This is a genomic window from Streptomyces sp. NPDC048248, from assembly GCF_043201875.1.
Taxonomy (GTDB): domain Bacteria; phylum Actinomycetota; class Actinomycetes; order Streptomycetales; family Streptomycetaceae; genus Streptomyces.
On the sequence record NZ_JBICZL010000021.1, the window covers coordinates 54980 to 97993 of the forward strand.

41 protein-coding genes and 3 pseudogenes (1 of these 44 running past the window's edge) are annotated in these 43014 nt (G+C 69.1%); 21 read left to right on the forward strand and 23 right to left on the reverse strand.

Annotated elements, in window-relative coordinates:
* From ACGFZW_RS33390 to ACGFZW_RS33400, 3 genes are all read left to right on the forward strand, one after another.
* Positions 1–505, forward strand: the 3' portion of a protein-coding gene (locus ACGFZW_RS33390; RefSeq protein WP_393897050.1) for an SAM-dependent methyltransferase. Its footprint begins 77 nt before the window's first position; only the last 505 of its 582 coding nucleotides appear in the window; its start codon lies beyond the left edge, outside the window; the stop codon is at positions 503–505.
* Positions 502–1197: an aspartate/glutamate racemase family protein gene (locus tag ACGFZW_RS33395; RefSeq protein WP_393897051.1), complete on the forward strand. Its 696-nt coding sequence runs from the start codon at positions 502–504 to the stop codon at positions 1195–1197. The genes ACGFZW_RS33390 and ACGFZW_RS33395 overlap by 4 nt, the downstream gene beginning before the upstream one ends.
* Before the next feature lie 110 nt (positions 1198–1307).
* Positions 1308–1640 carry a hypothetical protein gene (locus tag ACGFZW_RS33400; RefSeq protein WP_393897052.1) on the forward strand — a complete coding sequence of 111 codons (333 nt, stop codon included), beginning with the start codon at positions 1308–1310 and terminating at the stop codon, positions 1638–1640.
* 497 nt (positions 1641–2137) lie between these two features.
* On the opposite strand, the gene ACGFZW_RS33405 is transcribed toward ACGFZW_RS33400, so the two are convergent.
* Together ACGFZW_RS33405 and ACGFZW_RS33410 are read right to left on the reverse strand one after the other, a co-directional pair.
* Positions 2138–2359, reverse strand: a complete 222-nt coding sequence (locus ACGFZW_RS33405; RefSeq protein WP_393897053.1) for a hypothetical protein — start codon at positions 2357–2359, stop codon at positions 2138–2140.
* A gap of 484 nt (positions 2360–2843) precedes the next feature.
* On the reverse strand, positions 2844–3074 hold the full coding sequence (locus ACGFZW_RS33410) for a DUF6296 family protein (protein ID WP_393897054.1): 231 nt from the start codon (positions 3072–3074) through the stop codon (positions 2844–2846).
* 710 nt (positions 3075–3784) lie between these two features.
* Here ACGFZW_RS33410 and ACGFZW_RS33415 point away from each other — a divergent pair.
* The 5 genes from ACGFZW_RS33415 (at position 3785) to ACGFZW_RS33435 (ending at position 7004) form a co-directional block, all read left to right on the forward strand.
* Positions 3785–4186, forward strand: a complete 402-nt coding sequence (locus ACGFZW_RS33415) for a VOC family protein (protein ID WP_393897055.1) — start codon at positions 3785–3787, stop codon at positions 4184–4186.
* Positions 4187–4467: 281 nt separating this feature from the next.
* Positions 4468–4617: a hypothetical protein gene (locus ACGFZW_RS33420; RefSeq protein ID WP_393897056.1), complete on the forward strand. Its 150-nt coding sequence runs from the start codon at positions 4468–4470 to the stop codon at positions 4615–4617.
* Between the two features lie 512 nt (positions 4618–5129).
* Entirely contained in the window at positions 5130–5723 is a 594-nt protein-coding gene (locus ACGFZW_RS33425; protein ID WP_393897057.1) for a hypothetical protein, read from the forward strand.
* 157 nt (positions 5724–5880) lie between these two features.
* Entirely contained in the window at positions 5881–6675 is a 795-nt protein-coding gene (locus tag ACGFZW_RS33430; protein ID WP_393897058.1) for an alpha-ketoglutarate-dependent dioxygenase AlkB family protein, read from the forward strand.
* A gap of 74 nt (positions 6676–6749) precedes the next feature.
* The gene (locus tag ACGFZW_RS33435; protein WP_393897059.1) at positions 6750–7004 is read left to right on the forward strand and encodes a DUF2277 domain-containing protein; all 255 of its coding nucleotides are present in this window, start codon (positions 6750–6752) and stop codon (positions 7002–7004) included.
* A gap of 66 nt (positions 7005–7070) precedes the next feature.
* Here ACGFZW_RS33435 and ACGFZW_RS33440 read toward each other — a convergent pair whose 3' ends face one another.
* Both ACGFZW_RS33440 and ACGFZW_RS33445 read right to left on the reverse strand, forming a co-directional pair.
* Positions 7071–7886 carry an endonuclease/exonuclease/phosphatase family protein gene (locus tag ACGFZW_RS33440; protein WP_393897091.1) on the reverse strand — a complete coding sequence of 272 codons (816 nt, stop codon included), beginning with the start codon at positions 7884–7886 and terminating at the stop codon, positions 7071–7073.
* Between the two features lie 294 nt (positions 7887–8180).
* Entirely contained in the window at positions 8181–8798 is a 618-nt protein-coding gene (locus tag ACGFZW_RS33445; protein WP_393897060.1) for a flavin reductase family protein, read from the reverse strand.
* 176 nt (positions 8799–8974) lie between these two features.
* Between ACGFZW_RS33445 and ACGFZW_RS33450 the strand changes: the two are divergent.
* Positions 8975–9136: pseudogene (locus ACGFZW_RS33450) on the forward strand (transposase); the annotation flags it as partial.
* Positions 9137–9237: 101 nt separating this feature from the next.
* Here the strand turns inward: ACGFZW_RS33450 and ACGFZW_RS33455 are convergent.
* The 10 genes from ACGFZW_RS33455 to ACGFZW_RS33500 form a co-directional block, all read right to left on the reverse strand.
* Entirely contained in the window at positions 9238–9984 is a 747-nt protein-coding gene (locus ACGFZW_RS33455) for a phosphotransferase family protein (RefSeq protein ID WP_393897061.1), read from the reverse strand.
* A 327-nt stretch (positions 9985–10311) separates the two neighbouring features.
* Entirely contained in the window at positions 10312–11823 is a 1512-nt protein-coding gene (locus ACGFZW_RS33460) for a glycoside hydrolase family 43 protein (RefSeq protein ID WP_393897062.1), read from the reverse strand.
* 139 nt (positions 11824–11962) lie between these two features.
* On the reverse strand, positions 11963–13147 hold the full coding sequence (locus ACGFZW_RS33465; protein ID WP_393897063.1) for a glycoside hydrolase family 1 protein: 1185 nt from the start codon (positions 13145–13147) through the stop codon (positions 11963–11965).
* 69 nt (positions 13148–13216) lie between these two features.
* Complete coding sequence (locus ACGFZW_RS33470) at positions 13217–14989, reverse strand: glycoside hydrolase family 3 N-terminal domain-containing protein (RefSeq protein ID WP_393897064.1); 1773 nt, start codon at positions 14987–14989, stop codon at positions 13217–13219.
* Positions 14986–17289, reverse strand: a complete 2304-nt coding sequence (locus ACGFZW_RS33475; protein ID WP_393897065.1) for a family 78 glycoside hydrolase catalytic domain — start codon at positions 17287–17289, stop codon at positions 14986–14988. Before ACGFZW_RS33475 ends, ACGFZW_RS33470 begins: the two co-directional genes overlap by 4 nt.
* A gap of 47 nt (positions 17290–17336) precedes the next feature.
* A complete protein-coding gene (locus ACGFZW_RS33480; RefSeq protein ID WP_393897066.1) occupies positions 17337–18806 on the reverse strand; it encodes an MFS transporter in 1470 nt (489 codons plus the stop codon).
* Positions 18807–19224: 418 nt separating this feature from the next.
* Entirely contained in the window at positions 19225–20196 is a 972-nt protein-coding gene (locus ACGFZW_RS33485) for a PDR/VanB family oxidoreductase (protein ID WP_393897067.1), read from the reverse strand.
* Positions 20193–20453, reverse strand: coding sequence for a hypothetical protein (locus ACGFZW_RS33490; RefSeq protein WP_393897068.1), 261 nt, complete (start codon positions 20451–20453; stop codon positions 20193–20195). Before ACGFZW_RS33490 ends, ACGFZW_RS33485 begins: the two co-directional genes overlap by 4 nt.
* Complete coding sequence (locus tag ACGFZW_RS33495; protein WP_393897069.1) at positions 20450–21514, reverse strand: Rieske 2Fe-2S domain-containing protein; 1065 nt, start codon at positions 21512–21514, stop codon at positions 20450–20452. The genes ACGFZW_RS33490 and ACGFZW_RS33495 overlap by 4 nt, the downstream gene beginning before the upstream one ends.
* Positions 21515–21837: 323 nt before the next feature.
* Positions 21838–22626 carry an IclR family transcriptional regulator gene (locus ACGFZW_RS33500; RefSeq protein ID WP_393897070.1) on the reverse strand — a complete coding sequence of 263 codons (789 nt, stop codon included), beginning with the start codon at positions 22624–22626 and terminating at the stop codon, positions 21838–21840.
* 531 nt (positions 22627–23157) lie between these two features.
* On the opposite strand from ACGFZW_RS33500, the pseudogene ACGFZW_RS33505 reads away from it, so the two are divergent.
* The 4 genes and pseudogenes from ACGFZW_RS33505 to ACGFZW_RS33520 form a co-directional block, all read left to right on the forward strand.
* A pseudogene (locus ACGFZW_RS33505) lies at positions 23158–23289 on the forward strand (ABC transporter permease); the annotation flags it as partial.
* A 68-nt stretch (positions 23290–23357) separates the two neighbouring features.
* A pseudogene (locus tag ACGFZW_RS33510) lies at positions 23358–23642 on the forward strand (ABC transporter permease); the annotation flags it as partial.
* Positions 23642–24631: a glycine betaine ABC transporter substrate-binding protein gene (locus ACGFZW_RS33515; RefSeq protein ID WP_393897071.1), complete on the forward strand. Its 990-nt coding sequence runs from the start codon at positions 23642–23644 to the stop codon at positions 24629–24631. The pseudogene ACGFZW_RS33510 and the gene ACGFZW_RS33515, both read left to right, overlap by 1 nt.
* 146 nt (positions 24632–24777) lie before the next feature.
* On the forward strand, positions 24778–25401 hold the full coding sequence (locus ACGFZW_RS33520) for a TetR/AcrR family transcriptional regulator (RefSeq protein WP_393897072.1): 624 nt from the start codon (positions 24778–24780) through the stop codon (positions 25399–25401).
* Between the two features lie 302 nt (positions 25402–25703).
* Here the strand turns inward: ACGFZW_RS33520 and ACGFZW_RS33525 are convergent, their stop codons facing one another.
* The 5 genes from ACGFZW_RS33525 to ACGFZW_RS33545 all read right to left on the reverse strand — a co-directional run bounded on the left by ACGFZW_RS33525 (position 25704) and on the right by ACGFZW_RS33545 (position 30507).
* Positions 25704–26282, reverse strand: coding sequence for a hypothetical protein (locus ACGFZW_RS33525; protein WP_393897073.1), 579 nt, complete (start codon positions 26280–26282; stop codon positions 25704–25706).
* Between the two features lie 109 nt (positions 26283–26391).
* Positions 26392–27153 (reverse strand): enoyl-CoA hydratase, encoded by a 762-nt coding sequence (locus ACGFZW_RS33530; protein WP_393897074.1) that lies wholly within the window; start codon positions 27151–27153, stop codon positions 26392–26394.
* Positions 27150–28817 carry a (2,3-dihydroxybenzoyl)adenylate synthase gene (locus tag ACGFZW_RS33535; protein WP_393897075.1) on the reverse strand — a complete coding sequence of 556 codons (1668 nt, stop codon included), beginning with the start codon at positions 28815–28817 and terminating at the stop codon, positions 27150–27152. Before ACGFZW_RS33535 ends, ACGFZW_RS33530 begins: the two co-directional genes overlap by 4 nt.
* A 15-nt stretch (positions 28818–28832) precedes the next feature.
* Positions 28833–29615 (reverse strand): SDR family NAD(P)-dependent oxidoreductase, encoded by a 783-nt coding sequence (locus ACGFZW_RS33540; protein ID WP_393897076.1) that lies wholly within the window; start codon positions 29613–29615, stop codon positions 28833–28835.
* Between the two features lie 49 nt (positions 29616–29664).
* Positions 29665–30507 carry an amidohydrolase family protein gene (locus tag ACGFZW_RS33545; protein ID WP_393897077.1) on the reverse strand — a complete coding sequence of 281 codons (843 nt, stop codon included), beginning with the start codon at positions 30505–30507 and terminating at the stop codon, positions 29665–29667.
* Positions 30508–30662: 155 nt separating this feature from the next.
* Between ACGFZW_RS33545 and ACGFZW_RS33550 the strand changes: the two genes are divergently transcribed.
* The 4 genes from ACGFZW_RS33550 to ACGFZW_RS33565 all read left to right on the forward strand — a co-directional run bounded on the left by ACGFZW_RS33550 (position 30663) and on the right by ACGFZW_RS33565 (position 35761).
* On the forward strand, positions 30663–32066 hold the full coding sequence (locus ACGFZW_RS33550; RefSeq protein ID WP_393897078.1) for an MFS transporter: 1404 nt from the start codon (positions 30663–30665) through the stop codon (positions 32064–32066).
* Positions 32067–32130: 64 nt separating this feature from the next.
* Entirely contained in the window at positions 32131–33009 is an 879-nt protein-coding gene (locus ACGFZW_RS33555) for a TrmB family transcriptional regulator (RefSeq protein WP_393897079.1), read from the forward strand.
* 424 nt (positions 33010–33433) lie between these two features.
* A complete protein-coding gene (locus ACGFZW_RS33560; protein WP_393897080.1) occupies positions 33434–34591 on the forward strand; it encodes a ferritin-like protein in 1158 nt (385 codons plus the stop codon).
* Between the two features lie 537 nt (positions 34592–35128).
* Entirely contained in the window at positions 35129–35761 is a 633-nt protein-coding gene (locus tag ACGFZW_RS33565) for a DUF1345 domain-containing protein (RefSeq protein ID WP_393897081.1), read from the forward strand.
* A gap of 208 nt (positions 35762–35969) precedes the next feature.
* Here the strand turns inward: ACGFZW_RS33565 and ACGFZW_RS33570 are convergent, their stop codons facing one another.
* On the reverse strand, positions 35970–38282 hold the full coding sequence (locus tag ACGFZW_RS33570) for an FdhF/YdeP family oxidoreductase (RefSeq protein ID WP_393897082.1): 2313 nt from the start codon (positions 38280–38282) through the stop codon (positions 35970–35972).
* Between the two features lie 307 nt (positions 38283–38589).
* Here ACGFZW_RS33570 and ACGFZW_RS33575 point away from each other — a divergent pair, with 307 nt between their 5' ends.
* Complete coding sequence (locus ACGFZW_RS33575; RefSeq protein ID WP_393897083.1) at positions 38590–39312, forward strand: alpha/beta hydrolase; 723 nt, start codon at positions 38590–38592, stop codon at positions 39310–39312.
* A gap of 385 nt (positions 39313–39697) precedes the next feature.
* On the forward strand, positions 39698–40066 hold the full coding sequence (locus ACGFZW_RS33580; RefSeq protein WP_393897084.1) for a low affinity iron permease family protein: 369 nt from the start codon (positions 39698–39700) through the stop codon (positions 40064–40066).
* Here ACGFZW_RS33580 and ACGFZW_RS33585 read toward each other — a convergent pair.
* Positions 40031–40447 carry a hypothetical protein gene (locus ACGFZW_RS33585; protein ID WP_393897085.1) on the reverse strand — a complete coding sequence of 139 codons (417 nt, stop codon included), beginning with the start codon at positions 40445–40447 and terminating at the stop codon, positions 40031–40033. The genes ACGFZW_RS33580 and ACGFZW_RS33585 overlap by 36 nt on opposite strands.
* Before the next feature lie 208 nt (positions 40448–40655).
* Here ACGFZW_RS33585 and ACGFZW_RS33590 point away from each other — a divergent pair, with 208 nt between their 5' ends.
* Entirely contained in the window at positions 40656–41054 is a 399-nt protein-coding gene (locus tag ACGFZW_RS33590) for a RidA family protein (RefSeq protein WP_393897092.1), read from the forward strand.
* 351 nt (positions 41055–41405) lie between these two features.
* Here the strand turns inward: ACGFZW_RS33590 and ACGFZW_RS33595 are convergent, their stop codons facing one another.
* Positions 41406–41861: a Zn-ribbon domain-containing OB-fold protein gene (locus ACGFZW_RS33595; protein ID WP_393897086.1), complete on the reverse strand. Its 456-nt coding sequence runs from the start codon at positions 41859–41861 to the stop codon at positions 41406–41408.
* 178 nt (positions 41862–42039) lie between these two features.
* Positions 42040–42768, reverse strand: a complete 729-nt coding sequence (locus ACGFZW_RS33600) for a TetR family transcriptional regulator (protein ID WP_393897087.1) — start codon at positions 42766–42768, stop codon at positions 42040–42042.
* A 118-nt stretch (positions 42769–42886) separates the two neighbouring features.
* Here ACGFZW_RS33600 and ACGFZW_RS33605 point away from each other — a divergent pair.
* Positions 42887–43014, forward strand: a 128-nt coding sequence (locus ACGFZW_RS33605; protein ID WP_393897093.1) for an acyl-CoA dehydrogenase family protein, incomplete at its 3' end; no start/stop codon positions are given.

Sequence of the window (43014 nt, forward strand, 5' to 3'; positions counted from 1 at the left end):
CGACGGGCCGGCACCGAGGTCTCTTGACCGGGCGATGCTCTCGGCATTCGCCGGACTCGTACGGGACGCCGGGGCGGACCGGTTGCCGATATCGGGTGCTGGGCCTGCCGGAGGCACCCTCAACGGTGTCCGCGCCTGGCACCTCCTCATCCACACCCCGAAGGAACGGCATCCCCGCGTCTGTGCCGAGTTGGCCCGGGTGCCGACTCCGGGCGGCCATCTGCTGGTCGCGTTCCAGGTCGGCGACGCCCCGCTGCACCTCTCGGAGCCAAGGGGCCGCCCCGTATCGCTCGACTTCCACCGGCAGCAGCCGGCCCAAATCGCAGAGCTGATGCGGCAGGCAGGGCTCACCATGATCGCCCAGCTGCTGCGCGAGCCCATCGAGGGCATCGAGACGACCCCGCAGACATTTCTGCCGGCCCGAAAGGCGGACGGTGCCGCTCGAATCCGATCCTGCACGGCCGCGCGACCCAGCCGGGGGCTCTGTGCGAGAGTGACCCGATGAAGACGATCGGGCTGCTCGGTGGCATGAGTTGGGAGTCCACGGCGGAGTACTACCGGCTGCTGAACCAGCTGACGCGGGAGCGCTTGGGCGGGCTCCACTCCGCGAAGTGTGTCCTGTACTCGGTGGACTTCGCGGAGATCGAGCAGCTGCAGGTCGCGGGGCGCTGGGACGAGGCCGCCGGGATACTCGCCGAGGCGGCCACGTCCCTGGAAGCCGCGGGCGCGGACATGCTGCTGCTCTGCACCAACACCATGCACAAGGTCGCCGATCCGGTGGCCGCCTCGGTGGGCATCCCGCTGCTGCACCTCGCCGACACCACCGCGGACGCCGTGCGCGCGGAAGGCCTGCGCCGCGTCGGCCTGCTGGGCACCGCGTTCACCATGGAACAGGATTTCTATCGCGGCCGTCTGGAGTCCCACGCTCTCGACGTGCTCGTCCCGGACGCCACCGGGCGCGACACCGTCCACCGGGTGATCTACGAAGAACTCTGTCGTGGCATTGTCCGCGAGGAGTCCCGGCAGGCGTACACGACCGTCATCAGGGATCTTGTCGCTGCGGGCGCCGAAGGCATCGTCCTGGGCTGCACCGAGATCGAGCTGCTCGTCCGGCCGCAGGACAGTCCCGTCCCCGTCTTCCCGACCACCAGACTGCATGCCGAGGCAGCCGTGAGCCGGGCGCTCGCCGACCTCTGACAGCCCGCTCACCACCGCGTTCCGCGCATTGAAGGGCACGCCAACTGTCGTAACGCCACAGTTCCTTGGGTCCGGACGGGCTCCGGAGATCCGGCGGGTACCCTGACGTCGTGTCGCGTAGCGAGTTGGAACGACTGGCAAGAATCCGGATGCAGGTGACCGGTGAGTCGCTCGAACGCGCCCTGGCCGCACTCATGGGACAGACCGCCGGGTCCGACCCTGAGACGGAGGATGACGCTCCGCAGTCCGAGGATGTCCCGCAGCACGAAGACACCGCGCGCCTGGAGGACGTCTCACTGTGCGAAGACGTCCAGACGCCAGCTGAGGACGTTCGGAAGCCGGCCGAGGACATCCCGGCGCCTGCCCAGGAACAGGACCAGGACCGCCCGACGCCGGGCGGGGGGCGAAAGCGGCCGTCACGGTCGCATCTGCGCGGCCTCTAGCCCAGGCGGGCGAGCACGGGATCGAGCGCGGCGGCCGAGCTACGCGGCGAATGCCGTCGAGCGACGCGCCGAGTCACGGCTACGTCGACTGAGGGCGTCCCACGCACCGCGTCGCCCACAAGGCCCGTGCCTCGCGGCCGTGCGCTCCCTCGCAGCAATACGGGTCGTGCTCAGGTGCTGCTCACGGCCGCCGCCGAGGGAAGGAGTGGTGCGACGCTCGCTCACGAGCGGCGGTGCTTGCGGGTGCCGGAATCCGTACTCGGCACCGGGGAGCCTTCCGCTGGGGCCTCGTCGAAGTCCGGGGCCTGGAAGGGATTCGTAGATGGAGTGGGCGACCCGGTGGTGGCCGGGACGGGCGCCGGTTCCGGCGAGGAGAACGGTGTGTTCGCGTCGATGGGACGGCTCCTTTCTGCAGGGTTTCGAGGGCAGGACATGCCTCAAGGGCCGGGCCGGGGGGAGGGATCTTGCCTGCTCTCCTCGGCCGTGGCCCGGCCGTCCTAGAGGTTGGTCAGCTTGGCGTACGGGCTGGTGATCCGCTCCTGCATCGAGCCGAAATCGACGATGACCGCGATCCCTTCCTCGACGCCGGTTACCCGGCCGAGGCCGTACACATCGTGGGTGACCCGGTTTCCTATGGCGAAGCTCTTCAGAGGCGGCGCAGCCGGGGCTTTGAAGGGGCTGGTGGGCAGAGGGCGCTTGGTTACCGCTGGCTTTGTCATTGGGACCAGTATGCGCCTGTCGGAGCCTCCTGTGAGCCCGTGCACTGCATGAACCTCGTCCATGGGCGCATTTGCCGCTCCTGGACGCGCACCTCCCTGTGCCCGAAAAGGGCCGATTTCGACGCATCCGACGTCGGGTGTACTCCGCTGATGGACGCTCCCCACGCGGCCCGCAGTCTTGCAGTTGATCTCCAGGATTTGCCGGCAACGATCCACGGGAGCCGCTTTCCGTCGGCTCCGGAGAGGGTGGACCCAAAAAGGCGGACCGCGTTGGTTCTCCCGTGTCTGCCGGCCCTGGGGCGTGTGTGCAAAGCCCCGCCCTCCGCCCACAGGGCGGGGTCCGCGGCGTCTGGTGCGTGCGATCGCAGGACGGAGGGGCGCCCTCGTAGTGGGTCTACGTGGGTGATCCCCACGACGCAGCGAGGTGCGTGCCAGGCGTCGCGGGCCAGGCAGGACCTTGCGGACATGCTCCAGGTCAATACATCTAGGGAGTGAGGGGACGCGCCAGGAGAGGCGTCCTGAGCACCTGGTGCCCGCCACTCGCCAGCATGCGCACCTCGGCCCGGTCGCTGATCTCCGCGCGAACGATCCCCGAATCATCTTCGTAGACGGGATACCCGCCCGCGCCCGCCTTGTCCGTACGCCGGACGATCACCACATCGTCTTCCACGGCGGGGGCTTGAAATATCAATTCGTAGCTTTCCGGGTATTCCATCGGGGCCTCCCGACATGGCTCTGCGCAGGCCCGCCGCGCCGCTCCCCTGCGGTCGCCACACGCCGCTGTACCTCGGTGTTTCCATCGTCCCGCACGCCCGCCCTTGCCGCCTCATATGCACGAGATACGGGAGAAGCGGCGCGCCATGCCCGACCTGAGAGCGGCACCCGGACCGGTGCAGACCGGCGCGGAACCAGCACTTCGAAGGGCGCTCGGACGGGCAGGCCGGTCCTGACGAGCCGTGACGGGTACATGCCCTCCCGGTGATCCAGACGGGCGCGGGAGATGCAGCGGATGGGGCCGCGTTGAGGTGCGCCCCGCCCCCGTGCGCTGTCACAGGGGCGGGGCAGGTCCGAGAAGCGCCAGCAGCTCGGATAGTGACAACGCCACGGTACGGGCGACCACTGACATCGACCGGGCGAACGGCAGGCCAGGAGACCGAAGATGGCACTAACTCGGCGTGTACCAGGAGGTGTTGATGCGCGCAGGGCATGCGGGCGGGGCCCTCTCCCCGCGTCGAAAGCGGGCCGCCATGCCCGCCTCGGTACGGGCGACAACACCACCCGAATGAGGTAACCGATGTACGGCACTCTCCTCACCGGCCTCGATGTCCTTCCCGCCTTCGCGCCGGTTGCGTACGCTCCCTGTCCGCCGAACGAAGAGCAGAAGCAGACAGCAGCCGATCAACAGGCGAAGGACGGTGTTGCGGAGTGACGGTGGCGAATGAACATGGTGAGGCCGACAGACCTGGGTTCTCGCTCGCCTCTGTGGTGCTGGACTGCCCGGACGCGCATGCGCTCGCCGGCTTCTACAGGCAGCTGCTGGGCTGGGAGGTGAAATACAGCGAACCGGACTGGGTGGTGCTCAGAGGCCCGGCCGGTGGCACCGGGCTCTCCTTCCAAGCCGAGGCAGGCTATGCGCCGCCTGTTTGGCCGGAAGAGGTCAAGGCCCAGCAGAAGATGCTGCATCTCGACATTCGCGTCGACGATCTCGACGAGGCCGGCGCGTATGCCGTCTCGCTCGGCGCGACGGAGGCACAGCACCAGCCCCAGGACGACGTCCGCGTGCTCTTCGACCCGGCGGGACATCCGTTCTGCTTGTTCCTTCAGTGAGGGCATTCCTTCAGTGAGGCTGCTCCTTCAATGCGGTGGGCGCGGCGGCTGACGATCTGCCGTCCCGAACGCGGAGCGTGTGGGACTGACCACATGCGGGCAGCGCCGCGCGGTGAAGTCCTCTACGATCCGGGCTGGTCAGGGAGTTGGGGCGGCCGACGGGGACGTCGGCTGAAGGAGTAAAGGCCGCACGAGGCGACGCACGAGGCACTGAGTTGTCAGCGGCTGCCACTAGCATGTTTCGCATGCCCTTAAGCCCTTCTTCCCCTAAGGATGTGTCCGTGCCTGCCTCCGAGGCCAACGAATCGATCCGCCGATTTGTGCGAGCCCGGCGTGATCTGGCGTGGACGCCTCAGGACATGGCGGAGTACGCCGGGCTGCTGGAGGTCTGGACTCTTGCCGTCCGCGCCGAGGTCGTCGAGGCAGCCTGACCGTACGTAGCGGCAGGCGGTAGCGACAGACGGAGGACACGGCTACCACGGCAGATACGGCTCCCGGCCGGCCTGCGGGTTTGCAGGCGGCCACAGGCCGGCGCGGGTCGGCTGACCTGCGGCTTTCCGAACCGGGATGAACGGCCGCCGGACGGTAGCCGGCCGGGGCAGACGCGACGGATGGCCGGCCCCGCGGTAGCCGTAGCCGGATCTGCAGAGCGTGAGACGGCGGGACGGACCGCGCCCCGGCTCCGAATTCGCCCCGTACGAATGATCGAGACGGCAGTAGCCGCGGACATCGAGACCGGCTCGGCTCGGCTCGGCTCCCGAGCCCGACACCATGTCGTCCGAATTCCGCCAGCGCCCCGACCCTCCGTCCCGCAGGCTGAAAACGCCACGCGACGACGGCCTACCGGCCGCAACCGGCCGCAACCGGCCGCAACCGGCCGGAATCAGCGCGCACACCGCGCCCACTCCCCCGCCGCCCCGCGCCTCCGCCGACGGAAGCACCAATGATCACCAATGCCGCAGCGAACGCGCTACCGCTACCACCGGACACGACCTCTCCACTCCTCCCACCAGCAACGGCGACCGCTTATGGCACGCTGCCCTGCCCCGTCCCCCACACCGACGAGGAACTCGGCGCCCTGCTCGGCCTGTTGACCGCTCCTGGCCCGCGCCCGCGTACCCGCGCCCGTATCCGCACGGTGGTCGTGGGGCACAGCCGTGACGCCGCGTCGCGATCCGCCGCGACCGCCTTCGTCGAGGCGTGGCGCTCGGCCGACCTCCCGGTCCTCGCCGTGGCCCACTGGCCCGAGCGTGCCGCGTCCTGGCTTCGTGCGGCCCAACGGTTCACCGCCGAAGAACCCGATGCCTGGGTCGTCGCGGCGGCACCGCTCGGATGGGCGCAGATGAGCCGCCGCCTGCGCCGGAGCACCGGCTGGGACCCGGCCCGCACCTACGGCTTCGCGTCTCTAGCCGACTCCCGTCTTCCCGCGCTCACCGGTCCGGGGACCCTCCACGGCATGCGCGGGGCCACGGCGGAGGGCGGGGCGTGGACTGTGGACGGCCGATGGGTCTCCCGGCGCCTGCCGTCCAGCCCGTAGAGCCCGGGAGTGGGCGGTCGTGGCACGCTGAACAGGAAGACCCCCAGCACGGGCGCGGCACCGCGGCGCCGTGCAGGGGCGCGGGCGCCCAGGGAGAGACGCGAAGGTGCGCCCCAGCGCAGGCAGGGGGCAGGTCGAGAGCAGAGTCGAGGAGCAGATGACCACGCCACTTCCCGGATTCGAGGACTTCGGGCGGCTCGACGGCTCCACGAGCCGATCCACCCAGGCCGAATCCGGCTCCCCAGGCGCCGACCTGTCCGACACCCGCTCGCATGGCGAAGCCCGCCCCCTCGACGCAACGGCCGAGCGGGACCGCACCCGGCGGCTCATCGCCCCCGGCGCCGTCCACGTCCCCGGCTGGCTGACCCTCGCCCAGCAGCGCGAGCTGGTCACCGCATGCCGTGACTGGGCGCGCGGCCCCGCGCCGATCCGGCACACCAAGCTTCCCAGGGGCGGCGTGATGTCCGTCCAGACGGTGTGTATCGGGTGGCACTGGCAGCCGTACGCGTACACCCGCACCGCCGACGACGTGAACGGCGCGCGGGTCGCGCAATTCCCTGACTGGATGGTGGCGTTGGGGCGAAAGGCCCTGGTCGCGGCGTACGAGGACGCATCCGCGGGCGACGATTACACACCGGACACCGCACTGATCAATTTCTACGACGAGCAGGCGAAGCTCGGTATGCACCAGGACAAGGAAGAGCGGTCCGGCGCCCCGGTCGTCTCGCTCAGCATCGGCGACACCTGCGTCTTCCGCTTCGGCAACACCGAGACCCGGACCAAGCCGTACACCGACATCGAGCTGGCCTCGGGCGATCTGTTCGTCTTCGGCGGCCCGTCCCGCTTCGCCTACCACGGCGTGCCCAAAGTCCGCCCCGGCACCTGCGACCCCGCCTCCGGCCTGAACAGCGGCCGTCTCAACATCACCATGCGGGTCACGGGACTCAGCTGATCGTGCCGGTGCCGCGGAGCTGGCTTTGTCCACAGGTCTGCCCGCTTCCGCCGCTGGCGAGGCAGACTGGAGTCATGTGCCGCAGCATCAAGACGCTCCGTCCGCCCGCCACCCCCGAGGTCACCGACGAGGACATCCGGGCCGCGGCCTTGCAGTACGTCCGCAAGGTCTCCGGGTTCCGCGCGCCGGCCGCACACAACCGCGAGGTGTTCGACAACGCCGTGAACGCGGTCGCGGCTGCCACGCAGGACCTCCTCGACGGCCTCCAGATCCGCGGCTCCGCCGCCCGTCGACCGGCCGACCACCCACCGCACGCCCACCAGCACTGACCACACCGCCCGACCGCCCGATCAACGCAGCTTCCGCGCGCGCAGCACCTCAGCGCCGCGTCGCTCTCACCAATCGAGCAGCGCCTGCACCGGAAGGTGATCACTCGGGAACTGCCCGTTCTCGGAGAAGGTGTTGATCGAGGCGCGGCGCGTGCGCACCGCCGGCGAGGTGAGAATCCAGTCGATCCGGTCCCCGTCCGGAACCAACGGCTTGTACCCGTGAAAGGTGGCATACAGCGCGCTGCGCGTCTCGGCGCTGTCCCAGCTGTCGACGAGGCCGCCCTTGAGCATCGCGTCGTACACAGGGTTCTTGTGCGCCGCCACGTTGAAGTCCCCCGTGACGATCCGCGGCGCGGACGGGTCCAGAGCCCCCAGCCGTTCCTTGATCAACGCGGCGGAGCGCTCACGCGAGTACTGGTTGAGGTGGTCGAGGTGAGTGTTGAGGGCGTAGAACTCCCGGCCGGTTCGCAGCTCCTGGAAGCGGACCCAGGTGGCCATCCGTACGACGGTGTTTCCCCAGGTGGACGACCCGATCAGATAGGGCGTGTCGGAGAGCCAGAAGTGGTCGTACTCGACAGGCGTGAGGCGGCGGACGTCATAGAAGACTGCCGCGAACTCGTCGCGGCTCCCGCCGCCCCGCCCCGTGCCCACCCAGTCGTAGCGCGGCCCCAGGTCGGCCGCGATGTCCCGTAGCTGCCCGTAGAGGCCCTCCTGCGTGCCGAGCAGGTGGGGTGCCTCGCGACGCAGCAGCGTGCGCATCACGGGCCGGCGCTCGCCCCAGGAGTTCGGCCGGGTATCAGCGGCGTACCGCAGGTTGAAGCTCATCACCCGCAGTCCCGGCTCGTGATCGGCAGCCTCCGCCGTGCCGGAGCCGTACGCCATGACCGGCGCGGCGACGGCGCTCGCAGCCGCCGCGCGCAATGCGGAACGTCTACTGAACGGCGCCGTCGCGGGCGCCGAATCCTGCGAGCGGACCGGGGAAGCGGAAGCGGAGACTTCGTTCAGCGCGGAAGCGGAAGCGGTCACAGCGACTCCAGGGGTCCGTTGCGCCGGCAGAGGCCGACAGCGACTGACTGCAGAGTCTCGGACTCCACGATGAGCGGGAAGTAGCCTTCGGGACACGGCAGTTGAAACGCACGACTGCCGCCGGCCACTCCCCGGCCCGCTCGATCCCGGCTACCGGTCGCTGGCCGGCCCCTGCCAGTCTGCGTGCCGGATACGGGAGAGCTCCCGTACCTCGCCGATGGTGCCCCACTCGTCCTTGCCCAGTCGTGACAGGGGCTTCAGCCGGGAAATCTCCGGATGCCCGTCGACCATCACGTCCTCCGACACGACCGCGTGCACCACCCGTCCGAACACGACGGTGGAGTCCCCGATCCGGATCGTGCTGTGCACCTCGCACTCCAACGCCACCGGCGAAGCCGCGACGCGCAGCGGCTTGACCCGCAGACCGGGCTCGGAGGCGATGCCCACCGACTCGAACTCACTCACCCCGTGCGGGAAATCGGTGGCACTGTCATTGATCTGCTCGAAGAGACCCTCCGGGGCGAGGTTCACCACGAACTCGCCGGTCGCCTCGATGTTCCGCAAGGTGTCCTTGCGCCCGACGGAGCTGAACTGCACCACCGGCGGCGCCACGCTGGCAATGGTGAAGAAGGAGTGCGGGGCGAGGTTGTGCGTCCCGTCCGCCGACATGGTCGACACCCAGGCGATCGGCCGCGGCACCACCGTCGCGGTCAGCAGCCGGTAGAACTCGTTGCGGGGCATGGCAGCGGGATCAAAGTCAATGCGCATGGTGATCAGTATCCACACGGGCGACCGCGGACCTCGCAGCGGACCCGCGGCCCGCGCCCTCCGAGCGCAACGGAAAGCGCCTGGCATCGAGGCCGCCGCGAACCGCCGTCGCCGGGAGAGAGCGAGGGCGCCGCGGCTGGCGGCAGCCCTGCCGTGTCGTGACCGGCGGTCGGTAAATTTGCGTTGATACGGCTAACGACTTGTGGGAGCACATCGAGCCGCTGCCGCCGGTCGTCCCGCGTGATCCGCGGCGTCCGGGTCGTAAGCGTCTGGATAAACGAAAGGTGCTGTGCGGGATCCTGTTCGTGCTGTACACCGGGATCCGCCGGGAATTTCTCATCGTCGCGGCGTACGGCATCACGCTCGCCGCGATCGCCACCGGCGGCAACCGCAACGAGTCACCCGGAGCACGCACTCGTAGCAGTCGGGCCCGCGCTCCTCACATCCGGGATCTCAGCACGTCGACCTCACACCCCGGCGCGAACGGGTCGAAGCCGTGGTCGATCAGCCAGCGGACTGCCAGCAGGCTTCGCAACGACCACCACGCGTGGATCACGTCGAGGTCGATGTCGGTGCCGTATCCGGCGGTGACGTCGTCGAGGTGCTCCTCGTGTCCGAGCGTGAGGGTGGCGAGGTCGTACAGGGCATCGCCCTGGCCCGCCTCGGACCAGTCGATGATGCCCGTGACCTCGTCACCGTCGACGAAGACGTGCGCGATCTGCAGGTCACCGTGCGTGAACGCCGGAGTCCACGGCCGGAGCGCGGCCTCGGCGATCTGGCGATTGCGGGTGACCAGGTCGGCGGGCAGGAGACCGTTCGTCACGAGCAGCTCGCACTCGTCGTCGAGTTCAGCGGCCAGCGCGACGATGCTCCGGCCGGCCCGGCCCGGCCGGAGCGGCAGCGGCGCGTCGTGCAGCTTGCGGATGGCGGCGCCCGCCGCCGCCCAGGCCGCAGGGGACGCGGTCGACGGCTCGCCGAGGCGACCGAGCGCCGTCCCCGGGATGGCGGCGATCGCGAGCACGGGCGGCTTGCGCCACAGGACCTCTGGGGTCGGGACCGGCGCCAGGGCCATCGCATCGACCTCGACGTCGATGCGCGCCTGATCGGCGTCCACCTTCAAAAACACGTCGCCGACGCGCAGGGTCGCGCGCTCGGAATGGGCGACGACGACCTTGACCTCATCCATGGCGGCCAGTATCCCGAGATGAACCGTCGACGTCGCCGGATTTATCGCGTGCGATGGCGCGGCTGACCACGTCGCGCCACTCAGTGGCCTCGGGCACGACACCGACCGCCGACCAGGTCGAGCCCACCACTTTTGTCTGGAGTCCTAACCGGTCGCGCGCCCTTTGACGCCGTCGTGGAGCTGCGCGTTTTTCCAACGCCCGCTCCGCCGCATCCATTCAGCGTTCTACAAGTCCCCACGCCCCGCGCCCAGCGGAACTTGTCGGAACGCACGGCAGTCATGGTCCAGCCAGCAGGTTGCTGTCGTGCATCCGAAGTGTTGTCGGGATCAAGGGGCGGGTTCGTAGCTGAACCATTCGGTGCGGACGGTGCCGCGGGTGGCGAGCAGTCCGGCGAGGCGGCCGGTGAAGCCGCCTGTGACCTCGGTGGACAGGTATCGGCCGTCCAGTTCGGCGAGGAGGGTGCGGTGTCCTTGCGTTTCGGCGATCAGTTGGACGCGGTCCGGGCCGCTGGAGGTGATTCTCTCGATCGCTTCCACCGGTATCGAGGCGACGCCGTGTCCGCTGTCGTCCGCCTCCAGATCGATGACCGGTGTGGCGGTCACCTGGATTTCCAGGACGGCGCTGTCCGTGGGACAGGGGACACTGCGCAGACGCTGGGCGAGCGGGCCGATGCGGGCATCGACGTGAACCTGCCCGTCTTCGATGACGAGCGCGTACAGGTGCCGGTCATCCATGCGCAGGGCCAGTCCACCGCTGCCGCGGGAGGCGTCGACGGCTGCTCGGACGGTGCATGACGGGTGCTGCTGGCGTCGGCCGATGAAGACGGGAGGTTCGGTGGCGGGGCGGGCGTGCAAGGTCAGCCGTCCCGGCCTCTCGGTGACGTTGACGTTGCGGTGGGCGGTAAGACCGGGGGCGACCCACTGCGGGCGGAGCGCAGGTGTGGCGAAGTCGTCGTACCAGAGCGGGGCGGCCGCGCTGGTGGGGCCGGTGGGGGCGCCGATGACGGGCCAGCCGTCGTCGGTCCAGGTGACGGGGGCGAGGAAGGTCTCGCGGCCCAGGGTGTGCCAGGAGGGAAAGGCGCCCCGGGGGCGGACCCCGAGGTGGACCATCCACCAGCTGGCGTCGGGGGCTTCGACAAGGTCGGCATGGCCGGTGTTCTGGACCGGGTTATTGGTGCCTCGGTGGGTGAGGACGGGGTTGTTCGGGTGGGGCTCGAAGGGGCCCTGGGGGCTGGTGGAACGGGCGACGGAGACTGCGTGGCCGGGGCCGGTGCCTCCTTCGGCGAGCACCAGGTACCACCATGGGCCACGGCGGTGGAGGTGGGGGCCTTCGGGGAAGGACCCGCCGGTGCCGGAATAGAGGGTGCGGGGGACGTCCTGGCTGTCGCCGGTGATCGGGTCGATGCGGATCTGGTGGATGCCGGCCCAGGTGCAGTAGCAGGTGCCGTCGTCGTCCCAGGCAAGGTCGGGGTCGATCCCGGTGACACCGGGAACCGGAACGGGGTCCGACCAGGGGCCGGCCGCATCGGGGCTGGTGAACAGGAACGTGCCACCACCGCCGAGGACGGTCGTGATCAGGTGGAAGAGGCCGTTGTGGTGGCGCAGGGTGGGAGCGAAGACCCCGGCGGAGGGCGGAAGACGGTCGGGCAGCTCGACTTGGCCCGGCCGGGTGAGCACGTTGCCGATGAGGGTCCAGTGGTGCAGGTCGGTGCTGTGGTGGATGGGTATGCCGGGGAAGTACTCGAAGCTGGAGGTGGCGAGGTAGTAGTCGTCGCCGACGCGGCAAATGCTGGGGTCCGGGTGGAAGCCGCCGATGGCGGGCTGCGTATGGGTGTGCATGAAGTGGTCTGTTTCTGTCGGTGACCTCATGTGGTCCGGGCGTGGAGACCGGGATCCGAGGAAGGGAACAGGGGCCGGGGGCCGTCGGACCGGCCTTGTGCTGGTGGCGGACCGGGAAGCGTGGGCAGCGGGCCGCCCGTCACTCAGGAAGTCGGCCGGTGCGGGCGATGCTGCCGAGCCACTGAGCACTGGGCTTGGGAGTGCGGGCGAAGGTCTGGCGGTCGACGGCCACCAGGCCGAAGGTCGGTTTGTAGCCGGCGACCCATTCGAAGTTGTCCAGTAGCGACCAGTGGATGTAGCCGCGGACGTCGATGCCGGAGGCCATGGTTGCTCGCAGGCCCTGGAGGGCGGTGCGGGTGTAGTCGATGCGGCGGGTGTCGTCGGCGGTGGCGATGCCGTTCTCGGTCACCAGGATCGGGGTGCCGCCGGTGGTCTGCCAGGTGTGGCGTACGGCCTGTTCGAGGGCCTGGGGGTAGTACTCCCAGTCGGTCAGGGTCTGCTCGGCGCTCTTCGGGACGGGAAGGGGGCCGTCGGGGCCGATGACAGTGCGCGTGTATGCCTGTACGCCGATGAAGTCGTCGTCCTTGGCGGCCTCGATGAAGAAGTCCTCCCGCTCATGAGACCAGGCGGCGGCCGCCTCCTCACCACCCGGTGCGGCCTGGACGACCTGACTGGCGATCGTCCAGCCTGCCTCGATCCCGGACTGGCCGCGCAGGATGTCCATGGCGCGGGCGTGTGCGGCGATCAGAGCGTCGGCGGTCGGGCGGTGGGGCGCGGGCATGACGCCGGTGAAGGGGGGCTGTTCGCCTGAGGGCAGATGGAGTTGCGCGGTCATCGCGGCGAGGTTGGGCTCGTTGATGGTGCATACGTAGGGGACGCCCTCGGCCAGGATGGGCAGGACCATCTCGCAGTAGCGGGCGAAGCGGTCGGCGGAGCCAGGTCCTGCCCAGCCGCCGGCGGCGGTCATCCAGCGCGGCACGGTGAAGTGCTGCAGGGTGACGACAGGGGTCAGCCCGCGTTCGCGGCAGCCTGCGACCATGCGCCGGTAGTGGTCCAGGGCGACGCGGGAGACTTCACCGGGTTCGGGTTCGATACGGCTCCATTCCAAGGAGAAGCGGTAGGTGTTGAGGCCGAGACCGGCGACGATGTCCAGGTCCTCCTCCCAGCGGTGCCAGCTGTCGCAGGCGTCCCCGCTGGGCTCGGAGAAGAAGGTGTCCGGGCGGTGTTCCATCTCCCAGAAGTCGTTGTTGACGTTGCCGCCCTCGACCTGGTGGGAAGCGGTCGCTGCGCCCCAGAGGAAGCCGTGGGGGAAGGCGCTGTTCATGCGGTGATCCTCATCGTTTCGAAGGTGGTCGGGCTGTAGGTCGCCCGAGCCGCGGGGTCGCGGATTCGTTCAGGAGGCGTGGTTCGGCGCGGCTGTCGTTTCGGCGGCGTATCGCAGCCCGTGGCCGAGGGCATAGAGCGGATCCGGGCTCTCCTGCGGGACGTCGGGGCGGCCTGCGGCCACCTCGGTCATGGACCGGGGAAGTTGGAAGGGCAGCGTGCCCCGGGGGGCGGCCCGGCCGAACAGGACATCGAGCAGCGCCCGGTCGCCGGCACCGTAGGCGGCGAGCAGGGCGGCGCAGCGCTCGGCGATTTCCGGGATGACAGCGGGTCGTTCGAGGTGGAGGGTGACGACGGTGGGCACCGTGTCGAGCAGGGTGAGGATCTGCTTGAGGCGGTGGTGGTCGAAGTCGAGCCGGCCGGCGTGGAAGAAGGATTCGAAAAGGCCCGGGCGAGGCTCGTAGGGGGTGTTCAGGCGCAGCACCGCGAGGTCGGCCTCGGTCGGGTCGTCGACGAGGTCGGCGTGTTCGGCGGCCACGGCCGGGTCGACGCCTTCCACGTACAGCCGGGGGCGTCCGGTCAGCGGGAGTATGTCGTCCCGGTTTTCCAGCAGGGTCAGCGAGCGGCGCTGGGCGGCTTCGCCGGCGGTGCGGAAGTCGGCGCGGCCGACGGTCTCTTCGGCGACGTCCGGATCGACGTAGCGGCGGTCGTCGAAGAGACCGAGACGGAATTTCTCGGCCAGCAGGCGGGTGGCGGACACGTCGAGCCGGGATTCCGTCAGCAGTCCGTCGCGGACCAGAGCGGTGATCAGCTCGGGGCATGCCTCGCCGCCGATCTGGTCGGCGCCGGCGTGCAGCACCCTCAACGCCCGCTCGCCTGGCGTGAGGTGTTCCACGCCCCAGGCGCGGGCTGCGTGCGTCTCGCCCATGATCGGGCCGTCGGTGAGCAGTCCCCAGTCGGTGCAGACGATGCCGTCGAAGCCCAGTTTCTCGCGCAACAGCCCCGTGATGATGCTGTGGTTGAAGCCGAAGCCGACCTCTTCGTACTCGGTGCCGACCGGCATGCCGTAATACGGCATCACCTGAGTGGCCCCGGCTGCGAGGGCCGCCTCGAACGGCTTGAGGTGGTAGTCGAAGAAACCACCCGGGTAGACCTGCTCCCTTCCGTAGGGGAAGTGCGGGTCCTCGCCGTCCTTCTGCGGGCCGCCGCCGGGGAAGTGCTTGACCATCGCGGCCACGCTGTCCGGGCCGAGTTGCTCGCCCGCCCCCCGAAGGCCCTCGATGTACGCGGCGGCCATGCGGGAGGTCAAGTCGGCGTCCTCACCGAAGGTGCCCGAGATGCGGGCCCAACGCGGTTCGGTGGCCAGGTCGATCTGCGGGTGCAGGGCGACACGCAGGCCGACGGCCACGTACTCGCGGCGCACGGTGTCGCCGTACTGGCGCACCAGGTCGAGATCGTCGGTGGCCGCCAGGCCCAGGGTTTCGGGCCACTGGGAGAAGGGGCCGGCCATCATGGCGGTGCCCGGGTTGTCGGTGAATGCGTGGCGCGGGTCCGTGGACAGAGTTACGGGGATGCCCAGGCGGGTGGCTGCGGCCTGCTCCTGGAGGCGGTTGTGGAGCTCGGCCATCTGACGGGGTGTCCCGGCGCCCAGAAGGTTGAAGTGCGACATGAGCTGACGGGACATCATCTGCTCGGCGGTGAGACCGACGGGTGCGGGGTTCGCTCCGATACCTATCGCGTGGTGGAACAGCAGTCCCGCCTTCTCTTCCAGCGTCATCCGGGGCAACAGGTCGGCCACCCGTTCTTGGACGCTGCGGTCGGGGTCCTGGTAGGGATGCTTCACTGCTGCTCCTCGGTGGTGCGGTGAGGGGTGTGGAAGGTGTGGGTGCCCGGCCCGGCCCGGGTCGGCTCGGCGCCCGGCAGATCGACGGTGGCCTCGACGCCGGGTGGGACGGTGACGTTGACGGTGAGTTGTTCTTCGTGCAGGTGCCACGCCACTTCGGCCCGGCCGTACGGTGTCTCGTGCGCTGCCTTGGCCCAGGTGAGGCCGCCGCCGGGACGGGGCCTGACGAGCAGGTGGCGGTAGCCGGGGGCGGCCGGCGCGAGACCCGCGACAGTGCGGTGCAGCCAGTCGGCGATCGCGCCGAGTGCGTAGTGGTTGAAGGAGGTCATCTCTCCGGGGTTGACCCTGCCGTCGGGGAGCAGGCTGTCCCAGCGCTCCCAGATGGTGGTGGCGCCCATGTCCACCTGGTAGAGCCACGAGGGGTGGGAGCGCTCCAGCAGCAGCCGGTACGCGGTTTCGGTGTGGCCGGTGGTGGTGAGCGCGTCGCACACCAGAGGGGTGCCGAGGAAGCCGGTCCCGATCCGGTGGCCACGCTCGGCCACCAGGGCGGCCAGCCTGCTCCCGGCCTCGGCTCGCTCGGCGCCGTCCTGGAGCAGGTCGAAGCCGAGGGCGAGGGCGTAGGAGGTCTGGGTCTCCTCGGCCAGGCGACCGCCGCCGGTGTGGAAACGGGCGCGGAAGGCTTGCCGCACGGCATCGCTGAGAGCGTGGTAGCGCGCGGCATCGTCCTCCTCCCCCAGCACCTCGGCGCTGCAGGCCAGCAGGCGGGCCGAGCGTGCGAAGTAGGCGGTGGCAACGAGCCGGGCGGAGGTTGTCGCCCCGCCGGGGTCGGTGGGGGATGCGGTGGGGTCGAGCCAGTCACCGAACTGGAAGCCCTCGCCCCACACATGTCCGCGGCCCGCGATCCGGTCGACGGCGTCCACCCAGGCGCGCATGGACGGGTACTGGGCGCGCAGCACCTGGATATCACCGTAGCGCTCGTACAGGACCCACGGGACGATGACGGCGGCGTCGCACCAGCCGGTCATCGCAGGATTGCCGGGAGGCATCGGAACGGGGATGTTCACCGGGATGGCGGGGCTGATCACCGGCGGGATGCCGTCCGGGTCGTCACTCTGGTCGGCGGCCAGGTCGCTCAGCCAGGAGCGCAGGAAGTCCTTGGTGTCGTAGAGGAACGTGGCGGTGGGGGCGAAGACCTGGATGTCGCCGCTCCAGCCGAGGCGTTCGTCGCGCTGGGGGCAGTCGGTGGGAACGTCCAGGAAGTTGCCCCGCATCCCCCACACCACGTTCTCGTGCAGTCGGTTCAGGGACGGGTCGGAAGACTCGAACCAGCCCGTCCGTCGAAGGTCGCTGTGCAGGACAACAGCGGTGACGTCACCAGGAACGAGTTCGCCGGGCCAGTTGTCGATTTCGGCGTAGCGAAAGCCGTGAAAGGTGAAACGGGGCTCCCACTGCTCACCGTCGGTGTCGCCGCGCAGGGTGTAGCGGTCAATGGCCGTGGCGCCGCGCAGCGGACGTACGCACAGTTCACCGTCCTCCAGCACCTCAGCATGCCGCAGCGTCACCGTGCGGCCCGCTTCACCACGTACGCGGATGCGGAGTCTGCCGACCAGGTTCTGTCCGAAATCCACGATGGTGCGGCCGGTGGGCAAGGTGGTGACGGCCACCGGAGGGAGGAACTCGATGCGCCGTACCGGAGGACTGTCGGCCGGGAAGAGCGCTGAGGTGTCGAAGTCCAGCGTGCGCACCGGCTGCCAGTGGATGTCGTCGTAGTCCGGTTCGCACCAGCCCGGCAGTTCCCGGCGCGCGTCGTGGACCTCCCCCTCGTACAGGCCGGCGGCGGTGACCGGCCCGGCCGCGGCGCGCCAGTCGGGACCGGTCGTCACCGTCTGGCAGCTGCCGTCGGTGTATTCGATCCGCAGCTCGGCGAGCAGCCCGGTGTGCGGTCCGTAGATGTCGCGGTTGCCGCCGTTGAATCCGAGCAGGCCCCGGTACCAGCCGTCCGCGAGGTAGGCGCCCCAGGCGTTGGCACCGGGCTGCAACAGCGTGGTGACGTCGAAGGATTGGTAGCGGTGGCGGTGGTGATAGCTGGTCCAGCCGGGCGCCAGGACATGGTCCCCGACGACGGCGCCGTTGATGTGCATCTCGTACACCCCCAGGGCGGTGACCCGCAGTTCCGCCTGTCGCACCCGGCTGCCGATGGTGAACACGTCACGCAGCAGCGCAGCTGGGCGGCCCGCGGGACCGGGCTGCTCTTCACGCCAGGCGGGGGTGATGACCTCTGCGGTCCAGTTGTGCGGCATGTCTGTCTTTCGCGGTACCGGCCGGTGAGGCCGTCGGGGAGCGGTGTTCATGCGACGTGGGCGCCGTCGATTTCGGCGGGATCCCGTAGGCGGGGAACGAACACAGAGAGCGTCAAGGGCACGGCGGTGAGCAGCGCTCCGGTCCAGAAGATCCAGTCGTAGCCCGCGTCCTGGTAGAAGGCGGTGCCGTTGCTGACGACGCTGTGGCTCGCCAGAACGGCGAACGCCAGGGCGGTGAAGACAGAGCCGAAGAGGGTGATGAGCATGTTGAGCATGCCGCTGCCCAGGCCCTGCTCGTCCTTCGACACCACGCCTACCACCAGCACCGGAGCGCCGGAGACGACGAGACCGGAGCCGAGGTTGGCGACGCACGAGGAGAGGATGAGTTCTGTTTCATCGGCGTGGAAGAAGCCCGCCAGGCCGTAGCCGAGCCCCATCAGGAGGAGCCCCGCCCACCACAGATGGCGGGCGTCGACCCGGCGCATCAGTCGGCTGGCGACGATGCCGGTACCGAACATCACCAGGTTCCAGGTCACGCCGACGGCGGCGTTGTGCTGTGCGGTCCACCCGAGACCGGCGGAGACGCCGGGGATGTGCGGGTACAGGGCGAGCAGGATCACCAGGCTCGGCATGGTGTAGGCGATGGCCTGGGCGAGCCCGCCCGCGGTGAGGACCAGGGCGACCGGGCGACGCCTGAGCACCGTGAAATCGAGGATGGGATGGGCACTGGAGCGCTCCACGAAGACGAAGACGACCAGGGTCACGAGACCGGAAGCCAGCCAGCCAAGGGTCTTGGCGTCGGCCCATCCCCAGCTCTGTCCCTGGCCCAGCGCGTAGATGACCGCGGTCAGCCCGCCGCCGAGCACCAAGCCGCCGAGCCAGTCGAAGCCGGGCCGCTCGTCGCGCGGTGGGGTCGGCGGCACCAGGAAGGCGATCAGCACGAAGGAGAGGGCCGTGGCTGCGGTGATGAACCACATCACGCCCTGGTAACCCCAGTTGTCGACCAGCCAGCCGGCCAGGAAAGGCGCGCCGACGCCCACCAAGCCGACGCTGCTGCCCAGAATGGCGCTGGCCGGCTTCACCAGCCGGGCCGGGAAGATGTCCCGCACGGCCGGGAATGACAGGGCTCCGAACGGCCCGTAACAGCCGGCGATCGCTCTCCCGATGAGCATCAGCCAGAAGCTGCCCGCGGTCGCGGCGATGATGTCGCCGACCGTCCCGATACCTGTGATCACCAGCATGAGCCGCTTCTTGCCGTACCGATCACCCAGCTTCATCACGAAGGGCGTCACAAGCGTGGTGACGAGGACGAAGGTCAGACCGAACCAGGCCACGTAAGTGGTGTGGAAGCTCTGCGCCACGCTGGAGGTCGCATACGCCCCCAGGATCCCGGAGGCGGCCAGCATCTGGGTCGGCCAGATCAGCGCCACGAGTACACCCACCAGACGCAGGGTCCACCTCTCGGTGTCGTCGGACGGTGCTGCGTCGAGCGAGGGGCCGGCAGACGTCGAGGTCATGGAGCCGCTCCTTTCGCGAACAGGGGGTCGGGTTCGTGCGTGGAACGGCATGCCGCCACCGATGGCTCGTGTCTCGGTCACTGGCTCGAAACGGTCCCTCGCTTTCGGATGATGATGAAGCTAATACTTAGTGTCCGCTAGGCATTGGCGGAGTGACGCACGTCACAGCTCTGGAGAATGCGGCTCACCGGACGCTTCGTTCCGACATGAAAATGACCAGTGACCAACGGTCACTGGTCATTGGTCACTGGTCATCGGATATCAGGGGTCGGACAGCCGGACCACGGTCCGGGGTCACGCAGGCGGGCGTGGGAAGACGTACGGACCCGTGAGCGAGCAGGAGGCGCCAAACATGGGCCCCGGTCCCGCCTCGATCACGGCCGCGGTCTCCGGTCCACACGGTGGGATCTTGCCGGGGTCACAGATCCAGGACGAGACGCGGGCAGGCGGCACGCGAGACGCAGATGAACATCGTGTCGTTGCATGCCTGTTCAGCGGTAGTGAGCAGGGAGTCGCGGTGGTCCACCACCCCGTCGAGGACCGCGGTCTCGCAGGTGCCACAGGTGCCCTCCTGGCACGAGGACAGGACCTGCACGCCGGCCTCCTCGACACTCTGGAGGACGGTCTTGTCCGGCGGGACGGTCACCGTGATGCCGCTGCGGGAGAGTTCCACCTCGAACGAGGCCGAAGGGACGTCGTCCAACCTCACCTTCGGCGTGAACCGTTCGATGTGCAGCGTGCCCTCCGGCCAGGAGGCACTCCGCCTCTCCACCTCGTGGAGCAGGGGCTCGGGTCCGCAGCAGTAGATGAGGGTGTCGGTGGCGGGGCTGCCGAGCAGCCCGTCCAGGTCCAGGAGGCCGGACTCGTCCTGGGGGCACACTTCCACCCGGTGGGGATGGGCCCTGGCCAGCTGCCCGGCGAAGGCCATGGTGTCGCGGCTGCGACCGCCGTAGACCAACCGCCAGTCGGCTCCCCGACGCTCGGCGGCGGTGATCATCGGAAGGACCGGGGTGATGCCGATGCCGCCGGCGATGAACAGGTAGCGGGGGGAGTCGACCAGCGGGAAGTGGTTACGGGGGCCGCTCACCCGGACCGTGTCGCCCTCGGCCAGCGTGTCGTGCACGTACCGGGAGCCGCCCCGGCCCTCCGGCTCGCGCAGCACGGCCACTTGGAGGAGGGACGCGTCCCCAGGGTCCCCGCACAGCGAGTACTGCCGTACGAGGTCGGGCCCCAGCACCAGGTCGATGTGAGCACCCGGGCTCCACTCGGGCAGCCGCTCGCCGGAGGGACGGGCCAGACCGAGACGGACGACGCCCTCGGCGAGAGGCTCCTTGCGCACCAGGGTCAGGTCCAGTTCGCCCCCGGGGCGTGGCAGGCTCGTGGTGGTCATGGTGACTCTCTTTCCGGACCGTGGGCAGTTTCAGGCACGGACCGCAGGCGGGGCTGAGGGGCTGGTGCGGACCGCGGGCCAGGGCCTGGGTGGTGGTCTTCGGGATGGTCGAGCAGCCAGTCCCACAGCGCCACCGGGTCTTCGAACTCCCGCTGCGCGCCGCAGTGGCAGACGGCCAGCAGCCGGTCGGCACCGAGCACCCAGTGAATGCGGTAGACGTCCTCGCCGGAGAGGACGGCTGGGTGCTGCGGGATCATGGGGCCACCGCCCGGGCCTGCGTCCCGGCCCCCTCCTGAGCCAGGCGACCGAGAATGCGGCGGGCGGCGAGCCCGCCCGTGTCGATGTTGATGCTCAGCTCCTGGTAGCCGGCCGGCTCGGTGTCCAGGGACTTCTGAAGCACGTTGAGGGCCACGACATCCTGCATGACCACCGTGTGGTTGCTGCCGCGCAGGAATTCGGTGACGTCCTGGTCATCGAGGGCGAAGTCGCGGGCCACGGCCCAGAAGTCGTATGTCGTCCTCTCCGTCGAAGGGGTGATGCCGTAGACGACCTCGACGTGGAAGGCATGCGGGTCGCTGCCGTCCGGATTCGGCTCGGGTGCGCCGACGGGTGCGATGCGCGAGTGGAGCAGGTAGAGACCGGGCGCGTGGTACTCGATGTCCTGCCAGCGGGTGATCCGGCCCTCGATACCTGTGGAGTTGGCGTAGAACGGAGGGCACTCCGCGTCGTCCATGTGGCGGCGCACGCGGACGATTCCGGCCGTGTCGTCGACCTCTGTGGTGATGGGCGTCTCGGCCACCTCGGGAGTGCCGATGTAACCGCCGTGCAGGTACGTCTCGTGGGACAGGTCCATGAGGTTGTCGACCAGCAGACCGTAGTCGCCGTCGATCGGCTCCATGCCCGAGACCACCGTGTAGTCGGGGCAGTCCATCCACGGAGCGCGGGGCGGCAGGGTGTCCCCGGGCTCGCGGTCACCGATCCACACCCACACGAAGGAGTCCTGCTCGACCACCGGGTACGTCTTCAGACGCGCCGTGCGCGGGATGCGCTGCTGGCCGGGAACGAAGACGCAGCCACCGTCGGTGCCGTAGGTGAAACCGTGGTAGCCGCAGACGACCCGATCGCCGTCCAGCCGGCTCGGCGCGTGCGACAGCGGAAAGCGTCGGTGCACACAGCGCTCGGACATGGCCACCGCCCGGCCGTCCTCCGTGCGGTACAGCAGGATCGGCTCGCCCAGTACGGTGCGTCCGAGCAACTCGCGCCCGACCTCGCGGCCATAGGCGGCGACGTACCAGTGATTGCGTACGAAAGCAGTCATGTTGTTCCTTTCCGAGTGGGGCGTTCAGCGCGCGTGGCGCAGAGGCCGGGACCGCGACGGCAGCCGGCAGGGGCTCATTGGTCCCTCGCCGTGTGAGGTGTACAGGAGCGTCGCGGGAGGCCCCGGCGGACCGGGGCCCGGCGTCGACCGATGCGGACCATCGTGGGGTCGGCGCCCCCGGGTCACCAGGGGGCTTTCCGAATGCCGGGAAACATCTGCGCAGTCGCGGCCGCGCCGCTGCGGCGGGACGGCATCAGGATCCGCGGCACGGAACAGCAGGTCACGGGCGAGGTGCCGGAGGCTCAAGCCCGGGACGGCGCGGTTCAGACCTGCGGCGTGCTCATCGCGCGGGAGATCGCCCGGGCGCTCGTGCAGACGAGCCGGGCCAGCGCATGCGCGGAGGTGCTGCCATGGCGTACCACCAGCGACACCGAGGCGATCACCGTGCCGCCGCGGTGTACAGGGGCTGCGACCGACAGGGCGTCCATGGTGACCTGACGGTCGCTGACCGCGTAGCCATGGGTCCGCGCCTCGGCCAGCATGCGCCGCAACGCACGCGGATCGGTGACCGTTCCTGGTGTGAACCGCTCCAGGGGGCCGGCCAGCGCCTGCTCCTGCACCTCGGCAGGGGCATGCGCAAGCAGCATCAGCCCGACGGCGGTGGCCGTGAGGCCGAAACGCCCGCCCACACGCGTCAGCACGGGCACCGCCCCGGACCCCGCGATGCGCTCGACGAAGACGACATCTGTGCCCTCGCGCACCGCGAGCTGAACGTTCTCGCGGGTGATCCGGGAGAGGTCCTCGAGGAACGGCAGGGCCCGCTCGCGCAGGCCCAGTCCGCGCGGCGCAAGGGAGGCCACTTCCCACAGTCGCAGGCCGACGCGATAGCGCCCGTTGTCACTGCGCTCCAGCGCTCCCCAGGCGGTGAGCTCGCCGAGCATCCGGTACACGGTCGACACCGGCAGCCCGGACCGCCGCGAGAGTTCGCTCAGCGTCATCTCCGGGCAGTTCGCGCTGAACGCACCGAGGATCTGCAGCGCGCGGCCCAGTACGGGCCGCGGGCCCGGCTCGGCACTGCGACGGCGGGCTGTCGGGCCCTTTTCATCCGGCATGGCTGAAGGCTCGTCATCGGCATGCCGCGCCTCACGCGCGAGTGAGTCGTCCAAAGCGCCCTCACCGATCTCCCGATTGTGCCTTCCGGCCGGCTGCCGCGCGGCCACCCGAGGCGGTCCGACGATCCGCTGCCGACGTTCCCAAGCTGTGGCGGTCAGTGTGCAAGAAGGTTGCAGCCACGTCGAGACGTTGACACTTTTCCTGCTGATTGCCGTCCCCGTCCTCGACGAACAGCCGCAAGCCGCACCCCCGGCTGAAGTAGACGCCCCCGGCCGGGACGCCACGTACCAGGCGACCCACGCCACTCAGCGAAAGCCTAACTCCCACTTGGTTTTCTCGCCTGGTTCCGGTCGCACCGAACGCCTGGGCAGCCTGCCTCAGGCGGGACCATGCGCGTAGAAGGGCTTGCAGCCGCCCACCTTGTCGGTCGCGATCTCCAGCACACTCTTACCGTCGGCTGCCGGCAGCAGCGCTGCTGTAGTTGGCGCAGGAGTCCTCCTCTGGTTCGCTCAGTGACCACAACGAAACTGCGCGGGATCTCCAGCCTGGGCAGTGCGAACACGCTCAACGAAGTACTGTCGGGGACGCTCGGAATCGTCGTCCCAGCCCTGCCGTTCGACGCCGGGTACGTGCTGATCGGACGGCTCACCATCTCACGGGGGGAACCGTGGCTGACTCTGCCGAAAACGTCGAACCGACCTCCCTCGCGAAGGTGCGGGACCGGGGCGAAGTGATGAGCAACACCGTGGCCGGCCCGAGGGCCACCGACCCGGCCGTCCCGCTGATCCTGGCGGGCGTACGGACCGCGCTCGCGCTGCACGTCCGCACCGCGACGCCGGCCACCTTCGGCGTAGGAGGAGGACTCGGGGACCCGGTCTCCTCCGGCATCACCAACCAGCGCATGCCGCTGCTGGTGCTCGGCTCCGTACTGACGGTCGCCATGGCGCCGATCACGGACTGGCCGGGGACGCTCGTCGAGTTGCTGCTACGCCCACGCGGCCTGGAGGTGAACTGATGCGCCTGGCCCAGATACGGACGGCCGTCGCGGGAGCGGGCGCCCTGCTGCTCGCCGCCGCAGGGCTGAGCGGCTGCGGACTGACCAGCGGCAGCCCGCTGGCCGACTCGGTGCAGCCCGGCTCCATCGGGAAGGGACGACCGCTGGAGGGCGCCCAACTGACCGTGACTTCAAAGGAGTTCACCGAGCAGATCATCCTGGGCCAGATCATGGCGCTGGTCTTCAAAGCGGCCGGCGCGGAAGTCCTGGACCGGACGAACATCCAGGGCTCGATCGGTGCCCGCGAGGCGGTCAAGTCCGGTGCGGCGGACGGGATGTACGAGTACACCGGCACGGCCTGGATCACCTACCTCGGGCATACCAAGCCGGTCGTCGACCCGTACGAGCAGTGGGCGGCCGTACGCGCGGAGGACCGCCGCAACGGCATCACCTGGCTGCCCGCCGCCCCGCTCAACAACACCTACGCGCTGGTAGCGAACCAGGCGAATGCACAGAAATACCGGCTGCGCGCACTCTCCGACGTGGCACGTCTGACGAAGAAGGACCCGGGCGCGGCGACGATCTGCGGCGGAAGCGAGTTCTCGGTGCGTGAGGACGGCCTGCCGGGCGTGGCGAAGACGTACGGATTCACCCTCCGGCGCGGGAACTTCAAAAAGATGAACGACGGCGTCGTCTACACCCAGGTCGCCGAGGGCGCGGCCTGCACCCTCGGCGTGGCGGCCACCACCGACGGCCGCATTCCCGAACTCAAGCTGAAGGTTCTGGAGGACGACCGGCACTTCTTCCCCAACTACAACGCTGCACCCGAGATGAACAGCGCCACAATGAGGAAGTACCCCGCCATCGCCGACCTCCTCACCCCGATCACCAAGCGGCTGACGGGGACGGAGGCCCAGCGGCTGAACGCGCGGGTGGACGTGGACGGGGAGGACCCGCACGAGGTGGCGAAGGACTGGCTGGTGCGGGAGGGCTTCATCCGGGAAGACTGACAGGCGGATTCGCACGAGCGTCCGACGAGCAGGAGGAGAGCGCCCTGCCGCTCGCTCGGACGCTGCCGTCCGGAGGGCCGGGACACCATGATCCGAACGACGTGCCCTGGGTGGGACCGGCGACGGCACTCGGTACGGTTGTGTGCATGGGGACACCAAGGGGGCCGCGCGGCGGCTACGCAACGGGGCTGGCCAGGCGCAATCAGATCCTCGAGGCCGCGCTGCTGCGCTTCGGCAAGGACGGCTACCGCAAGACCTCGCTGGCCGGCATTGCCCGCGACGCCGGGATCACCGACGCCGGACTGCTCCACCACTTCCCCGACAAGCAGCAACTGCTGCTGGCCGTGGTCCGGTACTGGCACGAGAAACTCGACGAGCAGTGGGTCCGCGTTTCGGACTCGGTGCGGGACGCCTTCCGATGCCATCTCGACGACACCGCCGAATCGCTGAACATGCCGGGGATGCTGGAACTCGCCGTCGTGGTGGGCGCCGAGGCCACCGCCCCCGGCCACCCCGCGCACGACTTCTTCTCCCAATGGCAGGAGAAGGGCGTACGCGAACTCACGGACCGTCTGCGCGCCGGCACCGAATCGGGGGAACTCAAGGCGGGGCTGGACCACGAGAACATCGCCAGGGAGTGCGCCGCGCTCGACGCCGGGCTACGGCTCCAGTGGCTGGCCTCCGGGCGCTCCTTCGACTTGATCGCCGTGATGCGCTCGCACCTGGACCGCCTCATGAGCAGCATCGCGGCTGACGGCGAGGGGCTGTAACGCCCGCACCGGCCGCTGCCGGGGCGGGCGGGACAAGCCTTCGACATCACCACTGCGGTAGACCGCGCGGTGGGTTCCCGCCTGCCGCGCTCGCTCACTCCCTTCCCCACCGCTGCGCAGGCCCGTTCGGTCCACCGGTGCCGAGGTGAGGGCCGAAGCCGTTCCTCCGATGTCCGCATTCCCGCCGCAGGTCCTGCGCGGTGCGGGCCCCCACCTCCGGTAAGCCCTTCCACCCGATAAGGACCCGAAGCCCGGCAGACCGGAAGGCCGCCGGGCGACAGCGAAAAACCGGCTGGTCGGCTTCACGAGGGGAGGTGGCCTGTGAAGGCCGTTTGGTAGTACGCGTTCTTGGTGAAGTGCTCGAGATAGCGGGGGTCACTCACTTCGAGGGTGAAGTCGCCGGACGTCCCCTCGTCTTCGTCGAGATCGGTGGAGTGGTCCGCTCGGATCTCCCAGGAGACGATGATCTCTTCGGTGCGGCGTGCAAAGTCATCCGACCGCGGAGCGAGGCATATGTAGTGGGTGCCGTCCGAGAAGCCCCGCCCGCCGTGGGGGTCGAGCCGGCCTCGGTAGAACTCCGCCGCCTTGACGCGAGGTATGCGCACCCGGGTGGAGCCCTCCTCCAGCAGGTATCCCTCCTCGTCAACACGCACCTTCGGGCCGAGGTACCACTCGAAAAGCTCTTTGAACTCGGCTTCCGTTGCGGCGGAGACAGGCCCGGCACCGAAGTCACCGCCCTCCTTCCAGGCATCAATGATGAGCTGCAGGCCGAATACGGGCCCCTGGGAGAACCCGTAGTTGTCGGGATCGCGGTACTGAACGCTGCCGGTGAGGGTGGTGCCACGGCGCGCGTCGGTGAAGACATCGAAGATGTAGGTCATACGCCTGGACCCTAGTGATCAGCACTGACAACTGCCCTGGTACGGCGGAACAAAGCGCTCACGACGGACCGCACAAGTGGACTTCCTTGTTCAGGTCAGGAGGCGGCTTTCAGCCCCTGGGGTTCTGCCGGAGCTCGTCCAGTCGTTGCGCGGTTCCGGGCAGGGAAAGCGACCAGAGTTGCTCCCACGTTTCCTCTTCCACCACCTGGTCGTGTCCCCGTCCGTCGCCCGCGCGTCGCAGCGACCCCTTGGTGCGGCGGACAAGCTCCGGATCGGCAGCTCCTGCCCTGGAGGCGAGAGCATGGGCAGCGGCAAGCAGGTCCGGGTCGGGGACGCACCGATAGGCCAGTCCGGCGGTGGTTGCCGCAGCGCCGTCCAGGCGCTCACCGAAAAGCACCATGGCGGCGGCCACCTGGGGTCCGACCAGGCGGTGCAGCATCCAGGTGTGGCCGCCGCCGGGGTGCAGACCGAGCTTGAGGAAGCGGGTGTCGAACCACGCCGATTCGGCGGCCACCCGCACATCGCATGCCAGCGCGAGATTGAGGCCGGCACCGACCGCCGGGCCGTTGACAGCGGCGATGGTCGGCAGGGGGGAACGGGCCACACGGAGAAAGGACTCGTAGACGGCCTCCACTCCCGAGGTGTCGCCCTCGGATGCCGCCAGGAGGTCGGTGAGATCGGCTCCGGCGCAGAAGGCCGTGCCCGTCCCGGTGAGGACGACCGAGGTGATGGCGGGATCTGCTTCCAACTCGTCGAATGCTGAGAGGAGTTCGCCGACGAGCGGGCCGGAAAGAATGTTGCGGCGGTCCGGGTCGTCGAGGGTGAGAGTGGCGGTGCCCCGCTCGCGCTCCATCCGCAGCAGGCCGCTCATGAGCTACCGCCCGGGGCGGCGGACGAGGGGCCGGGGGCGAAACGGGCGATCAGATCCTTTTTGGAGACCTTGCCGACGTGCGACAGAGGAAGGCTCGGCATGATCTCCAGCCGCTCGGGCAGCTTGAACCTGGCGATTTCGTGCTGCAACAGGAACTCGGTCAGCTCTTCCAGGGTGGGTGGTGCCACTCCTTCGCGTGGGACCACGCAGGCGCACATGCGCTCTCCCAGTACGGGGTCGCTCACCGGAACGCAGGCCACGTTGACGATCGCCGGGTGACCGATGAGAAGGTTCTCGATCTCCTCGGCGCTGATCTTCTCCCCGCCGCGGTTGATGAGGTCCTTGCGCCTGCCGGCGACGACGTAGTTGCCTGAGGGGTGTCGCCGCATCAGGTCCCCCGACAGATAGAAGCCGTCCGGGGTGAACGCGCGGGCGTTGTGCTCGGGGGCGCGGAAGTAGCCGCGCAGCGTGTAGGGCCCGCGTGCCGCCAGCTCCCCCACTTCGCCGTCGGCCACCTCCTGGCCGTTCTCGCCCAGAAGCAGCACTTCGTCGTCCGGGCACACGGGGCGGCCGACGGTCTCCATACGCACCTCTTCGGGGTCGTCGAGCCGCACGAAGGTCAGCAGCCCTTCGGCCATGCCGAAGTTCTCCTGGATACGGCAGCCCGGCAGCATGCTCTGGGCGAGCGCGCGGGTTTCGGGCTGGAGGCGCTGCCCGCCGCTCTGGATCACTCGGACCGACGACAGGTCGTACGCGCTGATCAGCGGGTCGTTCAGCCACTTGATCAGCAGCGCGGGCACCACGTGAATGTGGGTCACCCGGTACTTCTCGATCAGCGGGAACACCTCGGCGCCGCGCGTGGTGGGCTGCAGCACGGTACGGGCTCCGGCGAAGAGGAAGCCGTGCAGGCCGGGGCATGCAAGCGGGAGATTGTGCGAGATGGGCAGGACGTTGAGCAGGCAGTCGTCCGGGCGGATGTCGCACACCGACATGGCGTTCCTGGTGTTGAAGACGTAGTCGTTGTGCAGGCGCGGGATGAGCTTCGGGATGCCGGTGGTGCCACCGGAGAGCTGGAAGAGCGCCGGATCCATGGGATCGACGTCGACGGCCGCCAGGTCCACGCCCGCGTCCTCGCTCGCATCGCCGGCCAGGACGGTGCTCAGCGCCGTGGCGTCCCCGCCCGGGTCGCCGGCGACGATGTGCAGGCGCAGTGAGGGCACCGTGGCGCGCACCCGGGCGACGATCTCGCGGTGATCGGCGTCCTTGGACCGGTCCGGAGTGATCGCGGCGACGGCGCCCGACAGTCGCGCGAACTGCTCCAGTTCCCGGTAGCGGTGTGCCGGGAGAGCCATGATGGGGATGACACCGATCTTCTGCAGCGCGAGATGGGTCACGGCGAAGTCGGCGGTGTTGGGCAGTTGCAGCACCACGCGGTCCAGCGCGCGCAAGCCCAGTGCCCAGAACCCCTGAGCCGCTCGCGCGGCGCGCTCCTCCAGTTCGGCATACGTCATGTCGGCGTCGTCGTGGTGCAGGGCCACCCGATCGGCATACTCCGTGCATACCTGCGCGAACACATCACGCAGTGTGCGGTCCTCCCAGTAGCCCTTCGCGCGGTAGCGCTCGACGTACTCGGGCGGGAAGGGAACGGTTCCGTCCAAGGTCACGGTGTCCTCCTGCACTCAGGTCGTCGCGGTGAAGCCGCCGTCGATGACGACGATCTCGCCGGTCACGAAGGGGTTGGAGTCGATCAGGGAAAGGATGCTCCGGGCGACGTCCTCCGGTGTGACGCACCGCCGCATCGGGGTGTGGCGGCCCCGTCGCTCCATCAGCCGTTCGTAGTTGTCTCCGAGCTGATCCTCCATCCACTCGCCCACCATCCAGCCGGGCGCCACGGCGTTGACCCGGATGCCGTCCGGACCCAGGCGACCGGCAAGAGTCTTGGTCAGGTTCACCACCGCCGCCTTGGAAGCGGCATACGGGAACGGCTGCGGGCCGGGACGCAGGCCCACGATGCTGGCCAGGTTCACCACGGCGGTGCGGCCCGGACGCTTCCCCGCGGCGTCCTGGAGCAACGGCACGCAGGCGCGGGTCACCTGGAAGAGGCCGCGCACATTGACCGCGAACACCCGGTCCCACTCGGCCATGTCGAGCCCGTCCAGGTCGGCGGGCGGGGTGCGGGCCGTGGTGCCCGCATTGTTGACCAGCACATCCAGGCGGCCGAATCGGTTTCGGACCTCCTCCACCATGCCGAGCACCGCCCTCTCGTCGGCCACATCGGCGCGGCAGACCAGGGTCGCGGCCCCGGCCTTCTCGGCAAGGGCTGCAGTCTCCTTGGCCGCCTCGTCGCTGGAGGCGTAGTTCACCACTACGTCGTACCCGGCCGAGGCAAGCGCCAGAACGGCCGCCCGCCCGATTCCGCGCGCGGATCCCGTCACCAGCGCCACCGGTTTGTCGTCAGTCATGATCATCCCTTTCGCATGGACAATGCCTACTCGGACAAGACCGTGGGGCCTACAGACCGAGGAGCCGTTCTGCGTTGCCGTGGAACACCTGATCCATGACGGCCTCCGTGTAGCCGAGCGCCTCCCATTCGCGCAGGAGTCGTTCGAACGGCAGGCTCGGGTGGTCAGTGCCGAACATGACCTTGTCGCGCAGCCGGGCGCGGATGTCGGTGCGTAGCTGCGGCGGGAAGTGCTTCGGCGCCCAGCCCGACATTTCCCAGTAGACGTTGCCCTTGTGCAGGGCCACCGCGGTCATCTCCTCGATCCAGGGCCAGCCCGGATGTGCGGCGATGATCGTCAGCTCCGGGAAGTCGGCGGCCAGTTCGTCCACCGCTCGGGGATGGGCGTGGCGGATGCGGGCGCCCATGCCGCCGGGCATGCCCGCCCCCATGCCCGTCGTCCCTACGTCGATCATCACCGGCACACCCATGGCGGTGATCGCCTCGAACAGGGGGTAGAGCTGCCGGTCGTCCACCGAGTAGCGCCCCATGATCGGGTGGAAGTGGAAGCCGAGTACACCGTGTTCGCGCACCGCCGTCTCGGCGTCGGCGATGGCTTGCTCCCCGCGCAGCGGGTCGACGGCTCCCCAGGCGCCGAGGAAGGTGTCCGGGTGCCGGTCACGCAGGGCGGCAACGTAGTCGTTGCCGCAGGGCAGGGCGCCCGTGACGGTCTCGATGTCGAAGGCCACCAGCACGGCCTCGATGCCGTGCTTGTCCAGGTCGGCTACCACCTCCTCCTCGGTGCGCGGCTCCCAGGGCTTGTTCCAGTACTCCGCAAGGGCCGCCGGGAAGGGCTCCTGGGAGGCGATCCACTCGGCCGTCCCCGGATAGCAATGCAGGTCGATCCGTCTCATCCGCCGCTCTCTCCTGCCTGTGACGGGAGCCGGTCGCTCCCTTTCGTTTCTTCCTCGCAGACCCCTGTACAGCGGGGTCCGGCTCGCCTCAGTGTGTACTACCTACTGCGGTAGTGACTAGCCCTTTGGTGGGGCGATTGCGCGTGGGAGGCGAAATGACCGAGGCACGGCAACGATGCGAGGGCAGCGGCACGCAAGGGGGTGAACTCCTCGCCAGATGGGAGCGGTTGCCCTTCACCAGCGCCCACCGGAGGGCCTTTCAGATCCTGGGAACGGGGACGTTCTTCGACTCCTTCGACACCGTGGCACTGGCGGTGACACTCACCGCGGTCACCTCGACGATGGACATCGGTCTCGGCGACGCAGGGCTGCTCATCAGCGCCGGCTACGTCGGCCAGATCGCGGGCGCCCTCGGCCTCGGCTGGGCCGGCGAGCGCTACGGCCGCCGCCCGGTATTCCTCGCGGCCATGGCCCTCTTCGGGGCGACCGCGCTCCTGGCGGCGGGCGCGTGGAGCGGCCTGAGCCTGGGGCTCTTCCGCCTCGTGCAAGGAATCGGCCTCGGGGCCGAAGTGCCGGTGGCCGCCGCACTGTTCAACGAGCTCGTACGGGGACGCGCCCGCGGCCGCTCGGTGATGCTGTACGAAACCAGCTTCACCCTGGGCAACATGGCCGCATCCCTCGTGGCGGCGGCCCTGTTCGGTCTGCTGCACGACGAAGCCACCTGGCGCACCATGCTCGCCCTCGGAGCAATCCCGCTGCTCGTCGCGGTCTGGGCACGGCGTCGGCTGGTGGAGTCTCCGCGATTCCTCACGTCCCGGGGCCGGATCGCGGAGGCGGAGACTCTGGTGACCACCATGGAGGCGGAGAGTCTGCGCAAGGGACGCCGCCTCGAGTCCCCCGAGGCTCCGATCGCGCCTGACACTCGGGCCACGCGACTGTCGGAGATCTTCTCCCGGCAGTATCTGGGGCGCACCGTGATGATCTGGACCGTCTGGTTCACCACCTACTTCACCCTCTGGGGCTTCACCACCTGGCTGCCGAGCCTGCTGGTCACCCAGGGCGGCATGCACCCGGCGACCGCATCCCTGACCAGCGCGGGGCTCCAGGCCGTCAACGTCGCGCTGGTGGTGACCATCGCCCTCACCGTGGACCGGCTGGGGCGCCGGTTCTGGATCACACTCGGCTACCTGGTCTCCGCACTGGGCGCCGCGACAGGCGTGGTCGTCACCTGGTCCGGGCAGCCCCAGCCCCCGGTCGGACTGATCGCCCTCGCCATTCCCGTCCTGCTGGGCGTGAACGCAGTCGCGCCGATCGTCTTCATGTACACCGGCGAGCTGTACCCGACCCGGATGCGGGCGTGGGGAACCATGGCCGCCAGCAGCTTCCGCAACGTGGGAGCCGTCCTGGCCCCCGCAGTGATCGGCCGGGTTCTCGACGGCGACGGCGGGATGGGGGCCCTGTATCTGATGTTCCTCACCACCCTGGTGGTGGGTCTGGGCGTCTTCTGGGTGTTCGGACCCGAGACCGCCCGCCGGAAACTGGAGGCCCTGGCCTCCTAGCCGCCGATAGACTCACTCTTACGGTAGTGACCCTGCGAAGGCCGGCTGACGGGAGTTCGGAACCATGAGTACGGCTGATGAGACCGCAGCCCGGCTGGTGGAGCTCGGCTTCTCGCAGTACGACGCACGGGCGTACGTGGGGCTGCTCGGCAAGAAGCCCCTCACGGGATACGCGCTGTCCAATGTGACCGGCATCCCGCAGCCCAAGGTGTACGAGACCCTTCGACGGCTCACCTCGCGCGGCGCCGTGGTCAAGGTGGGCGAGTCCCCGGCCCGATTCGCCGCCGTAGCAGCCGACCAGCTGCTCGGCCACCTGGAGACCGACTTCCGAAGGCGGGTCTCGGACGCCCGCTACGAGCTCAACCGCTTCGTCGCCGAGGACCGGACAGAGCAGATCCGGCCGCTGCGGTCCACGAACGACCGCGCCGCCGCCGTCGCACGGGCCCGCGCGATCCTCGCCGACGCAGAGCGGCACGTCTACCTCTCGGGCCGCACGGAGGAACTGGAAGCACTCGGCGATGATGCAGCCGCCGCGGCCGAACGTGGTGTCACCTTCGACATACTCTGCTTCGGCACCCCGCCCTTCGAACTGCCCGGCCGTACACTCCGCCACGCCAGTACAGAAGGCGTCGTCTACCGCCACCACCAGGCCCGGCACCTGGCCGTCGTGGCGGACGGCGCGGCAGCGTTGTGGGCACTGGCACCCGGCGGCAAGGACTGGGACTGCGTGTGGGTGACCGACCCGCTCTTCGCCGCGCTGGTCAAGGGATATGTCCGCCACGACATGTACGTCCAGCAGATCTACACCGACCTCAGCGAACCGCTGAACGAGCTGTACGGCCCCGGGCTGGCCGGGCTGACCGGCATCAGCGAAGACCGATCCGCCACGCCCGGCAAGCCCGCGGCCCGAGCCAGGAAAAGAGCTTCGGGTCGGACCGCCTAAAGGCCGGTGAGACGGTCGCCCGGTCGTGCGGTCGGCCGGCGGAGGTCCGGTACGGGCGCCCCCCTCCAGCCGGCGCTGGGCCTGATCGTGCTCGACGAAGGCGGGGGCGGCCAGGCCAGACGTGGCCTCACCGCCCCGGGTCGTGCGCGCGACATTCGGGCTGGTGCGCGTGCGGCGCATGCTCGGTGTGTACGACACGGGGCCCCATCATCAACCCCCAGAATCACCAAGAGCGTCAGGTGCCGGCGGGCGAACCGGATTGCCCGACGCCAGAGCATGCCGCTCGACTGGACCGACAGGGTGGTGGATCCCTTGGCTGAAGCCGGGCATCCCAAGATCAGTGGTGGAGGCTGCTAGCTTCGCGAACTGTCCGAGGGCCCAGGACTGCAGCCGTGGCCAACCCATGTCGTGAACGGAGGCAGCGGTGGCTGGAGCGAAGGAAAGTCCGGACAGGCCGACGGCCGTCCACCTCAAACGCCGGAGCTTCCTGGCATCAGCCGCTCTTGCAGCCGCCCTGCCCGGCGCGGCCGCCAATGCTGCTCAGGCTGTCACGCAACCGGCCGGCGGACCTCCCGGTGCGCCCGACCACGGCTCCGTGGGGCGCCTCCTCGCGGTTCCCGAGGACGTCCGCGGATTGGCATGGATCCGGTCGGCCCTCCAAGTAGCCGTCGAACTCGAACTCGCCACAATTCCCGTTTACTTGTGCGGCTGGTGGTCCGTCAAGGACCGTGGCAGTGAGTCTGCCCGGTTGATCCGACGCATCGTCGGCGACGAGATGTTCCATCTGGGTGTGGTGTCCAACCTGCTTGTCGCCGTGGGCGGGCAGCCGAAGATCAGAGACGCGGCACCCAGCTACCCCGGACCATTGCCCGGCGGTGTGCGCGACGGAGTGACCGTGTATCTGTCAGGGCTCACCAAGTCACTCGTGCATGACGTGATGATGGCGATCGAGGCTCCCGAAGCCCCGCTGGCCCAGAGCGAAGACACTTCACCCACTGTCGGCGCCTTCTACAGCGAACTGCAGAAGGCGTTCCGTTCCACGGCACCTGAACTGTCAACCACGGGGCAGCTGTCCGAACGCATCGACTCCGACGTGTTGAAACCGGTCGAGAACCTCGACGACGTCGAGTGGGCCCTGGAAATGGTCAAGGAGCAGGGCGAAGGCACCGCCAGTTCCCCTTCCGACACCTTCGAAGATGACCATCCAGCCCATTACTACGCGTTCGGCGAGATCTACCACGGGCGGCGACTGCGCAAGGTGGGAGGGAGATGGGAGTTCACGGGTGCGCCCGTGCCCTTCCCGGATGTCCGCCCCATGGCACGAGTACCGGCCGGCGGCCGGCCCGACCCCCCGGCGCACGTTCGACAACTCCTGAACCGTTTCGACGCCGCTTACCACGCCGTGCTCAACTCCCTCGACCATGCCTGGGACGGAGGCGGCTCCCGCGCCTTGAGCACGGCAGTCCACGCCATGCGCGGGCTGGAGGCTCCCGCGATCGAACTGATGGAGACCGCCATTCCCGACGGTCCGGGCACCTATGGACCCGAGTTCCGCCCGCTCCCAAGCCATCCCGCCACCTGACGGTGATGCTGTCGGACCAGACACGGTGGGGCAGGACAGCCCTCAGCGAGGGCCTGAACCGTGTGCTCGGGGCAGACGGCGCCCGTAGTCAGAGGAAGCGACTTCAGGTGCCCTCGCGTTGCGGCCCGGCGCTCATTGCCACGCCCGGCCAGGCTCCACCGTCGACGGCCGCCCGGCGAAGCGGTGAGCGCCGGTGCACATCGCCATGAAAGCCCCGCGCCGTGCAAGGGCCCAGGCGTAGAACGCAGGCAATGCGCCGGCCCGCACCGGCGGGCCGCCGAGGGCCCGGACCTGCGGGGCTGCCAACTGCTCCCCCAGCGCGGCACATTCCGGCCCGCGCCGGCCGCGCGCGTGCGGCGCCGCCTTTCCGCTCCGGGGCCGTGGCGCCCGGCCCGGAGGCCCGATGACGGTGCCGTGCTTGCAGGTCCGTTCGGCCGCCTGCGGTACGGACGGACCGCAGGCGGCCGACCGATCCCCTTGAGCCGCCCGCGCGGCTAGCCAGACTGGCCGGCAGCGGGGCCGTTACCGTTTTGCCCCATGAGTACCTGGTTGCCACTTTCCGCAGTCCCCCGGCTCGGAGGCGCCATGGCCGTCGGAGCTGCGACCGGCGTGGCCGTCGGAGTGCCGGCCGGGCCACCGATGGGCGTTCTCGCCGCCATCGCCGCGACAGAGCTGGTCTTCGTCGTCGCCGGCTGGCTGGTGCTCTGGCCGATGGACGCCAGGGCCACTCACGAAAACGCCCGACGCGAGGACTTCCGGCCCCTCGTCGACGAACTCGTGGTCGTGGGCGCTGCCGTGTGCGGACTGGTCGCCATCGTGCTGCTCCTCCTGGTCGGGAAATCCGACTCCGGCCACACCGCGGCCGCGGTCGCCCTCGGCGGCGTGTTCGTGACCTGGGCGGCACTGCACCTGATGTACGCCACCCGTTACGCCTACCTCTATTACCGGTCCGGGAGCGGCATCGACTTCAACTCCGAAAAGCCGCCTTCCTACCGGGATTTCCTCTATTTCAGCTACAACCTCGGAATGACGTACCAGGTATCCGACACCGACGTCTCCAGCTCGACCATTCGTGCGGTGGCGCTACGGCACTGTCTGCTGTCCTACGTCTTCGGCACCAGCATCCTGGCAACCACCATCAACCTGGTCACCGGAATCGTCACCGGATGAACCTGTCCCCGTGCGCGAGACCTCCGGTCACGGCCATCCGATCGCCGCGCACGTCTGCCGCATGCTGGACGGCAACCGGAGCAGCACTGCGACGGCGTCCGCTACGACGCTTCCGACGGGAAAGCGTTCGCAACCGTGGTGTCACTCGGCCCGACCCAGCCCGTGACCCCGCGACCCAACCGTGAACCGGGTGTCCGTGAACACGTCCTCAGGCGGCGGGTTCGATGGTGACCTTGACGTGCTTCATGATCGGCTGGTCGCTCTGCGTGCTGTGGTCGGCGAGCGCGCACAGGACGTTCATCTCGGGCATATAGCCGGCCGCGCAGCCCCGAGGAATCTCGTAGGGGATGGCGAGATAACCGTTGAGGTGGCGCCGGCTGCCGTCCTTGGCGGTGCTGATGATGTCCACGCGGTCGAATTCGGCGATACCGCGTTCCCGCATGTCGTCGCGGTTCATGAGGACGAGGGTGCGCAGGTTCTTGATGCCGCGGTAGCGGTCGTTGTCGGAGTAGATGGTGGTGTTCCACTGGTCGTGTGAGCGCATCGTGCCCAGTGCCAGGGTTCCGGGGGCGGGGATGACGTCGGGCAGGGGCGCGCTGGAGAACTCGGCGCGTCCGGACGGGGTGAGGAAGACCAGCTCACGGGCGGGCTGCTTGATGCGGAAGCCGAGCGGCAGGCGCACCCGCCGGTTGAAGTCCTCGAAGCCGTCGAGGGCTTGGGCCATGGTGTCCCGGATGCGGTCGTAGTCCTCGATGTACCACTCCCAGGGGGTGGTACTGCCGGGGAGGGCCGCGCGGGCCATTCCTGCGACGATGGCGGGCTCGGAGAGCAGGTGCGGTGAGGCGGGACGCTTCATGCCGATGGACAGGTGCACCATGCTCATCGAGTCCTCGACGGACGTGCTCTGGACCCCCGCGCGCTGGTGGTCCTTCTCGGTGCGGCCGAGCCACGGCAGGATCAGGGCCTGCCGGCCGTGCACGAGGTGACTGCGGTTGAGCTTGGTGCTCACCTGGACGGTGAGGTCGCAGTTGCGCAGTGCGTCGTAGGTGTAGGGGGTGTCGGGCGCCGCGAGGGCGAAGTTGCCGCCCATGCCGACGAACACCTTCACATCGCCGCGGTTCATGGCCCGGATGGTGCCGACGGTGTCCAGGCCGTGCGCACGCGGTGGCTCGATCTTGCAGGCATCGGCGAGGCGGTCGAGGAATGCGTCGGCGGGGCGGTGGTCGATACCGCAGGTGCGGTTCCCTTGGACGTTGCTGTGCCCGCGCACGGGGGAAGGGCCGGCCCCCTCACGTCCCAGATTGCCCCGCAGCAGAAGCAGGTTGATGATCTCCCGCACGGTGTCGACGCCGTGCTCGTGCTGGGTCAGGCCCAGGCACCAGCAGACGATGCTGCGGTCGGCCTCGCCGTACACCTGCGCCGCCTTGAGGATGCCCTCCCGGCTGAGCCCGGACTGGCTCTCGATCTCTTCCCACGGTGTGGCCTCGCACAGTGCCCGGTACTCCTCGAAACCGGCCGTGTGACGGTCGATGAACTCCAGGTCCAGCGCCTTGGGGTCGGTCGCGGACTGCTTCAGGACCGCCTTGGCCATGCCCCGCAGGAACGCCATGTCTCCGCCGATGCGCGGCTGGAGGTTCAGGGTGCTCGTCCGAGTCGTCTTGAGGAGGGCCATGTCCGTGAAGTCGTGCGGGACGATGGCGCGGGTGGCGGCCGCCTCGACCAGCGGATTGACGTGCACGATCCGGGCGCCGCGGTGGTACGCCTCGACAAGGGCGGTAAGCATCCTGGGCGCGTTGGAGGCGGCGTTGACTCCCAGGATGAACAGCGCGTCCGCGCTCTCCCAGTCCTTGAGGTCCACGGTCCCCTTGCTGGTGCCCAGGGACGCCTGGAGTGCCCGCCCACTGGCCTCATGGCACATGTTGGAGCAGTCGGGCAGGTTGTTGGTGCCCAGTTCACGGGCCATCAGCTGGTAGAGGAAGGTGGCCTCGTTGCCGAGCCGGCCGGAGGTGTAGAAGGACGCCTGATTCGGGTCGTCCAGCCCGCGCAGGGCCCCGCCGACCACCTCGAACGCGTCCTTCCAGCTGATCGGGACGTAGTGGTCCGAGCCGGGGTCGTACACCATCGGCTCGGTCAGCCGGCCCTGGTCCTCCAGGGCGTAGTCGCTCCAGCCGGACAGCTCGGTCACCGAATGGGAGGCGAAGAGCGCGCGCCCGACGCGCTTGCGCGTCATCTCCCAGGTGACGTGCTTGATCCCGTTCTCGCAGATGTCGAGGTGCAGACCCTTGGTGTCGTCCGGCCAGGCGCAGCCGGGACAGTCGAATCCGGTGTTCTCGTGGTTCATCCGCATGATCGCCCGCGGCCCGTCCACCAGCGCACCCTCACGCGCCAGGAACCGGGTCACGCTCTTGGCGGCACCCCATCCGGCAGCGGGGTGGTGGTAGGGGCGGGATTCCGGCTCATCTGTGGGAACGGGGCCCACGCTGGGCTCCAGCCGTTCCTGTTCCTCATGGGACGCGCTCACGAATCTCACCTTCCGGGCACGCGGACGTGGGCCGACAGGACCGACTGCGGCCAGGCTAGGTCCGTGGTCGCCCCCCTGCCACCCGACTATGACCGCGGCCGATGTGGCTCCGTGGCAGCCGGCCTCGGGCTCCGCAAAAGCCGTGGGCGGACCACGGCGACCACTGCTAATCTCCCGGAGGCCGTGCGAGAGAACGAGGAGGTGGTACCCGTGAACGCAGTATCGACATGGGTGCTCCCCTCCGGGGTCACGGTCGGACGACAGGTCGTCCGGGAGCGCCGTTCATAGGCTCCCGAAAGGCACGACCATGCGATTCACTTCCGAACAGCGTCTCGACGACGGCGTCCTCGAACGCGAATTCACCCTCGGTGAGATCCCCGGTGTCCTGTGGACGTCTGGATCCGCACCTGCCCCGCTGATCCTGATCGGTCACCCCGGCGGCTTGCACATGCGGCTCCCCCGACTGGTGGCCCGGGCCCGGCACTACGCGGCGGAGTACGGCTTCGCGGTGGCCGCCATCGACGCCCCCGGGTGTGGTGAACGGCCCCGTTCCGCCGCCGACGAACAGTCCCGCGCCGATCTCCGCCGGGCGATGCAGGCCGGCGAGCCGATCGACGAGATCCTTGACGCCTTCATCGTCCCGCTGGTCGAAAAGGCGGTCCCGGAATGGCGGACCACCCTGGACGCCCTCCTTCCGCTGCCCGAGATCTGCGGCCCGGTCGGGTACGACGGGATGGTCGCCATCGGCATTCGGCTGGCGGTGGTCGAGCCGCGCCTCTCGGCCGCCGTCTTCTTCGGCCAGACGTTCGTGCCTGACACCCTGCGCGAGGAGGCCCGGAAGGTCAGCATTCCGCTGCAGTTCCTGATGCAGTGGGATGACGAAGGGATGGAACGGCAGCCGGTCCTGGACCTGTTCGACGCCTTCGGCACCAAGGAGAAGACGCTGCACGCCAATCTGGGCGGGCACACCGGTACCCCGCAGTTCGAGGTGGACGACGCGGCCCGGTTCTTCACCCGGCACCTGAAGTGAGGCCGGGCCGTCAGGGCAGCAGCAGACGGTAGGCGCTGTCGGCCAGGATGCCGCTCATCGAGTACAGGTCCGGCCTTCCTCGATGAGCGGTGGCCGACAGATGCACAACTGGGATACCGCGTTCTCGCGGATCGACTTACCGCCGGCTTCGGTGACCTCCACCCCACCGCCATGAGTCCCACGCCGTGAGTGTCTCGATGCGGTGAGTCCCTCGATGCGGGTGGCGCTGTGGTCCGCGTCCGGCCGGGGAAGACCGACGTCCTCGGCGAGTGGCCGATAGATGCCGGCCACGGCAGGATCCTGTCCCTTGCGCCGACCGGTGGGAAATCGGGCACACGGGGGCCCAGGTTCCGCAGGGCTGGAGCCGGCAGGGAGCATGGCCGGCATGAGTTCACAGCATCCCGCCGAGCGGGGCGGCGCCGGGCGCGACTGGTTCGCCGCCTTCTCCGAGCGGGCATCGAACGTCACCAGCTCGCCGCTGTTCTACGCCCTGTGCGTGCTCCTGGTCCTCGGCATGGTCGCCGTACACCTCGCGCACCTGCCGGTGCCCTGGCTGATCTTCGCCGGGGATGTCATGACGGCCATCAACCTCCTCCTGCTCACTTTGCTGAAGAACACCGAACGACGTGACGCGCGCGCCGTTCAGCGCAAGCTGGACGCCATCGCGGCGGCAATGCTGGAGCAACGCGAGGGCGCGAGCCACGCAGCGGCCGACGAGCTACGGCGTGCCATCCGCATGGAGGAGGCACAGTGACGGGGCTGCGTCACGGGCATCGGTCTTGAAAGCGCGCGATTGGCCGTCAGGAAGGCAGCCACCAGACCTGGCTGCCGCTGTCGCGCCGATCAGGGCCAGGGTCATGATGATTGCCATGAAGACCTGGCCGTGCACGCCGAGGATGAAGACGGTGTGGTCGGAGAACTCCGGGTCGTAGGTGGCGGTGCCGGGGAACAGGAGTGCGCCGATCATGCCGAGCCAGGGGGTGGCCAGGGCCGCGGCGGCGCACAGCAGCCGACCGCGGGTGTTCCGGCCCTGGCGCAGGGCGAGGGCCAGGCCGATGAGGCCGAGGAGCACCGTCATCAGCATGTACTGGCCGTCATGGAAGTTGGCGTGGGGCGGCCAGCCGGGGATGGACATGGATTGACCTCTTGAGGTTCGGCGGTTTCCCGGGAACGACACGCCTTCGCGGAGTCGGGCGGATTGGGTCACGTGGGTGGGCATGTCAGAGCGTCCAGGTGTAGGCGCGGGTGACCGAGCGGTTGAAAAGTGACTTGGGCAGGAGTGGGAGAGCCATGTCTCGCAGGGCTGCCAGTGGCGGGGACGTCCAGTGCGCGGGAGCGCCGGCCTGCCGGGAGGGGCGGGCGATCATCTGGGTGCGCGGCCTGCGGACGCGGTCGTTGTCTTCGGCGGCCTGGTGTGCACCACCCAGATCCCGGACCGCGAAGACGGCTCGATCGAATTGGGCGGCATCCGGCAGCAGACCAGGCAGACGCTCGCCAACCTGGCCGACGCGCTCAGCCGGGCGCACAGCGATCTCAGCCGACTGCTGCATCTGACGATCTACCTCACCGACATCGAGGATCGCGACGCGTTCAACGAGGTCTACGCCGAGGTCATACCCCGGCCCTGTCCGGTGCGGTGCTGCGTCGCCGTCGCCGCACTTGCCGTCGAGGGAATGCGCGTGGAGGTGACCGCGCTCGCGGCCCGGTCGGTGTGGCCGAGCGAAGCCGAGCGCGGCGCCTGAGGACGAGACCTCGGTCTGTGCATGGCCGCAGACCGTGCCCGCGGGACGGTCGGAGACCTCCCCTGCATGGCTGTTGGAAACCGTGCCTCCCCGGCCGGTGGCCGGGGAGGCAGGCGGCTCAACCCTGGCTCATCGTTCGGGAAGTCGGCAGACGCAGGGACGATCCGCCCTCCGCGGCCGTCACCGGCGCAGTGACCTCTCAACGCCGCTGGAGACCCCGGTGGTCGGATATCGCCGTAACCTCGTTCTGCCGACCCTTCGGTCGCAAAGCCGGCGTCGAGGGCCGGCTTCGGCGACTCAGATGGCATCCGGCTCCTTCTGCGCCGGGGGCCCCCACCAAGATCAACCGACTCACCGAGCGTGGGACGCGTCGCAGAGCTGGAAGGCGAGCTCCTGGGAACGCGGTCCCGCGCAAGTGGCCAACCGTACCCGGGCTCCCTGGTGTATTCGCTCCGGTGGGGTACCGATGATCCTGGCGCTGAGGCGGTAGCCGTCATCCATCGCGATGACGGCCGACGCGCGCGGCACACCCGCGTTCCGGCCGACGACAGTGACCCTGCGGATGACGCCGGTGCCGGTGCCGGGCTCCCAGACCAGGTCGGTGCAGCCGCAGGTGGGGCAGAGCAGGCGGCGGAAGGACGGCGTGTTGCACCAGCAGCAGCGCTGGAAGTGCAGTGTCCCGTCTTTCACCTCGGCCGGGCCTTCCGGCGGGAGGGGCTCCATTGCCGCTGGTTCCACATGCGCGGTCCAGTCCGGTGCGTCGTGCTGGAGAGGGGCGTCGAGGGAATCGATCACTGGCTGGGTCACGTGCCGTCTCCTTCCGGGGGAGGAATGCCGAGGAGCGCCGAGGCTGTCGGGCATCCGCCGCCTCGGGCATGAGGCTGCGGCGCACCAGCGTCATCGCGCCATGCAACACCCAGACGATATGGCACTCAGTGCCACACGTAAAGGCACTGAGTACCCTTGATCGAAACCCGCCACGACCTCACTCCCCGGTGCTGGACTCGATCTCCTGGACCACCCGCCACATCGGGGTACCGCGCCTGGTGATCACGACAACGACATCCTCCAGCTCCCGCTCCCCCTCGCCGGCCTCCTCACCCGGGCCACTCCAGGACTGCTGCACGAAGCCGAGGGCGTGGTCCATCCGGGCCGTGACGTCCTCGTTTCCGCCGGAACGGAGCCATGACCGCAGTGCGTGGTTGTGCGCAGCCACCACAGAGGCCGCGATCGTCTCGCCGCGCAGGCCCCTGTCGGGCAGGCCGGCGAAGCGGCGCTGCAGGTACTCCGAGAGGGTGCGTTCATAGCGGCGGACGACGGACAGTTCGTGGGTTCGAAGGCCCGGAACGCTCTTGGTGAGGCGGTACCGCTGCACGGAGAACGAGGGGGCGGCGGCGTAGACCCGCAACACCAAACGGGCCGCATCGCATGCCCGTTTCACAGGCTCCTCCTCGCTCGGCTCCTCGAGGAAGGCCGTCATCTCGGCGAGGCATTGCTCGTGGTCGGGAAAGACCACGTCCTCCTTCGACGGGAAGTAGCGGAAGAAGGACCGCCTCCCGACACCGGCGAGCCGGACGATGTCGTCGATCGTGGTCTGCTCGAATCCACGCTCCACGAACAACTCGAACGCCGCCGAGATCAACGCGTCCCGCATCGAGGGCTTGGCGGCGGCCCCGTCGGCGACGCCCTCGCCCTGTCCCTGTGCCTCATTCATGCGGGGAAGATACACCGACGGTCACAGCCCACGGACTGGACGCGTGGCACTGAGTGTGCATACTTCAGGGTACTGAGTGCCATCTACTAGCGCGATCGGACGACGGGACGTGTCTGCGATGAACCACATGCTCGACCTCTACCGACTCCCGGAGGAGCACGACATGCTCCGGGAGTCGGTGCGTGCGCTCGCCGAGGCGAAGATCGCGCCCTTCGCCACCGCGGTGGACGAGGAGGCGCGCTTCCC

What these genes read in the sequence shown, in the direction of transcription:
- ACGFZW_RS33425 (WP_393897057.1), top strand. Translation starts at nt 5,130, where the DNA reads ATGATCACCAATGCCGCAGCGAACGCGCTACCGCTACCACCGGACACG.
- ACGFZW_RS33460 (WP_393897062.1), bottom strand. Translation starts at nt 11,823, where the DNA reads ATGCACACCCATACGCAGCCCGCCATCGGCGGCTTCCACCCGGACCCC.
- ACGFZW_RS33575 (WP_393897083.1), top strand. Translation starts at nt 38,590, where the DNA reads ATGCGATTCACTTCCGAACAGCGTCTCGACGACGGCGTCCTCGAACGC.
- ACGFZW_RS33540 (WP_393897076.1), bottom strand. Translation starts at nt 29,615, where the DNA reads ATGACTGACGACAAACCGGTGGCGCTGGTGACGGGATCCGCGCGCGGA.
- ACGFZW_RS33445 (WP_393897060.1), bottom strand. Translation starts at nt 8,798, where the DNA reads ATGCGCATTGACTTTGATCCCGCTGCCATGCCCCGCAACGAGTTCTAC.
- ACGFZW_RS33435 (WP_393897059.1), top strand. Translation starts at nt 6,750, where the DNA reads ATGTGCCGCAGCATCAAGACGCTCCGTCCGCCCGCCACCCCCGAGGTC.
- ACGFZW_RS33440 (WP_393897091.1), bottom strand. Translation starts at nt 7,886, where the DNA reads ATGGCGTACGGCTCCGGCACGGCGGAGGCTGCCGATCACGAGCCGGGA.
- ACGFZW_RS33500 (WP_393897070.1), bottom strand. Translation starts at nt 22,626, where the DNA reads ATGCCGGATGAAAAGGGCCCGACAGCCCGCCGTCGCAGTGCCGAGCCG.
- ACGFZW_RS33600 (WP_393897087.1), bottom strand. Translation starts at nt 42,768, where the DNA reads ATGAATGAGGCACAGGGACAGGGCGAGGGCGTCGCCGACGGGGCCGCC.
- ACGFZW_RS33430 (WP_393897058.1), top strand. Translation starts at nt 5,881, where the DNA reads ATGACCACGCCACTTCCCGGATTCGAGGACTTCGGGCGGCTCGACGGC.
- ACGFZW_RS33555 (WP_393897079.1), top strand. Translation starts at nt 32,131, where the DNA reads ATGAGTACGGCTGATGAGACCGCAGCCCGGCTGGTGGAGCTCGGCTTC.
- ACGFZW_RS33410 (WP_393897054.1), bottom strand. Translation starts at nt 3,074, where the DNA reads ATGGAATACCCGGAAAGCTACGAATTGATATTTCAAGCCCCCGCCGTG.
- ACGFZW_RS33545 (WP_393897077.1), bottom strand. Translation starts at nt 30,507, where the DNA reads ATGAGACGGATCGACCTGCATTGCTATCCGGGGACGGCCGAGTGGATC.
- ACGFZW_RS33475 (WP_393897065.1), bottom strand. Translation starts at nt 17,289, where the DNA reads ATGCCGCACAACTGGACCGCAGAGGTCATCACCCCCGCCTGGCGTGAA.
- ACGFZW_RS33395 (WP_393897051.1), top strand. Translation starts at nt 502, where the DNA reads ATGAAGACGATCGGGCTGCTCGGTGGCATGAGTTGGGAGTCCACGGCG.
- ACGFZW_RS33515 (WP_393897071.1), top strand. Translation starts at nt 23,642, where the DNA reads ATGCGCCTGGCCCAGATACGGACGGCCGTCGCGGGAGCGGGCGCCCTG.
- ACGFZW_RS33490 (WP_393897068.1), bottom strand. Translation starts at nt 20,453, where the DNA reads ATGATCCCGCAGCACCCAGCCGTCCTCTCCGGCGAGGACGTCTACCGC.
- ACGFZW_RS33465 (WP_393897063.1), bottom strand. Translation starts at nt 13,147, where the DNA reads ATGAACAGCGCCTTCCCCCACGGCTTCCTCTGGGGCGCAGCGACCGCT.
- ACGFZW_RS33455 (WP_393897061.1), bottom strand. Translation starts at nt 9,984, where the DNA reads ATGGATGAGGTCAAGGTCGTCGTCGCCCATTCCGAGCGCGCGACCCTG.
- ACGFZW_RS33485 (WP_393897067.1), bottom strand. Translation starts at nt 20,196, where the DNA reads ATGACCACCACGAGCCTGCCACGCCCCGGGGGCGAACTGGACCTGACC.
- ACGFZW_RS33565 (WP_393897081.1), top strand. Translation starts at nt 35,129, where the DNA reads ATGAGTACCTGGTTGCCACTTTCCGCAGTCCCCCGGCTCGGAGGCGCC.
- ACGFZW_RS33585 (WP_393897085.1), bottom strand. Translation starts at nt 40,447, where the DNA reads ATGTCCATCCCCGGCTGGCCGCCCCACGCCAACTTCCATGACGGCCAG.
- ACGFZW_RS33495 (WP_393897069.1), bottom strand. Translation starts at nt 21,514, where the DNA reads ATGACTGCTTTCGTACGCAATCACTGGTACGTCGCCGCCTATGGCCGC.
- ACGFZW_RS33520 (WP_393897072.1), top strand. Translation starts at nt 24,778, where the DNA reads ATGGGGACACCAAGGGGGCCGCGCGGCGGCTACGCAACGGGGCTGGCC.
- ACGFZW_RS33405 (WP_393897053.1), bottom strand. Translation starts at nt 2,359, where the DNA reads ATGACAAAGCCAGCGGTAACCAAGCGCCCTCTGCCCACCAGCCCCTTC.
- ACGFZW_RS33525 (WP_393897073.1), bottom strand. Translation starts at nt 26,282, where the DNA reads ATGACCTACATCTTCGATGTCTTCACCGACGCGCGCCGTGGCACCACC.
- ACGFZW_RS33580 (WP_393897084.1), top strand. Translation starts at nt 39,698, where the DNA reads ATGAGTTCACAGCATCCCGCCGAGCGGGGCGGCGCCGGGCGCGACTGG.
- ACGFZW_RS33530 (WP_393897074.1), bottom strand. Translation starts at nt 27,153, where the DNA reads ATGAGCGGCCTGCTGCGGATGGAGCGCGAGCGGGGCACCGCCACTCTC.
- ACGFZW_RS33480 (WP_393897066.1), bottom strand. Translation starts at nt 18,806, where the DNA reads ATGACCTCGACGTCTGCCGGCCCCTCGCTCGACGCAGCACCGTCCGAC.
- ACGFZW_RS33550 (WP_393897078.1), top strand. Translation starts at nt 30,663, where the DNA reads ATGACCGAGGCACGGCAACGATGCGAGGGCAGCGGCACGCAAGGGGGT.